At 68.7% G+C, this 54,862-nt stretch carries 54 protein-coding genes (1 of these 54 cut by a window edge); 25 read left to right on the top strand and 29 right to left on the bottom strand.

The window, feature by feature from the left end; genetic code table 11:
- Positions 1–53 precede the first annotated feature (53 nt).
- Positions 54–965: a LysR family transcriptional regulator gene (locus C5O79_RS08455; RefSeq protein ID WP_047852152.1), complete on the bottom strand. Its 912-nt coding sequence runs from the start codon at positions 963–965 to the stop codon at positions 54–56.
- 99 nt (positions 966–1,064) lie between these two features.
- On the opposite strand from C5O79_RS08455, the gene mdlC reads away from it, so the two are divergent.
- The 4 genes from mdlC (at position 1,065) to C5O79_RS08475 (ending at position 6,785) form a co-directional block, all read left to right on the top strand.
- A complete protein-coding gene (gene mdlC / locus C5O79_RS08460; protein ID WP_047852151.1) occupies positions 1,065–2,672 on the top strand; it encodes a benzoylformate decarboxylase in 1,608 nt (535 codons plus the stop codon).
- A gap of 38 nt (positions 2,673–2,710) precedes the next feature.
- The gene (locus C5O79_RS08465; protein ID WP_046544542.1) at positions 2,711–4,162 is read left to right on the top strand and encodes an aldehyde dehydrogenase; all 1,452 of its coding nucleotides are present in this window, start codon (positions 2,711–2,713) and stop codon (positions 4,160–4,162) included.
- A 14-nt stretch (positions 4,163–4,176) separates the two neighbouring features.
- A complete protein-coding gene (locus C5O79_RS08470; RefSeq protein WP_122474285.1) occupies positions 4,177–5,121 on the top strand; it encodes a 2-dehydropantoate 2-reductase in 945 nt (314 codons plus the stop codon).
- 266 nt (positions 5,122–5,387) lie between these two features.
- Positions 5,388–6,785 carry an MFS transporter gene (locus tag C5O79_RS08475; protein ID WP_122474284.1) on the top strand — a complete coding sequence of 466 codons (1,398 nt, stop codon included), beginning with the start codon at positions 5,388–5,390 and terminating at the stop codon, positions 6,783–6,785.
- 30 nt (positions 6,786–6,815) lie between these two features.
- Here the strand turns inward: C5O79_RS08475 and kynA are convergent, their stop codons facing one another.
- The 3 genes from kynA to kynB form a co-directional block, all read right to left on the bottom strand.
- The gene (kynA, locus tag C5O79_RS08480; protein WP_122474283.1) at positions 6,816–7,748 is read right to left on the bottom strand and encodes a tryptophan 2,3-dioxygenase; all 933 of its coding nucleotides are present in this window, start codon (positions 7,746–7,748) and stop codon (positions 6,816–6,818) included.
- A 79-nt stretch (positions 7,749–7,827) separates the two neighbouring features.
- A complete protein-coding gene (gene kynU, locus C5O79_RS08485; protein WP_122474581.1) occupies positions 7,828–9,078 on the bottom strand; it encodes a kynureninase in 1,251 nt (416 codons plus the stop codon).
- 31 nt (positions 9,079–9,109) lie between these two features.
- On the bottom strand, positions 9,110–9,751 hold the full coding sequence (gene kynB / locus C5O79_RS08490; protein WP_046544547.1) for an arylformamidase: 642 nt from the start codon (positions 9,749–9,751) through the stop codon (positions 9,110–9,112).
- A gap of 130 nt (positions 9,752–9,881) precedes the next feature.
- On the opposite strand from kynB, the gene C5O79_RS08495 reads away from it, so the two are divergent.
- Positions 9,882–10,382: an Lrp/AsnC family transcriptional regulator gene (locus C5O79_RS08495; protein WP_006477992.1), complete on the top strand. Its 501-nt coding sequence runs from the start codon at positions 9,882–9,884 to the stop codon at positions 10,380–10,382.
- On the opposite strand, the gene C5O79_RS08500 is transcribed toward C5O79_RS08495, so the two are convergent.
- The 3 genes from C5O79_RS08500 to C5O79_RS08510 form a co-directional block, all read right to left on the bottom strand.
- On the bottom strand, positions 10,369–10,878 hold the full coding sequence (locus tag C5O79_RS08500; RefSeq protein WP_039368331.1) for a flavin reductase family protein: 510 nt from the start codon (positions 10,876–10,878) through the stop codon (positions 10,369–10,371). The genes C5O79_RS08495 and C5O79_RS08500 overlap by 14 nt on opposite strands.
- A gap of 304 nt (positions 10,879–11,182) precedes the next feature.
- Entirely contained in the window at positions 11,183–11,848 is a 666-nt protein-coding gene (locus C5O79_RS08505; RefSeq protein ID WP_122474282.1) for a hypothetical protein, read from the bottom strand.
- On the bottom strand, positions 11,845–13,251 hold the full coding sequence (locus C5O79_RS08510) for a selenium-binding protein SBP56-related protein (protein ID WP_122474281.1): 1,407 nt from the start codon (positions 13,249–13,251) through the stop codon (positions 11,845–11,847). Before C5O79_RS08510 ends, C5O79_RS08505 begins: the two co-directional genes overlap by 4 nt.
- 579 nt (positions 13,252–13,830) lie before the next feature.
- Here C5O79_RS08510 and msrA point away from each other — a divergent pair.
- Entirely contained in the window at positions 13,831–14,391 is a 561-nt protein-coding gene (gene msrA / locus C5O79_RS08515; protein WP_046544550.1) for a peptide-methionine (S)-S-oxide reductase MsrA, read from the top strand.
- Positions 14,392–14,430: 39 nt separating this feature from the next.
- Here msrA and C5O79_RS08520 read toward each other — a convergent pair whose 3' ends face one another.
- The 3 genes from C5O79_RS08520 to pdxH form a co-directional block, all read right to left on the bottom strand.
- Entirely contained in the window at positions 14,431–15,720 is a 1,290-nt protein-coding gene (locus tag C5O79_RS08520; protein WP_122474280.1) for a DUF72 domain-containing protein, read from the bottom strand.
- Between the two features lie 23 nt (positions 15,721–15,743).
- Complete coding sequence (locus tag C5O79_RS08525; RefSeq protein WP_122474279.1) at positions 15,744–16,964, bottom strand: cyclopropane-fatty-acyl-phospholipid synthase family protein; 1,221 nt, start codon at positions 16,962–16,964, stop codon at positions 15,744–15,746.
- Between the two features lie 121 nt (positions 16,965–17,085).
- Positions 17,086–17,730 carry a pyridoxamine 5'-phosphate oxidase gene (pdxH, locus tag C5O79_RS08530; protein WP_047852142.1) on the bottom strand — a complete coding sequence of 215 codons (645 nt, stop codon included), beginning with the start codon at positions 17,728–17,730 and terminating at the stop codon, positions 17,086–17,088.
- A gap of 128 nt (positions 17,731–17,858) precedes the next feature.
- Here pdxH and C5O79_RS08535 point away from each other — a divergent pair, with 128 nt between their 5' ends.
- Positions 17,859–18,716: a tRNA threonylcarbamoyladenosine dehydratase gene (locus tag C5O79_RS08535; protein ID WP_039368313.1), complete on the top strand. Its 858-nt coding sequence runs from the start codon at positions 17,859–17,861 to the stop codon at positions 18,714–18,716.
- Positions 18,717–18,826: 110 nt separating this feature from the next.
- On the opposite strand, the gene trxA is transcribed toward C5O79_RS08535, so the two are convergent.
- Both trxA and C5O79_RS08545 read right to left on the bottom strand, forming a co-directional pair.
- Positions 18,827–19,675: a thioredoxin gene (trxA, locus tag C5O79_RS08540; protein WP_122474278.1), complete on the bottom strand. Its 849-nt coding sequence runs from the start codon at positions 19,673–19,675 to the stop codon at positions 18,827–18,829.
- A gap of 52 nt (positions 19,676–19,727) precedes the next feature.
- The gene (locus C5O79_RS08545) at positions 19,728–20,609 is read right to left on the bottom strand and encodes a pirin family protein (RefSeq protein WP_122474277.1); all 882 of its coding nucleotides are present in this window, start codon (positions 20,607–20,609) and stop codon (positions 19,728–19,730) included.
- Between the two features lie 243 nt (positions 20,610–20,852).
- Here C5O79_RS08545 and C5O79_RS08550 point away from each other — a divergent pair, with 243 nt between their 5' ends.
- Positions 20,853–21,731, top strand: coding sequence for an EamA family transporter (locus tag C5O79_RS08550; protein ID WP_174242120.1), 879 nt, complete (start codon positions 20,853–20,855; stop codon positions 21,729–21,731).
- Between the two features lie 54 nt (positions 21,732–21,785).
- On the opposite strand, the gene C5O79_RS08555 is transcribed toward C5O79_RS08550, so the two are convergent.
- Together C5O79_RS08555 and tsaE are read right to left on the bottom strand one after the other, a co-directional pair.
- Complete coding sequence (locus C5O79_RS08555) at positions 21,786–23,306, bottom strand: N-acetylmuramoyl-L-alanine amidase (RefSeq protein ID WP_046544557.1); 1,521 nt, start codon at positions 23,304–23,306, stop codon at positions 21,786–21,788.
- Positions 23,288–23,842, bottom strand: coding sequence for a tRNA (adenosine(37)-N6)-threonylcarbamoyltransferase complex ATPase subunit type 1 TsaE (gene tsaE, locus C5O79_RS08560; RefSeq protein WP_122474275.1), 555 nt, complete (start codon positions 23,840–23,842; stop codon positions 23,288–23,290). The genes C5O79_RS08555 and tsaE overlap by 19 nt, the downstream gene beginning before the upstream one ends.
- A 17-nt stretch (positions 23,843–23,859) precedes the next feature.
- Here tsaE and queG point away from each other — a divergent pair, with 17 nt between their 5' ends.
- From queG to xerD, 3 genes are all read left to right on the top strand, one after another.
- Complete coding sequence (gene queG / locus C5O79_RS08565) at positions 23,860–25,095, top strand: tRNA epoxyqueuosine(34) reductase QueG (protein ID WP_122474274.1); 1,236 nt, start codon at positions 23,860–23,862, stop codon at positions 25,093–25,095.
- A 64-nt stretch (positions 25,096–25,159) separates the two neighbouring features.
- The gene (locus C5O79_RS08570) at positions 25,160–25,627 is read left to right on the top strand and encodes a methylated-DNA--[protein]-cysteine S-methyltransferase (protein ID WP_046544560.1); all 468 of its coding nucleotides are present in this window, start codon (positions 25,160–25,162) and stop codon (positions 25,625–25,627) included.
- Positions 25,627–26,577 carry a site-specific tyrosine recombinase XerD gene (xerD, locus tag C5O79_RS08575; protein ID WP_046544561.1) on the top strand — a complete coding sequence of 317 codons (951 nt, stop codon included), beginning with the start codon at positions 25,627–25,629 and terminating at the stop codon, positions 26,575–26,577. The genes C5O79_RS08570 and xerD overlap by 1 nt, the downstream gene beginning before the upstream one ends.
- 48 nt (positions 26,578–26,625) lie before the next feature.
- Here the strand turns inward: xerD and C5O79_RS08580 are convergent, their stop codons facing one another.
- Positions 26,626–28,188 carry an AMP-binding protein gene (locus C5O79_RS08580; protein ID WP_122474273.1) on the bottom strand — a complete coding sequence of 521 codons (1,563 nt, stop codon included), beginning with the start codon at positions 28,186–28,188 and terminating at the stop codon, positions 26,626–26,628.
- 239 nt (positions 28,189–28,427) lie between these two features.
- Here C5O79_RS08580 and ybaK point away from each other — a divergent pair, with 239 nt between their 5' ends.
- Both ybaK and plsY read left to right on the top strand, forming a co-directional pair.
- Complete coding sequence (ybaK, locus tag C5O79_RS08585; protein WP_046544563.1) at positions 28,428–28,919, top strand: Cys-tRNA(Pro) deacylase; 492 nt, start codon at positions 28,428–28,430, stop codon at positions 28,917–28,919.
- Between the two features lie 108 nt (positions 28,920–29,027).
- Positions 29,028–29,666, top strand: a complete 639-nt coding sequence (gene plsY, locus C5O79_RS08590) for a glycerol-3-phosphate 1-O-acyltransferase PlsY (protein WP_046544564.1) — start codon at positions 29,028–29,030, stop codon at positions 29,664–29,666.
- 79 nt (positions 29,667–29,745) lie between these two features.
- Here plsY and C5O79_RS08595 read toward each other — a convergent pair whose 3' ends face one another.
- Positions 29,746–30,231, bottom strand: a complete 486-nt coding sequence (locus C5O79_RS08595; RefSeq protein ID WP_039368282.1) for a YajQ family cyclic di-GMP-binding protein — start codon at positions 30,229–30,231, stop codon at positions 29,746–29,748.
- A gap of 137 nt (positions 30,232–30,368) precedes the next feature.
- On the opposite strand from C5O79_RS08595, the gene murB reads away from it, so the two are divergent.
- Complete coding sequence (gene murB / locus C5O79_RS08600; protein ID WP_046544565.1) at positions 30,369–31,418, top strand: UDP-N-acetylmuramate dehydrogenase; 1,050 nt, start codon at positions 30,369–30,371, stop codon at positions 31,416–31,418.
- Between the two features lie 90 nt (positions 31,419–31,508).
- On the opposite strand, the gene argF is transcribed toward murB, so the two are convergent.
- Positions 31,509–32,438 (bottom strand): ornithine carbamoyltransferase, encoded by a 930-nt coding sequence (argF, locus tag C5O79_RS08605; protein ID WP_046544566.1) that lies wholly within the window; start codon positions 32,436–32,438, stop codon positions 31,509–31,511.
- A 413-nt stretch (positions 32,439–32,851) separates the two neighbouring features.
- Between argF and C5O79_RS08615 the strand changes: the two genes are divergently transcribed.
- Positions 32,852–33,172 (top strand): DUF3579 domain-containing protein, encoded by a 321-nt coding sequence (locus C5O79_RS08615; protein ID WP_039368274.1) that lies wholly within the window; start codon positions 32,852–32,854, stop codon positions 33,170–33,172.
- Positions 33,173–33,329: 157 nt separating this feature from the next.
- Here C5O79_RS08615 and rpsT read toward each other — a convergent pair whose 3' ends face one another.
- On the bottom strand, positions 33,330–33,602 hold the full coding sequence (gene rpsT, locus C5O79_RS08620) for a 30S ribosomal protein S20 (protein WP_006482211.1): 273 nt from the start codon (positions 33,600–33,602) through the stop codon (positions 33,330–33,332).
- A gap of 304 nt (positions 33,603–33,906) precedes the next feature.
- Between rpsT and murJ the strand changes: the two genes are divergently transcribed.
- Both murJ and C5O79_RS08630 read left to right on the top strand, forming a co-directional pair.
- Positions 33,907–35,457 (top strand): murein biosynthesis integral membrane protein MurJ, encoded by a 1,551-nt coding sequence (gene murJ, locus C5O79_RS08625; RefSeq protein WP_046544567.1) that lies wholly within the window; start codon positions 33,907–33,909, stop codon positions 35,455–35,457.
- An 8-nt stretch (positions 35,458–35,465) separates the two neighbouring features.
- Positions 35,466–36,308 (top strand): SirB1 family protein, encoded by an 843-nt coding sequence (locus C5O79_RS08630; protein WP_122474580.1) that lies wholly within the window; start codon positions 35,466–35,468, stop codon positions 36,306–36,308.
- A gap of 61 nt (positions 36,309–36,369) precedes the next feature.
- Here the strand turns inward: C5O79_RS08630 and C5O79_RS08635 are convergent, their stop codons facing one another.
- The 5 genes from C5O79_RS08635 to lpxK all read right to left on the bottom strand — a co-directional run bounded on the left by C5O79_RS08635 (position 36,370) and on the right by lpxK (position 40,394).
- Positions 36,370–37,128, bottom strand: a complete 759-nt coding sequence (locus C5O79_RS08635) for an SDR family NAD(P)-dependent oxidoreductase (RefSeq protein WP_046544568.1) — start codon at positions 37,126–37,128, stop codon at positions 36,370–36,372.
- Between the two features lie 296 nt (positions 37,129–37,424).
- Positions 37,425–38,087: an adenylate kinase gene (adk, locus tag C5O79_RS08640; RefSeq protein ID WP_011352990.1), complete on the bottom strand. Its 663-nt coding sequence runs from the start codon at positions 38,085–38,087 to the stop codon at positions 37,425–37,427.
- A gap of 208 nt (positions 38,088–38,295) precedes the next feature.
- A complete protein-coding gene (kdsB, locus tag C5O79_RS08645; RefSeq protein ID WP_122474272.1) occupies positions 38,296–39,081 on the bottom strand; it encodes a 3-deoxy-manno-octulosonate cytidylyltransferase in 786 nt (261 codons plus the stop codon).
- A 109-nt stretch (positions 39,082–39,190) separates the two neighbouring features.
- A complete protein-coding gene (locus C5O79_RS08650; protein WP_010090898.1) occupies positions 39,191–39,385 on the bottom strand; it encodes a Trm112 family protein in 195 nt (64 codons plus the stop codon).
- Entirely contained in the window at positions 39,366–40,394 is a 1,029-nt protein-coding gene (gene lpxK / locus C5O79_RS08655) for a tetraacyldisaccharide 4'-kinase (RefSeq protein WP_122474271.1), read from the bottom strand. The genes C5O79_RS08650 and lpxK overlap by 20 nt, the downstream gene beginning before the upstream one ends.
- A gap of 450 nt (positions 40,395–40,844) precedes the next feature.
- Here lpxK and xseA point away from each other — a divergent pair, with 450 nt between their 5' ends.
- Together xseA and sodB are read left to right on the top strand one after the other, a co-directional pair.
- The gene (gene xseA / locus C5O79_RS08660; protein ID WP_046544571.1) at positions 40,845–42,227 is read left to right on the top strand and encodes an exodeoxyribonuclease VII large subunit; all 1,383 of its coding nucleotides are present in this window, start codon (positions 40,845–40,847) and stop codon (positions 42,225–42,227) included.
- Between the two features lie 228 nt (positions 42,228–42,455).
- Positions 42,456–43,034 (top strand): superoxide dismutase [Fe], encoded by a 579-nt coding sequence (gene sodB / locus C5O79_RS08665; RefSeq protein ID WP_011352986.1) that lies wholly within the window; start codon positions 42,456–42,458, stop codon positions 43,032–43,034.
- A gap of 108 nt (positions 43,035–43,142) precedes the next feature.
- Here sodB and chrA read toward each other — a convergent pair whose 3' ends face one another.
- Both chrA and C5O79_RS08675 read right to left on the bottom strand, forming a co-directional pair.
- A complete protein-coding gene (chrA, locus tag C5O79_RS08670) occupies positions 43,143–44,354 on the bottom strand; it encodes a chromate efflux transporter (RefSeq protein ID WP_122474270.1) in 1,212 nt (403 codons plus the stop codon).
- Positions 44,355–44,441: 87 nt separating this feature from the next.
- A complete protein-coding gene (locus C5O79_RS08675) occupies positions 44,442–45,149 on the bottom strand; it encodes a Crp/Fnr family transcriptional regulator (RefSeq protein ID WP_046544573.1) in 708 nt (235 codons plus the stop codon).
- A gap of 81 nt (positions 45,150–45,230) precedes the next feature.
- Between C5O79_RS08675 and C5O79_RS08680 the strand changes: the two genes are divergently transcribed.
- From C5O79_RS08680 to C5O79_RS08690, 3 genes are all read left to right on the top strand, one after another.
- A complete protein-coding gene (locus tag C5O79_RS08680; protein WP_046544574.1) occupies positions 45,231–45,755 on the top strand; it encodes an Mpo1-like protein in 525 nt (174 codons plus the stop codon).
- Entirely contained in the window at positions 45,748–46,794 is a 1,047-nt protein-coding gene (locus C5O79_RS08685) for a 2-dehydropantoate 2-reductase (RefSeq protein ID WP_122474269.1), read from the top strand. The genes C5O79_RS08680 and C5O79_RS08685 overlap by 8 nt, the downstream gene beginning before the upstream one ends.
- A gap of 101 nt (positions 46,795–46,895) precedes the next feature.
- Complete coding sequence (locus tag C5O79_RS08690) at positions 46,896–47,498, top strand: class I SAM-dependent methyltransferase (protein ID WP_046544576.1); 603 nt, start codon at positions 46,896–46,898, stop codon at positions 47,496–47,498.
- 22 nt (positions 47,499–47,520) lie between these two features.
- Here the strand turns inward: C5O79_RS08690 and C5O79_RS08695 are convergent, their stop codons facing one another.
- Positions 47,521–48,795, bottom strand: a complete 1,275-nt coding sequence (locus C5O79_RS08695) for an EAL domain-containing protein (protein ID WP_039368234.1) — start codon at positions 48,793–48,795, stop codon at positions 47,521–47,523.
- 188 nt (positions 48,796–48,983) lie between these two features.
- On the bottom strand, positions 48,984–50,420 hold the full coding sequence (gene mdtD, locus C5O79_RS08700; RefSeq protein WP_122474268.1) for a multidrug transporter subunit MdtD: 1,437 nt from the start codon (positions 50,418–50,420) through the stop codon (positions 48,984–48,986).
- A 218-nt stretch (positions 50,421–50,638) separates the two neighbouring features.
- On the opposite strand from mdtD, the gene C5O79_RS08705 reads away from it, so the two are divergent.
- Positions 50,639–50,962 (top strand): DUF2917 domain-containing protein, encoded by a 324-nt coding sequence (locus C5O79_RS08705; protein ID WP_122474267.1) that lies wholly within the window; start codon positions 50,639–50,641, stop codon positions 50,960–50,962.
- A 450-nt stretch (positions 50,963–51,412) separates the two neighbouring features.
- Entirely contained in the window at positions 51,413–52,804 is a 1,392-nt protein-coding gene (locus tag C5O79_RS08710; RefSeq protein WP_047851164.1) for a CoA transferase, read from the top strand.
- Between the two features lie 21 nt (positions 52,805–52,825).
- On the opposite strand, the gene C5O79_RS08715 is transcribed toward C5O79_RS08710, so the two are convergent.
- On the bottom strand, positions 52,826–53,572 hold the full coding sequence (locus C5O79_RS08715; protein ID WP_011352976.1) for a GntR family transcriptional regulator: 747 nt from the start codon (positions 53,570–53,572) through the stop codon (positions 52,826–52,828).
- Positions 53,573–53,738: 166 nt separating this feature from the next.
- Between C5O79_RS08715 and C5O79_RS08720 the strand changes: the two genes are divergently transcribed.
- Positions 53,739–54,584 carry an aldo/keto reductase gene (locus C5O79_RS08720; RefSeq protein WP_047851163.1) on the top strand — a complete coding sequence of 282 codons (846 nt, stop codon included), beginning with the start codon at positions 53,739–53,741 and terminating at the stop codon, positions 54,582–54,584.
- Between the two features lie 27 nt (positions 54,585–54,611).
- Here C5O79_RS08720 and C5O79_RS38525 read toward each other — a convergent pair whose 3' ends face one another.
- Positions 54,612–54,862: the end of a hypothetical protein gene (locus tag C5O79_RS38525; RefSeq protein ID WP_240687906.1), read on the bottom strand. Its footprint extends 1,333 nt past the window's final position; 251 of the gene's 1,584 nt are visible here — the last part of the coding sequence; the start codon falls outside the window, past its right edge; its stop codon occupies positions 54,612–54,614.

Genomic DNA, 54,862 nt, shown 5'->3' on the forward strand with positions numbered 1-54,862 from the left:
GCGTGCGGGTGGGGCGGGAGGGCGCGAACAGGCGGCCGGTGCGGAAAGTGCCGTCAGCGTCCTTCGCGCGTCAATGCGACGAGTTCCTCGAGCAGCTTGCCGGCCGGCCCCGGCAGGATGCCGTGGCGGCGCCGGAACGCGGTGAGCGTGCGCACCGCGACGACCTCGTGCACCGGCAGCGTGTCGATCGTACCGGCGCGCTGTTCGGCGCCGTACATCGGCTCGGCCATCCAGCTCAGGAAACCGGCATGCGCGACGAGGCTTTTCAGCGTCGTCACCGAACGCGTCTCGACCGCGATGTCGGGCAGCGCGAGCCCGTGTGCGTCGAAGGTCGCGCGCATGTGGTCGAACGGCGCGGTGCCGCGCGGCGGAATCGCCCAGCGCGCGTGCAGCGTGTCGGCGAGCGTCGGCGCGCGGCCGAGCGCGCGCAGCGGATGGTGCGGCGCCGCAACGATGTGGCTGCGATCTTCCCAGCGGCACTCGGGAATCGCGACGATCTCGTCGGTGTCGGGCCCGTGCGCGGACAGCGCGAGATCGATCTCGTGCTTGTTCAGCCCTTCCGCGAGCCGGTCCCACACGCCTTCGATGATCTCGACGCGCAGGTTCGGCCAGCGGTCGAGCACACGGCCCACCGCGACCGGCAGCACGAGGCTCGCGATGCTGCCCACCGTGCCGACCTTGATCGTGCCTTTCGCGAAGCCGCGCATCGCGTCGAGCTCCTCGCGCGCGTGCTCGGCCTCGTGCTGCAGCAGCGTCGCGTGCGGCAGCAGCGCCTCGCCGAACGCGGTGAGCTGCACGCCCTTCGAGTGGCGCTCGAACAAGGGCGCGCCGACCTGGTCCTCGAGCCGTTTCAGGATCCGGCTCAGCGCCGGCTGCGTGACGTGCAGCGCGTCGGCGGCACGGCCGAGGCTGCCGCACGAGACGATCGTCGTGAAGGCACGCAATTGTCGAAGATCGAAAGTCATGTCGGAACGGTATGGCTTATCGCAGAAAATACAGTATCCGAGAATGGCTTGCGCTTCGATACTGTGGAAACCGCCAAGCCATCGAGGAGACGCCCGAGCATGTCCGGCCATACGCCCCCTTCCGCCGCACCGATCACAGTTCGCGATGCGGTGATCGACCTGCTTCGCCAGTTCGGCATCGACCGCGTGTTCGGCAATCCCGGCTCGACGGAGCTGCCGATGTTTCGCGACTTCCCGGACGATTTCCGCTACGTGCTCGGCTTGCACGAAGCCGTCGTGGTCGGGATGGCCGACGGCCACGCGCAGGCCACCGGCAATGCGGCGGTCGTCAACCTGCATTCGGCGGCGGGCGTCGGCAACGCGATGGGCAATCTCTTCACCGCCTTCAAGAACCGCACGCCGCTGGTCGTCACTGCGGGTCAGCAGGCGCGCGCGATCCTGCCGTTCGACCCGTTTCTCGGCGCGACGCAGGCTGCCGAGCTGCCGAAGCCGTACGTGAAATGGAGCATCGAGCCTGCGCGTGCGCAGGACGTGCCGGCCGCGATCGCGCGTGCGTACCGCATCGCGATGCAGGAACCGCGCGGCCCCGTGTTCGTGTCGATCCCGGTCGACGACTGGGACCAGCCGGCCGACCGGCTGCCGCGCCGCGACGTCAGCAGCGTCGTGCGGCCCGACCCGGACGCGCTCGCGCGGCTCGGCGACACGCTCGACGCCGCGCGGCGACCCGCGTTCGTGGTCGGGGCGGCCGTCGATCGCGCCGGTGCGTGGGACGACGTCGTGCGGCTCGCCGAGCGGCACCGTGCGCGCGTGTACGTCGCGCCGATGTCGGGGCGCTGCAGCTTCCCCGAGGACCATCCGCTGTTCGCCGGCTTCCTGCCCGCGATCCGCGAGAAGATCGTCGCGCGGCTCGACGGGCACGACCTCGTGTTCGCGTTCGGCGCGCCCGCGTTCACCTATCACATCGAGGGCTTCGGCCCGCACGTGCCGCCGGGCGCGACGCTCGTGCAGCTCGTCGACGATCCGGGCATCGCCGCGTGGACGCCGTCGGGCGATGCGGTCGTCGGCAACCTGCGGCTCGCCGCGCGCGACCTGCTCGCGCGCCCGGCGCCGCCCGAGCGGCCGATGCCCGCGCCGCGGCCGCCGCGTGCGCGTGTCGAACCGCCGGCCGCCGGCGAGCGCATGTCGGTTGCGTTCGCGCTGCAGACGCTCGCCGACCTGCGCGATGCGCACGACATCGTCGTCGAGGAAGCGCCGAGCGCGCGGCCCGTGATGCAGGAACACCTGCCGTTCACGCGCAGCGGCACGTTCTACACGATGGACAGCGGCGGGCTCGGCTACGGGATGCCGGCCGCCGTCGGCGTCGCGCTCGCGCAGCCGGGCCGGCGCGTGATCGGGCTGATCGGCGACGGGTCGAGCCTGTATTCGATCCAGGCACTGTGGAGCGCCGCGCAACTGAAGCTGCCGATCACGTTCGTGATCCTGAACAATCGCCGCTATGCGGCGCTGCAGGATTTCGCGCCGGTATTCGGCTTCGGTCCGGGCGACCCCGTGCAAGGCACCGATCTGCCGAACCTGGATTTCGTCGCGCTCGCGCAAGGGATGGGCTGCCGCGGCATACGCGTGAGCGAGGCCACGCACCTGCGCGACACGCTGACCGACGCGCTGCGTGCGGCGACGCCGGTCGTCGTCGAAGTCGAGATTGCCTGAATTACGTGATGCGCGACGCGCGTCCTTCCGGAGATTCCATGCAAACCGTATCGATGCTGATCGGCGGCGAACGCCGTCATTCGTCCAGCGGCGCGACCTTCGTGCGCCGCAACCCGCTCGATGGCGAAGTCGCGTCCGAAGCGCCCGCGTGCACCGTCGACGATGCGCGCGCGGCGGCCGACGCGGCCGCCCGAGCGTTTCCCGGTTGGGCCGCGCTCGGCCCCGGCGCACGCCGCGCGCTGCTGCTGAAGGCGGCCGCCGCGCTTGAAGCGAAGCACGAGCAGTTCGTCGCCGCGATGGCGGCGGAGACGGGCGCGTCCGCGCTGTGGGCCGGCTTCAATGTGCATCTCGCCGCGAGCGGGCTCGTCGAAGCCGCATCGCTGACCACGCAAATCGGCGGCGAGCTGATCCCGTCCGACGTGCCCGGCTCGCTCGCGATGGGCGTGCGGCAGCCGGCCGGCGTCGTGCTCGGCATTGCACCGTGGAATGCGCCGGTGATCCTCGCGACGCGCGCGCTCGCGCTGCCGCTCGCGTGCGGCAACACGGTCGTGCTGAAGGGCTCGGAGCTGTGTCCCGTCACGCACGGTCTGATCGTCGAGGCGTTGCAGGAAGCGGGGCTGCCGCCGGGTGTCGTCAATTTCGTGACGAACGCGCCCGAGGATGCGGGCACGATCGTCGATGCGTTGATCGCGCATCCGGCCGTGCGCCGCGTGAATTTCACGGGCTCGACGCGTGTCGGCAGGATCGTCGCCGAAGCCTGCGCGCGTCACCTGAAACCGTCGGTGCTGGAGCTCGGCGGCAAGGCGCCGTTCGTCGTGCTCGACGATGCCGATCTCGACGCCGCAGTGGCGGCGGCGGCGTTCGGCGCGTTCGCGAATTCCGGGCAGATCTGCATGTCGACCGAACGCATCGTCGTCGACGCATCGATCGCCGATGCGTTCGTCGCGAGGATCGCCGACAAGGCCGCGTCGCTGCCGCTCGGCGATCCTCGCCAAGGGCCGGTCGTACTCGGTTCGCTGATCGACATGAAGGCCGTCGAGCGCTGCAACGCGCTGATCGACGATGCGCTCGCGCACGGCGCGACGCTCGTATGTGGCGGCAAGGCCGACAGCACGCTGTTCCCGGCCACGCTGCTCGACCATGTGACGCCCGCGATGCGCATCTATGCCGAGGAGTCGTTCGGCCCGGTGAAGGGTATCGTGCGCGTCGACGGCGAGGATGCCGCGATCCGTTGCGCGAACGACAACGCGTTCGGGCTGTCGTCGGCCGTGTTCAGCCGCGACGTCGCGCGTGCGATGCGCGTCGCGGCCCGCATCGAATCGGGCATCTGCCACGTGAACGGCCCGACCGTGCACGACGAGGCGCAGATGCCGTTCGGCGGCGTGAAGGACAGCGGCTTCGGTCACTTCGGTGGCAAGGCAGGCATCGCGGCGTTCACGGACCTGCGCTGGATCACGGTGCAGACCGCACCGCGCCACTATCCGTTCTGACGAGGCCGACGACGATGAGGATTGCGATTCTGGGCGCCGGCGCGATGGGCTCGCTGTTCGGCGGGCTGCTGGCTGAAAGCGGCGAGGCCGTCACGCTGATCGACGTGAACGACGCGCACCTCGATGCGATTCGCCGCGACGGATTGCGCATCGACGACGATCGTGGTGAACGACGCATCCGGACGTTGCAGGCCGTGCGGCCGGAAGTGGCGAATGCGGATGCGGCCGCATCGCCCGATGCATCGTTCGACTTGCTGATCGTATTCACGAAATCGCTGCATACGCGTACCGCGCTCGACGGCGTGCGCGCGCTGCTCGAGCAGGCCACGCACGTGCTGACGCTGCAGAACGGGCTCGGCAACGTCGAGACGCTGAATGCGTTCGTGCCGCTCGAACGCATCCTGGTCGGCGTGACGACGTGGCCGGCCGACGCCGCGGGGCCGGCGCACGTGCGCTCGCACGGCGCGGGCACGATCCGCATGATGACGGCCGACGGCGCGGCGCGCCCGTTCGCGGCGACGGCGGCCGAAACGCTGTCGCGCGCGGGGCTCGCGTGCACGCTGGATACCGACGTATGGGCCGCGATCTGGGAGAAGGTCGCGTTCAATGCGGCGCTCAACACGCTGTGCGCGGCGACGGGCTGCACGGTCGACCAGCTCGGCAATCATCACGACGGGCCGCGGCTCGCGCGCGCGATCGCGGCCGAGGTGGCCTCCGTCGCCCGCGCGAAGGGCATCGCGGTCGACGGCGAGCGTATCGCGCGCAACGTCGAGCATGCGATCCGCGCGCATCGCGGGCATCGCCCGTCGATGTTGCAGGACGTGCTCGCGGGCCGCCGCACGGAAATCGAGGCGATCAGCGGCAAGGTCGTCGCGGCCGCGAGCGAAGAGGGTGTCGCGGTACCGCACGCCGAGACGCTGCTTGCGCTGGTTCGGCTGATCGACGCACGGATCAACTGAGCACCAGGCTGGCGGCGCGGCTTGCGCCGCACGACGAGACGAGCGCGTCGCGCGCAGGCGATGGCGCCCGATCGGAGCGGGTTGGACGAGACACCGGAGCCGGCGCCGATGCGTCGACACCGGCCGCCTGCGCAGCACGAGATCCGGGCACGCGCCACCGCGCCAGCCCGGGCAACCGGAGACACCATGAACGCCATCGAATGCCGTTGTCTTGCCGCGCGCCGCTCGCGCATGTTGCCGCCTGAGCGCGGTACACGGGAGGTCGCATGAGCACGCGCGACGGATTGCTCCCTCCGTCCGTCGACATCGGCGCGGCGCTCGACGACGGGCCGTTCACGACGATGCAGCGCTGCGTGGTGCTGCTCGCCGCGCTCGCGATCGTGCTCGACGGCTTCGACGGCCAGCTGATCGGCTTCGCGATTCCGGTGCTGATCCGCGAATGGGGCATCACGCGTGGCGCGTTCGCGCCGGCGGTGGCGGCCGGGCTGATCGGGATGGGCATCGGCAGTGCGTGCGCGGGGATCGTCGCGGACCGCTTCGGCCGCCGCCAGGCCGTGATCGGCAGCGTGTTCCTGTTCGGCATCGCGACCTGCGCGATCGGTTTCGCACCGGACGTCACCGCGATCGCGGTGCTGCGCTTCGTAGCAGGCCTCGGGATTGGCGGCGCGCTGCCGACGGCCACGACGATGACGGCCGAATACACGCCCGCGCGGCGTCGCACGATGATGGTGACCGCGACGATCGTCTGCGTGCCGCTCGGAGGGATGTTGGCCGGCCTGTTCGCGCACGAGATGCTGCCGCGCTACGGCTGGCGCGGGCTGTTCTTCGCGGGCGGCGCGTTGCCGCTCGTGCTCGGCTTCGTGCTCGTGCGTGCGCTGCCCGAATCGCCGCGCTATCTCGCGCGGCGCCCCGCGCGCTGGCCGGAACTCGGCGCGCTGCTCGCGCGGATGGAGCGGCCCGTCGCGCCGGGCACCGCTTTCACCGACACGAGGGACGCACGCACCGCAGGCGGCCGCGGCGGCTTCGGCGCGCTGTTCGCGAGCGGCCAGGCGCGCGACACGATCGCGTTGTGGTGCGCGTTCTTCATGTGCCTGCTTGCCGTGTATGCGGCGTTCAGCTGGCTGCCGACGATGCTGGCGGCAAGCGGGCTGAGCGTGTCGGTCGCGGGGACGGGGCTCACCGCGTACAACCTCGGCGGCGTGATCGGTGCGCTGTTGTGCGCGTGGACGATCGCGCACGCCGGGTCGCGCTGGCCGCTCGTGCTGTGCAGTATCGGCGGCGCGGCGAGTGCGGTGTGGCTGATGGGTGTGGATGCGGGCCGCCACACGGGCTGGCTGATCGTCGGGCTCGGCCTGCACGGACTGTTCGTCAACGCGGTGCAGTCGACGATGTACGCGCTCTGTGCGTACATTTACCCGACGGCCGTGCGCGCGACGGGCACCGCGAGCGCACTCGCGTTTGGCCGGCTCGGCGCGATCCTCAGTGCGTTCGCGGGCGCGATCGTGATCACCACGGGCGGCGCCACGGCCTATCTGACGATGCTGGCGATCGCGATGGGAATTGTCTGCGCCGCGCTGCTCGTCGTGCGACGGCATATCCCGCGACTGTCGCACGCGGCCATGCAGCCGCGCGAAGGGGAGAAGCTGGCCCGCACGTCGTCGTGACGGCGGGCGGGCCCGGTGGCGAGTGGTGCGTTACAGCGTGGTGCGCACGTGCCAGAGCTCGGGGAACAGCACGACGTCGAGCATCTTGCGCAGGTACGGCGCACCGCTGGTGCCGCCCGTGCCCTGCTTGAAGCCGATGATGCGCTCGACGGTCGTCACGTGACGGAAGCGCCACTGGCGGAACGCATCCTCGAGATCGACGAGTTCCTCGGCCATCTCGTAGAGTTCCCAGTGCTGCTGCGGGTGACGGTACACCTCGAGCCACGCGGCTTCGACCGTTTCGTCGTGCCGGGTCAGCTGGGTCCAGTCGCGCTCGAGCCGCTCCGCCGCGATCGGGAAGCCACGCCGCGCGAGCAGGCGCACGACTTCGTCGTAGAACGACGGCGCCTCGAGCGTCGCACGCACCTGTTCGAGGATGTCGGGCCGGTGCGCATGCGGCTGCAGCATCTGCACGTTCTTGTTGCCGAGCAGGAATTCGAGTTGCCGGTACTGATAAGACTGGAAGCCCGATGATTGCCCGAGATACGGGCGCATCGCCGAATATTCGGACGGCGTCATCGTCGACAGCACGTTCCACGCCTGCACCAGTTGCTCGAGGATGCGCGACACGCGTGCGAGCATCTTGAACGCGGGCGGCAGCGCGTCGGTGCGCACCGCGTCGAGGGCGCCGCGCAGCTCGAACAGCGCGAGCTTCATCCACAGCTCGCTCGTCTGATGCTGGATGATGAACAGCATCTCGTTGTGATCGGGCGACAGCGGATGCTGCGCGTCGAGGATCGAATTCAGCGACAGGTAGTCGCCGTAGCTCATCGATTTCGAGAAATCGAGCTGCGCGTTGTGCCAGCCGGCATCGCCAGGCACGTGCGATGCTTCGTGCGCGGCCGGGGCCGCTTGTGCCGAATGCGCGGCGCGTGCGCCCGAGAACGGGCAGCCCGCCGGTGCGTCGCCGCCGGGTGGCTGCATATGACCAGAATTCACGACTCTCTCCAGATTTGAATGACGGGGGCGCGGCGCGCGGCTCGCGCGCGCCGGGCAAGGCCGATCAGGTCACCGCGCCGCGCTCGGCGAACTCGGGCGCCTTCCATGCGTCGGTGGCGAGAATGTCGCGCAGCGTCTCGACGGCATCCCACACGTCGGCGAAGCGCGTATAGAGCGGCGTGAAACCGAAGCGCAGCACGTACGGCTCGCGGTAGTCGCCGATCACGCCGCGCGCGATCAGCGCCTGCATCACTTCGTAGCCGTGCGGATGCTCGAAGCTCGCCTGCGAGCCGCGCTGGTGATGCGCGCGCGGCGTGACGAGCTTCAGCGACAGGCCCGCGCAGCGTGCTTCGACGAGCGCGATGAACGCGTCGGTCAGCGCGAGCGACTTGCGGCGGATCGCGTGCATGTCGGTCTGCAGGAACACGTCGAGCCCGCATTCGACCATCGACATCGACACGATCGGCTGCGTGCCGCACAGGAAGCGTGCGATGCCCGGATCGGGCGCGAAGCCGGGCTGCATCGCGAACGGTGCGCGGTGGCCCCACCAGCCGGACAGCGGCTGCGAGAAGTGCGCGTGATGACGATGCGGCACCCACACGAAGGCGGGCGAACCGGGGCCGCCGTTCAGGTACTTGTACGTGCAGCCGACCGCGCCGTCCGCGCGTGCGCCGTTCAGGTCGACCGGCACCGCGCCGGCCGAGTGCGCGAGATCCCACAGCATCAGCCCGCCGGCGTCGTGCACGAGTTGCGTGACGGCCGGCATGTCGTGCATGTAGCCGGTGCGGTAGTTCACGTGCGTGATCATCGCGACGGCCGTGTCCGCGCCGAGGGCGCCGGGAAGGTCGGCCGGGTCGTCGATCAGGCGCAGTTCGTAGTCGCCGCCGAGCTGCTCGATCAGCCCCTGCGCGATATACAGGTCGGTCGGGAAGTTCGAGCGCTCCGACACGATCACGCGGCGTTCGGGCGCGCGCTCGGCCTGGTGGCGCACCATCGCCGACAGCAGCTTGAACAGGTTGATCGAGATCGTATCGGTCACGACCGTTTCGCCGGGCGCGCCGCCGATCAGCGTCGCGAGCTTGTCGCCGAGACGGCGCGGCAGCGCGAACCAGCCGGCCGTGTTCCAGCTGCGGATCAGGCCTTCGCCCCATTCGGCGTCGATCACCTGCAGCGCGCGGGCGGCCGATGCGCGCGGCTGCGCGCCGAGCGAGTTGCCGTCGAGGTAGATCACGCCTTCGGGCAGGGAGAACTGGTCGCGCAGCGGGGCGAGCGGATCGTCGCGGTCGAGCGCGAGCGCGTCTTCACGGGTCTTGATCATCATGATGTGAGGTCGTCAGTCGGGGTAATCAGGCGGCACGCGCGGGCAGCGCGCGCAGCACCGCGCGCACGGGGCTCGCGTCGAGCGTCGCGAATTTCAGCGGCAGTGCGATCAGTTCGTAGTCGCCGGGCGGCACATCGTCGAGCACGATGCCTTCGAGGATTGCCATCCGGTGCGCGCGCACGCGGTGATGTGAATCCATCGTCTTCGATTCCTGCGGGTCGAGCGACGGCGTATCGATGCCGATCAGCTTCACGCCGTGCGCGGCGAGCAGGTCGACGGTCTCGGGCGCGACCGCGCAGAAGTGGCTGTCCCACTCGTCGACGCTGGCGCGCGCACAGGTGCGCAGCAGCACGCGCGGCGGTACGCCGTCGAGCGCGGCCGCGACGTCGGCCGGCTGCACGACCGGCGATGCGCCGATGCAATGGATCACGCGGCACGGGCCGAGGTAGGTGTCGAGCGGCACGGCGCCGATCGGCGCGCCGTCGGCGTCGTAGTGCAGCGGCGCGTCGCAGTGCGCGCCCGTGTGCGGCGACAGCGTCAGGCGCGCGACGTTGACCGGCGAGCCGGCCTCCATCCGCCACACGCGTTCGACGGAAACCGGCGTATCGCCCGGCCACACGGGGGTGGCGGGGCTGACAGGCGGCGAGATGTCCCAGAGGGTGTCCATGGCATGACGATTCGGTGAGTCGGTCCTTCGAATGATAGGTGGACGCTCGTAGAAAGTGCTTGCGAAATAAACATGGACAATCCGCCGGATTGGCAGATAATTCGACTCAGAGGGAAAACGGGGACCAAAAATGCACGCGATCACGCTCGATGCCACCGACTGCCGGATTCTGGCGGTACTGCAGGAAGAGGGCAGAATCAGCAATCTCGACCTGGCGGAACGGATTTCGCTTTCGCCATCCGCCTGTCTGCGCCGCATGCGCCTGCTCGAGGAGCAGGGCGTGATCGAGCACTATCGCGCGTGCCTGAGCCGCGAGAAGCTCGGCTTCGAGCTCGAGGCGTTCGTTCAGGTGTCGATGCGCAACGAAGAGAATCAATGGCACGAGCGCTTCGCGGAAGCGCTGCGCGAATGGCCGGAGGTGGTCGGCGCGTTCGTCGTGACGGGCGAAAGCCACTATCTGCTGCGCGTGCTCGCGCACAACCTCAAGCACTATTCGGATTTCGTGCTGAACCGGCTCTACAAGGCGCCGGGCGTGATGGACATCCGTTCGAACATCGTGTTGCAGACGCTGAAGGATGAAGCCGGCGCGCCGGTCGGGCTGGCGCGCACGGGGGCGATCAAAGCGGTGTAAGACCGTGGAAGCCGCCGCCGTGGAACACGAGCGGCGGTGCCGTGTCGGATTCCGCGCGCACGCCGCAGCGCTCCACTTCACCGACGAAGATCACGTGGTCGCCTTCATCGTAGCGGCTGCGGTTGTGGCATTCGAACCACGCGAGCGCGCCGTCGAGCACGGGCATCCCCGAGTTGCCGGCCGCATGCGCGATCCCTTCGAAGCGATCGCCCTTGTAGGTCGAGAAGCGCTTGCACAGGTCGAGCTGCGATGCCGCGAGCACGTTCACCACGTAATGGCTGTTGCCGCGGAACACGGGCGTCGACGCCGATTTGTGCGCGAGGCTCCACAGCACGAGCGGCGGATCGAGCGACACCGAGTTGAACGAGCTGGCGGTGATGCCGATCAGCTGGCCGGACGGCGCGCGCGTCGTGATCACCGTTACGCCCGTGGCGAACTGGCCGAGTGCTTGCCGGAAGGCGGCCGAGTCGAAATCCGGAGGATTGGCGTGGCTCATCGCGCGGCCATCCGGAACGAGACGGGCGGGCGCGGCGCGACGCGGGCAGGGCGGGCACGGCGGACGAAAGGCAACAAGGCGGTCGAGGAGGAAGGGGTGCGCATGGCCCGATTTTAGCGGAATCGGGGCCGCCGGGCCCGGCCAGACGGCGCATTGCGGGGGCAGGGTGACGTAGCGAACACTGCGGCGTGCTGCCTGATCCGCAATGGCACGCTGCCGGCACGGCCGTTGTGTCGCGTCATTCGTGCGGGTCCGCCGCGCCGCCCGGCACCCCTGCTCGAACTCGGCCGCAGGTCCCCCCGCACTATCGCGCCGCCGCCAGCCCGAGCGACAATGCGCCCGTCACGATCAGGCTCGACGCCCACACCGCGTCGAGATTGAACCAGCTCCGCGATACGAACTTCAGCCCGAGATAGCGGTACACGAGCCACGCGAGCCCGCCGCCGGCGCCGATCATGGCGACGGCATGCACGGCCGCGACGACGAGCGCCATCCCGAGATGCGCATCGACGAGCGTGGCCGCCGCGCGATGGCCGGCGTCCTGGTCGAGCCCGCACAGCCCCAGGTAGATCGGTACCAGCATCAGCCCCGCGCCATGCGCGATCGCGACCGCGAACGACCACAGGCCGAGCCGCGCGGGCGGAATCCGCGCAAGCGCCCGCGGATGCCGGCGCCGGATCAGCAGCACGGCGCCGAAGCCGATCACGAGCGCGCTCGCGCCGATCCGGATCGCCGTTTGCCACGCGAGCAGCGCGGCGAGCAGCCCGAACGGCAGCATCACCGCGAAGACCGCGAGCGCATGGCCGAGCGCGAGATAGCCGAGCGCCGCGACGAGCGCGCCGCCGCGGCGCGTCATCAGCGCGTTCGACACCGCGAGCGGCCAGCCCATCGCGGGGTTGAGCCCGTGATACACCCCGCTCGCGAGCACGGCCGCCCACAGCGCGAACGGGGCGTGCAAGCCGGGGTTCAACGCTTGACCGACGGATAGCAGAACGAGTCGGTCGAGCAGTCGCCGCCTTCGAGCCGGATCTGGTGCGCGCGATAGCCGTCGGGGAACTCGACCCAGTAATCGTCGGCGAGCGTCAGCCCGCCTTCCGGCCCCACATGCGCGAGCACCTGCGCGCCCGGCACGCCGTCCGGATAGAACTGGTCGTCCCATGTCGAATAGAGCGAGTTCGTCCAGTACACGCGCTTCCCGTCGCGGCTGATCTCGACCATCTGCGGGCCGCCCGCGAACGTGCGGCCGTTCGAGTGCGGCGCGCGGCGCGCGATGCCGCCGATGCGGACCGACCCCGCGAGCACCGGGTTGTGCGGGTCCGACACGTCGTACTGGCGCATCTCGCCGGTGCCCCAGCAGGACACGTAGAGGAAGCGATCGTCGAGCGACAGGTCGATGTCGGTCACGAGCGGCGGCACCGCGCCGAATCCCTTGAGCAGCGGCGGCAGTTCATCGGCCGCGGCCGGCTCGGCGGGAATCGTCGCGGTCTTCTTCACATGGAACTTGCCGCCTTCGCGCCACCACGTCCAGATCGAGCCTTCGAGATTGGTCGTGTCGACCACGACGCCGACGAACCCGTATTCGCGCGCCGGGTCGTGCGCGGGCCGCACTTCGAGCGCCATCTGGTGCTGCGCGCCGAGATCGATCGTCTGCACGTTGCGACGCGCGTGCAGGTCCCAGAAATGCAGCCGGTGCCCGTATTTGTTCGCGAGCAGATCCTCGGGCACGATCCCGTTCTCGAATTGCGGCGGCAGCGCCCATTCGCTCGACACCATGTAGTCGCGCGGCAGGTTCCACCAGAAGTCGTAATGCTTGTCCTGCGGGCCGCGATCGATCTCCCAGCGGCCGAGCACGTCGAAGGTTTCGCAATCCATGATGAAGATGCCGGGCGCGCCGTCGGTGCCGTCCTTGCCCGCGCCGCCGAGTGTGCTCACGTAGATGCCCTCGGGCCCGCAATGAACGGTGTGCGGTCGCGAATAGCCGGTCTTCGAGAAGACCTCGTCGGGCTCGATGATCTTGTGGATGCGCGCCTGCGTCGGATGCGGCTTCGTGTCGATCACGTAGATGCGCGACGAGCGCAGGCCGGGGATGATCAGGAAGCGGCGTTCGAGGAACGCATGGCCGGTCAGCGGCGACAGCGACGACGAACAGGCATTCCAGCCGAAGTGGTGAAACTCGTCGCCGGTGTTCGGCATCGTCACCGTATGTACGATTTTTCCGTAGGTCGACGAGCCGGGCTTCACGTCGATCACGGCGAGCGCGTCGGGTCTGGAAAAATCGGGGCTCAGCAACAACGTATAGGCAAACGCTTCCGGCGGCGCCTGCATCGCAAGCTCCGGCGAAGCGTGAAACGTCGGGTCAGGCCGCATGCTCATGGTGATGCCCTCTCGATGGTGTCGGATCGTGGTCGCACGGCCGTTCGTTGCGGGTGTGCGAGTCGGGGTTGCCGCACGGCGCGCATCACGCCGGCGGGAGCGATCGGCAGGCGGATGCACGCGTCGGTGAGCGTGCGACGCCGTGCATCAGATCGTGAAAGCGGAAAGACGCGGTGTGCCGGATCGCCGCGCGCGGAGCGAGGCGGATGCGTGGCAAAGGGGTGAGGCAATCGAAGCCGCGGCCCGCGACGCGGCGACGTCCGGGCGAGTGACGCGGGTGATGTCTGTTAAGGCATGCATAGCGATGTTCCGGCAGATGATGTTTGCATCAGGGTCGGGCATGCATCGGGCGCGTTGCTCGGGACAGCGGGTTTGCCGCCGCGCTCGCGCGTGCCTAAGTGTAGTCGAGAAAACGGGCGGCCGGTCGCGCGCGGCACCTGTGCACTCTGTCAGGTTCGCGCGCGAGTGAGATACTTGCCGAAGTGCCGTTGCGACCCGCACGCGGGTGGCAGCGGCGAGACGGAACGGTGGCGCCGGCAGATGCGCGCCGGTTGCCGACATCAACGAGGGACTGATTTCATGGTGAACGAGATGCTTGAAACCGCGACATTGGGAGGCGGGTGTTTCTGGTGCACGGAGGCGGTGTTTCTCGACGTCGACGGCGTGACGGCCGTCCAGTCGGGCTACGCGGGCGGCCATACGCGCAATCCCGGCTATCGCGATATCTGCGAGGGCGACACGGGCCACGCGGAAGTCGTCAACGTGACGTTCGATCCGGCACGCATCGGCTATCGCGAGATCCTCGAGATCTTCTTCGCGACGCACGATCCGACCCAGTTGAACCGGCAGGGCAACGACGTCGGCACGCAATACCGTTCGGTCGTGTTCACCCATTCGGACGCGCAGCGCGACACGGCGCTCGACGTGATCCGCGAACTGGAGCGCGAGCAGGTGTTCGGGCAGCCGATCGTCACGCAAGTCGTGCCGCTCGACGACAACTACTGGCCGGCCGAGGATTATCACCAGAACTACTATGCGCGTAACCCGGGGCAGGGCTACTGCTCGGTCGTGATCGGGCCGAAGCTCGCGAAATTCCGGCAGAAGTTCTCGCACCGTCTGAAGTCGCTGCGCGGCGCGTAAACGCGACCACGTCCGGCGCAAGCCGGTATCAGGCGGGTATCAAGCCGCCTCGTTGCGCCACTGCGCGCACGCGGCGGCGATTTCGCGCGCAAGCGCGATGCACGACAGCGGCGCGGATCCTTCCGCCTTGTTGTTGATCGTGATGATCACCGGCTGCCCGGCCAGCGCATAGCGCGCGGCCAGTTCGGCGAGCGCCGAGCGCGTGGCCGGATCCTCGTCGACGAGCTTGTCGAACGGCTCGTACTTCGCTTTCGCCTGTTCATATTTGAAGCCGCCGTGCAGGCTCCAGCGCACGATCAGCGGGCCCGGCGCGTCGCCGTCGAGCAGCGCGAGCGCGGCCGCCTGGCGCAGCGGGTCGGGCATCCGCGCGTGCAGGCCGACGCAGTAGCGCACGCCGAGCGCGGCGAGCGCGCGGATGAAGCGCGGCGTGAGCAGGCTCGCGTCGCGAATCTCGATCGCGTAGCGGGTGCCGTCGGCTTCCGGCGGCAGCGGCGGCAGCGCCGCGAAAAACGCGGTGAGCCGGTCGATCAGTTCGGCCGGCTGCGCGAGCAACGCGTCGGGCAGTGGCGAGAACTGGAACACGAGCACGCCGGCTTTCCGGCCGAGCCCTTCGACGCACGGCTGCACGAATTCCCGGGTGGCGAGATCCGCGTCGAGGAAGGTCGGGTTCGGTCCAGACGGTTCGCCGCGCCGGCCCCGGATCACCGCGTCGGTCACGGAGGCCGGCGCCTTCACGACGAAGCGGAAATCGTCGGGCACCTGCTGCGCGTAGCGCAGGTAGTCGGCCACCGACAGCGGGCCGTAGAACGACCGGTCGAGGCTCACGCTCTTCAGCAGCGGATGCGCGCCGTACGCTTCGAGCCCTTCGCGCGAGAGTTTCGTCTGAGCAAAATCGCCGTCGTAGACGATGCCGTCCCAGCCCGGGAAGGTCCACGACGACGTGCCGAGCCGGACGTTCGGCGGCAGGCCGGCCGCTGCGTCGGCCACATCCGGCGCGATCGGCGCGGGCAGCACGCCGCGCCGGCGCCGGCCTTTCTTCGGCGGCTCAGCGGGCGGGGACGGCTCGTCCCACAGCAGGCCGGAAGCGGCGGGCGGTGTTTCGTCTGAAGAACGGGTGCGGGTGCGCGGTGCCGGCTGAGCGTCGTCAGGCGCGTCCGGGTTCACCTGTCCGTCGGAATCGGCAGGCGGGCCATCGTTGTCGGGCGACGCGCGTGCAGCGTCGGCCGGCACGCCGAACAGGTCGAATTGCCCGTCGGCGTGCGGCGCGTCCGCATCGTCGTGCTGTCGTCGTTCCGGCGGCGCCTTGCGCCGCGTCCTGCCGTCACCCATGCATGCCCAGCGTGAAGCGCCGCCTAGCGCGGCAGCGCGTGTTCGTACATATAGCGCCGCGACCACGGCAGCGTTTTCGCACTCTGCCCGGCCTTGCGGCACACGATCTGGAAGATCGACACGTCGTCGTGCTCGAACGCATACGCGCAGCCGGCGAGATACACGCGCCAGATACGGAATTTTTCGTCGTCGACGAGTTGTCGCGCGGCGTCGGCCTTCGCCTCGAAGTTTTCCGTCCAGATATCGAGCGTGCGCGCATAGTGCCGCCGCAGGCTTTCGACGTCAATCGCCTCGAGCCCGCCGCGCTGTGCGGCTTCCAGCGCGAGGCTGATGTGCGGCAGCTCGCCGTCCGGGAACACGTAGCGGTCGATGAACTCGCCGCCGCCGAGTGCCGTCTCGCCGCTTTCCGCGTCGGTGGACGTGATGCCGTGGTTCATCGCGATGCCGTCGTCGGCGAGCAGGTCGTGGATGCGCGAGAAATAGAGCGGCAGATTCTTGCGCCCGACGTGCTCGAACATACCGACGCTCGTGATGCGGTCGAACTGGCCGTCGATCTCGCGGTAGTCCTGCAGCCGGATCTCGATCCTGTCTTCCAGCCCGGCGGCCTTCACGCGCGCGGTCGCGAGGTCGAACTGGTTCTGCGACAGCGTGACGCCGAGGCACTGCGCGCCGAACTGCTGCGCGGCACGCAGCACGAGCGCACCCCAGCCGCAGCCGATGTCGAGCAGGCGCTGGCCGGGCTGAAGCCGGATCTTCGTGAGGATGTGGTCGATCTTCTTGATCTGCGCGGTGGCGAGATCCTCGTCGCCGTTCTCGAAGTACGCGCACGAGTACACCATGTTCTCGTCGAGCCACAGCTTGTAGAACTCGTTCGAGACGTCGTAGTGATACTGGATCGCCTTCTTGTCGGTGCTCTTCGAGTGATTGAAGTAGCGCTTCACGCGCGCCAGCTTGCTCGCGCTCGTCACCGTGCTGCGCGCGAGCGAGTAGCCGATGTTGATGATGTCCGACAGCTTGCCCTCGATGTCGATCTTGCCCTTCACGTACGCCTCGCCGAGATTGTCGAGGCTCGGTTCGAGCAGGAGCGGCAACGCCGACGCGCTGTTGACCTTCAGCGTGACCTGCGGCGCGCTGAAGGTGCCGAAATCGAGTTGATCGCCGTTCCACAGCACGAGGCGCGCCGGTATGTTCGCTTTCGCCCGTACTTCGTCCGCCCACTGTGCCAGCTTCTTTTCCCAGAACATTTGGATTCTCCGTTTGTTCGTTGAATCGAATACAGCCAAGTATCTTGACCGGCGCCCGCCGCTTGCGAGGCGGGCGCCCGAATGCAACACGAGACACGACCGGCGCGCGCCGGCGCCGCGCTTAAGGCGACAGGCGCGAAATCGACCAGCCTTGCGCCGTACCGGCGTCGCGCGTGTAGAGCAGGCGGTCGTGCAGCCGCGACGGGCGGCCCTGCCAGAACTCGATCGAGTCGGGCACGAGGCGGTAGCCGCCCCAGTGCGGCGGGCGCGGCGGGTTGTCGCCGTAGCGTTCGCTGACGGCCTTTTCCTGCGCTTCGAGCGTCGCGCGGCTGTCGATCACCGCGCTCTGCTCCGACGCCCAGGCGCCGATGCGCGAGCCGAGCGGGCGCGACGCGAAATAGCGGTCGCTTTCTTCTGCGCTGGTTTTCTCGATCCGGCCTTCGATGCGCACCTGGCGCTCGAGCTCGATCCAGTAGAACAGCAGCGCGGCCTGCGGGTGCGCGGCAAGATCGCGCCCCTTGCGGCTTTCGTAATTGGTAAAGAAGACGAACCCGCGTTCGTCGACGCCCTTGATGAGCACGATGCGTGCCGACGGCCGGCCGTCGTCGCCGACGGTCGCGAGCGTCATCGTGTTCGGCTCGGGCAGCTTGGCGGCGAGCGCCTCCTTGAACCAGCGGTCGAACTGGGCGAAGGGGTCGTGGGCGACGTCGGCTTCGTCGAGCGAAGCACGTGAGTAATTGATGCGGAGATCGGCGAGAGTCGTCATGTTATGCAAACGCTTCAATCTGGAACCATTGTAGCCAACGCGCAGGAAACGTGCGTGCACAGTGGCGCTTGCGAGCGAGGAGTTCAGGCAAAATAGAGGGCTGCACGACTTACGTTTTCCTTGCTGCCATGTCCGTCGCCGACGCTGCCCCGCCCAGTTCCTCTGATCTTACCCCGACCCCGGAAATCCAGCTTGACGTGGATCGCGCGCGGCGTTTCGGCGGCGTGGCGCGCCTGTACGGCGCGCCGGCCGCCGCCGCGTTCGAGCGCGCGCACGTCGCGGTGATCGGGATCGGCGGCGTCGGGTCGTGGGTGGCCGAGGCGCTCGCGCGCAATGCGGTGGGCACGCTGACGCTGATCGACCTCGACAACGTCGCCGAAAGCAATACGAACCGGCAGATCCACGCGCTCGACGGCAATTACGGCAAGCCGAAGGTCGACGCGATGGCCGAGCGGATCGCACTGATCGATCCCGCGTGCCGCGTGAACCGGATCGAGGATTTCGTCGAGCCCGACAACTTCGACGCGCTGCTCGGCGGCGGCTTCGACTACGTGATCGACGCGATCGACAGCGTGCGTACGAAAGTTGCGCTGATCGCGTGGTGCGTCGCGAAGCGCCAGCCGCTCGTCGTGGTCGGCGGGGCGGGCGGCCAGCTCGACCCGACGCGCATCCGGATCGACGATCTCGCGCTGACGATCCAGGATCCGCTGCTGTCGAAAGTGCGCGCGCAATTGCGCAAGCAGCACGGGTTTCCGCGCGGGCCGAAGGCGCGTTTCAAGGTCAGTGCCGTGTATTCGGACGAGCCGTTGATCTATCCGGAAGCGGCCGCCTGCGACCTCGAGGACGGCGCCGAGCCGTCCGCGGCCGCGCACGTCGCGGGGCTCAACTGCGCAGGGTTCGGTTCGAGCGTGTGCGTGACCGCGAGCTTCGGCTTCGCGGCCGCCGCGCATGCGCTGCGCGCGATCGCGGCGCAGGCAGCCGGCTGAGCCGCTGCACACCGCAGTCGTCGAGGAGTGCTGCGGCGCGTGACACGCGCCGTGCGTAACGTGGTGATCCGGCAGCCGGGCCGTTGCAGCCCGGCCGGTGTCACGTCAGTTCAGTTGAGCGCCATGCTCAGTTTGCGTCGCCACCCCGCGACGAGGTCGGGGCGATCGCCGGCCAGCTCGAACACCGAGATCAGCGTGCGGCGGCCGAGATCGTCGCCGTATGCGCGGTCGCGTGTGACGATTTCCAGCAACTGCTCCACCGCGCCTTCGTACGCGCGCCGCGCGATCAGGCTCTGCGCGAGGTCGAAGCGCGCATCGAGGTCGGCCGGGTTCGCCGCGATGCGCGCTTCGAGCGCATCGGTCGGCGGCAGGTCGGCCGTGGCTTCGAGTGCGTCGAAACGGGTCTTGATCGCCTGGTAGCGCGGGTCGCCGTTCTGCACGGTCTGCGGCGACAGGCGCTCGGCCTCGGCACGCGCGGCGTTGACCTGGTTGTTCGCGAGCAGCAGTTCGATCAAATCGAGGCGTGCGTCGTCGAAACCCGGGTTCAGCGCGAGCGCCGCCTCGAGGTGCGTGAGTGCGTCGTCGTAGCGCGCCTCGTCCATCGCATACTGCGCGGCACGCCGTTCGGCTTCCTCGGGCGCCGGCAGCAGCCGGTCGAGGAACGCGCGCAGCTGGCCTTCGGGCAGCACGCCGACGAACTGGTCGACGGGGCGCCCGTCGGCGAACGCGATCACGTGCGGGATGCTGCGCGTCTGAAAGTGCGCGGCGAGTTCCTGGTTCTCGTCGACGTTGACCTTCACGAGCTTCCAGCGGCCTTCGTAGTCGCCTTCGAGCTTTTCCAGCAGCGGGCCGAGCGTCTTGCAGGGGCCGCACCACGGCGCCCAGAAGTCGACCAGCACGGGTGCGTCCAGCGACGCCTCGATGACGTCTTTCTCGAATGTGGCAAGCGTGGTGTCCATGGCGTTCTCTTCGGTTCGAATGTCGTCAGGATGGGGGCGACGCGCCCCTTTTTCAACGCGGCTTCGACTCGGGCAGCGGAATCCACTCGGTCTCGCCCGGCACCTTGCCCATTTCCTGGCGCGTCCAGGCTTCTTTCGCGCGCTCGATCGCTTCGCGGCTGCTGGCGACGAAATTCCATTCGATGAAGCGCTCGCCGTCGATCTTGTCGCCGCCGAGCAGCATCGCGCGCGCGCCGCCGGCGCTCGTCAGCGTGACCGCGGCGCCGGGCGCGAGCACGGCCATCTGCTCGGCCGGCACCGGCGTGCCGTCGATCGCGAACTCGCCGTCGACCACGTAGACCGCGCGCTCCTCGTGCGACGCGTCGAGTGCGAGACGGCCGCCGGCCGCGAATTCGGCCGCGACGTACAGCGTGCGCGAGAACGTCGTGACCGGCGAGCGCAGCCCGAACGCATCGCCGGCGATCACCGTCAGCGCTACGCCGTCCTCGTCGCGCTTGGGCAGCGTGTCGGCTGCATGATGCTCGAACGACGGCTCGGTCGTCTCGTGCGCCTGCGGCAGCGCGACCCAGGTCTGGATCCCGTGCACGGTGTGGCCGTTTTCGCGCTGCGCGTCGGGCGTGCGCTCGGAGTGGACGATGCCGCGGCCGGCCGTCATCCAGTTCACGTCACCCGGCACGATCTCCTGCAGCGAGCCGAGACTGTCGCGGTGCAGGATCGCGCCGTCGAACAGGTAGGTGACGGTGGCGAGGCCGATATGCGGATGCGGGCGCACGTCGAGCCCCGTGCCGGGCGGCAGCGTGGCAGGCCCCATGTGATCGAAGAAAATGAACGGGCCGACAAGGCGTGCGGCGAGTGCGGGCAGCGTGCGGCGCACCTGCAGGTTGCCGATGTCGCGCACGTGCGGCTTCAGCAGGGCTTTGATCGGAGCGGTCATGGCGGATCCTGTGGGGCGGCGGGGGATGCCGGTCATTGTACTGGCCGTCCGCCGCCGATTCCATGTGCGCCGCGCGGGTATCGGGGCGGGGGCTGAAACCCGGTAGACTGATCGACTTCTCGGGAAAACGCCGGGCCGCCCCGGTTTTTCCGCCCCGAAAGAAGGTCTCTCGGGGCCCGACGCGAAGCGACAGGGCCCGAGCGCACCTTGCACGACAATCCGACAATCGAGGAGACGCCGATGATGGCCCCGAAGGACTTGCTGCTTGCGCTGGTCGTGATCCTGGCGTGGGGCGTGAACTTCGTCGTGATCAAGGTCGGCCTGCACGGCATGCCGCCGATGCTGCTCGGCGCGCTGCGCTTCACGCTCGCGGCCGTGCCCGCGGTGTTCTTCGTGCGCCGGCCGCAGATTCCGTGGCGCCTGCTGGTGCTGTACGGCGCGACGATCCAGCTCGGCCAGTTCGTGTTCCTGTTCACCGGCATGTACGTCGGCATGCCGGCCGGCCTCGCGTCGCTCGTGCTGCAGTCGCAGGCATTCTTCACGCTCGTGTTCGCGATGTTGTTCCTCGGCGAGCGGCTGCGTGTGCAGAACCTGCTCGGTCTTGCGATCGCCGCGGGCGGGCTCGTCGTGATCGCGGCGCAGGGCGGCCGCGCGATGACGCTCGCGGGCTTCCTGCTGACGATCTGCTCTGCCGCGATGTGGGCGTTCGGCAACATCGTCACGAAGAAGGTCGGCAAGGCGAACCTGGTGTCGCTCGTCGTCTGGGCCAGCCTCGTGCCGCCCGTGCCGTTCTTCCTGCTGTCGCTGTGGTTCGAAGGGCCGCAACGGATCGCGACCGCGCTGGCCGGGCTGAACGGCTCGTCGATCTTCGCGGTCGTCTATCTCGCGTTCGTCGCGACGCTGCTCGGCTACGGGCTGTGGAGCCGCCTGCTGTCGCGCTATCCGGCCGCGCAGGTCGCGCAGTTCTCGCTGCTGGTGCCGATCGTCGGTCTCGCGTCGTCGGCGCTGCTGCTCGACGAGCATCTGACGCGCGCGCAACTGATCGGCACGGCGCTCGTGATGGGCGGACTCGCGGTGAACGTGTTCGGCGGGAAACTGGAGCGCCGTTTTGCGGCGTCGTGACGCGCCGGCACGCACTGCGTGCCGGCGGCGGGGCGGGGTGGCCGGGTTCGGCCGTCAGGCCATCCGGCTCTTCGCGAGCGGCGGATTCGCGGCGAAATAGCGCTTGATGCCGCGGAAGATCGCGTCGGCCATCTGGTCGCGATAGCCGTCGTCGTTCAGCCGGCTCTCTTCTTCCGGGTTGCTGATGAAGGCCGTCTCGACGAGGATCGACGGAATGTCGGGCGCCTTCAGCACCGCGAACCCTGCCTGCTCGACCGAGCCCTTGTGCAGCTTGTTGATGCCGCCGACTTCCTTCAGCACGTAGTTGCCGTAGCGCAGCGAGTCGCGGATCTGCGCGGTCGTCGACATGTCGAACAGCGCGCGGTTCACGGCCGCGTCCGCCGTCTTGATGTTGATGCCGCCGATCAGGTCGGACGAATTTTCCTTGTTCGCCATCCAGCGCGCCGCGGCGCTCGTCGCGCCGTGGTCGGACAGCGCGAACACCGACGAGCCGCGCGCGGACGGCGTCGTGAAGGCGTCGGCATGGATCGACACGAACAGGTCGGCGCCGACGCGGCGCGCCTTCTGCACGCGCACGTTCAGCGGCACGAAGAAGTCGGCGTCGCGCGTCATCATCGCGCGCATGTTCGGCGCGCCGTCGATCTTCGCGCGCAGCTTCTTCGCGATGTCGAGCGCGATGTGCTTCTCGTACGTACCGCCACCGCCGATCGCGCCCGGATCCTCGCCGCCGTGGCCCGGATCGATCGCCACCGTCAGCAGGCGCACGGTGCTGCCCTTGCCGGATTTCGGCGCGGTGAACTTGTAGGTGTCGCCATCGTCGTCGCTGTCGTCGCGGCGCGCGATGACGGGCGGCGGCTTGACGGCCGGCTTCGTGGGTGTCGAAGGAGTGGCGGGCGACGTGTGCGGCGTGGCCGGCGTGTTCTGCGCGAAGCGCTGGAAGAACGCGTCGCTGTTGTCGCCCGCGGCGGGCGGCGGGGTGCCCGGGCCGGCCAGCGTGGTCGGCGGCTGCATCTGCTGCGCGCGCGCGGTGTCGTTGAGCGCCTGTTCCTTGCGTTCCGTCTGCGCGATCAGGTCGGACAGCGGATCGGGCGCCACGGCCGGATACAGGTCGAACACGAGCCGGTACTTGTAGGTGCCGACCGGCGGCAGCGTGAACACCTGCGGCTTCACCGAACCTTTCAGGTCGAACACCATCCGCACGACGTGCGGCTGATACTGGCCGACGCGCACCGACTGGATCTGCGGATCGTTCGGCGCGATCTTCGACACGAGGTCGCGCAGCGCCTGGTCGAGGTCGAGGCCGGTCAGGTCGACCACGAGACGGTCGGGACCCTGAAGCAGCTGTTGGCTATTCTGCAGCGGCTGGTCGGATTCGATCGTGACGCGCGTGTAATCGCGTGCGGGCCACACGCGCACGCCGAGCACCGACGACGCGTGCGCGAGCCGCGGTGCGACGAGACCGAGCACCAGCGTCGACGCGCCCGCGCACAGGATCTGGCGGCGCCGCCAGTTGTGCGTCGCGGTGGCCGCCGATTCGATCGAGCGGAACGGTTTGATCAACATCTTTCGAGACATGCCTTTCCTGAAGCGCTGTACGCCCGGACGGTGAGGGCGCGGCCGTCGCCATCCACGTCGAGCGAGAAAACCAGATCGGGTACGCCGAGCAGCATGCCCGCCTGTTGCGGCCATTCGACGAGGCAGATCGCGCTGGAATTGAAATATTCGCGAAAGCCTGCGTCGGACCATTCGGCCGGATCGTTGAAACGATACAGATCGAAGTGATAGACCTCGAGTTCCCCATCGTCGCGTTCGAGCGCGTACGGCTCGACGAGCGTATAGGTCGGGCTGCGCACGCGCCCCGTGTGGCCGAGGCCGCGCAGGATCGCGCGGACGAGGGACGTCTTGCCCGCGCCGAGATCGCCGACCAGCTGGATCTGCAGCCCGTCGAACGCATGCGCGCGGGCGAGCTCGGTGCGCGCCTCGTCGAGCGCGTGCGCGAAGCGGGTGCCGAAGGCCTCGGTCGCCGTTTCGTCGGCGAGCGCGATCACACGCTCCGCGAGCGGGGCGGGCAGCGTGGCGTCGTGAGGCGGATGGCTGGGCGTGGCTGGCATTCTCGTAAAATAGTGCGATGAACCGATTACCGGAACTCGCCGCATCCGACAGGCCTTCGACTCGTGCCGAAGGCGCGGCACCGTGCGCGCTCGACGATGCGGCGTTGACTGCGCTCGCCGCGCGCATCAGGGCGTGGGGGCGCGAATTGGGTTTCGGGGCGATCGGCATCAGCGATGCCGATCTCTCGGATGCCGAAGCTGGCCTCGCCGCCTGGCTGGAAGCCGGATACCACGGCGAAATGGATTATATGGCGAAACATGGGATGAAACGCGCGCGTCCGGCCGAACTTGTGGCCGGTACGCGACGCGTGATCTCCGCGCGGCTCGCCTATCTGCCGGCCGAAACGCTCGCCCCCGACGCGGCTGAAAGCGAGCCGGGCGCGCTCGCACTGCACGACTGGCGCGCGCGCGAACGGGCCCGGCTCGACGATCCGCAGGCGGCCGTCGTATCGATCTACGCACGTGGCCGTGACTATCACAAGGTGCTGCGCAACCGCCTGCAGACGCTCGCCGAGCGCATCGAGCAGGAGATCGGCGCGTTCGGCTACCGTGTGTTCACCGATTCGGCGCCCGTGCTCGAGGTCGAGCTCGCGCAGAAGGCCGGCGTCGGCTGGCGCGGCAAGCACACGCTGCTGCTGCAGCGCGATGCGGGCTCGCTGTTCTTCCTCGGCGAGATCTACGTCGACGTTCCGCTGCCGACCGACGCGCACACGTCCCCCGGCACCGCGCCCGAGACGCCCGGCGCGCACTGCGGCAGCTGCACGCGCTGCATCGACGCCTGCCCGACCGGTGCGATCGTCGAGCCGTACCGCGTCGATGCGCGCCGCTGCATCTCGTACCTGACGATCGAACTGAAAGGCAGCATCCCCGAGCCGCTGCGGCCGATGATCGGCAATCGCGTGTACGGCTGCGACGATTGCCAGCTCGTGTGCCCATGGAACAAGTTCGCGCAGGCCGCGCCCGTCGCCGATTTCGACGTGCGTCACGGCCTCGATCGCGCGACGCTCGTCGAGCTGTTTGCGTGGGATGCGGACGCGTTCGATACGCGGATGCAGGGCAGTGCGATCCGGCGTATCGGCTACGAAAGCTGGTTGCGCAATCTCGCGGTCGGGCTCGGCAACGCGCTGCGCGCGGACGCGGGCCGGCTCACGCCGCAGGCGCGCGACGCGATCGTCGCCGCGCTGCGCGCGCGGGCCGACGATCCGTCGCCGATCGTGCGCGAGCATGTCGAATGGGCGCTGCGTGCCGCGTGAAGGCGGCGTAAAGTGTCGTCGGCGCGCGGTAGTGCCGCGCGCATCCATCGGTCAGGAGAGGGCCATGTTCAATGCAGTCGTCGACGCCCCGTTCGGCAAGGTCGGCATCCGCACGGACGCCGCGGTGGTGCGCGAGATCGTCTATCTGCCCGAATCGGTGAAGTCGGTCGATCCGGATTCGCCGCTCGCGAAGCGTGCGGTCAAGCAGATCGAACGTTATTTCGAGCGTGCGTCGGCGCGCTTCGACCTGCCGCTCGCCGAAGTCGGCAGCGCGTTCCAGCACCGCGTGTGGGATGTGATCAGCGATATTCCGCCCGGCACGGTGCTGACCTACGGGCAGGTCGCGAAGCGGATCGGCAGCGCGCCGCGCGCGGTGGGCCAGGCCTGTGGCGCGAATTACTTTCCGCTCGTGATTCCGTGCCATCGCGTCGTCGCGGCGGGCGGACTCGGCGGCTTCGCGAACCACGACGACAACGGTTATTACCAGAAAGTGAAGCGCTGGCTGCTGGCGCATGAAGGCGTACCGTACTGATGAGTGAATCGCTGATTTCCCCCGAAGCCGACGGCGATGCCGCCGCGGCGTCACCCGCGCTGCTCGCGAGCCGCGCGTCGATCGACGTGTTTTGCGATGCACTGTGGCTCGAGCACGGGCTTGCGCGTAACACGCTGGACGCGTATCGGCGCGACCTGGTGCTGTTTTCACAATGGCTGGCGGACACGCACGACGCGTCGCTCGATTCGGTCGACGAAGCGATGGTGACGGGCTACATCGCCGCGCGCAGCGACGGCAAGGCCACATCGTCGAACCGGCGGCTGTCCGTGTTCCGGCGCTATTACGGCTGGGCCGTGCGCGAGCATCGCGCGAGCGCCGATCCGACATTGCGGATCACGTCCGCGAAACAGGCGGCCCGGTTTCCGTCGACGCTGTCGGAGGCGCAGGTCGAGGCGCTGCTCGGCGCGCCCGACATCGGCACGCCGCTCGGCCTGCGCGATCGCACGATGCTCGAGCTGATGTATGCGAGCGGGTTGCGCGTGAGCGAACTCGTGATGCTGAAGACCGTCGAGGTCGGGCTCAACGAGGGCGTGGTGCGCGTGATGGGCAAGGGCTCGAAAGAGCGGCTCGTGCCGTTCGGTGAAGTCGCGCAAGGGTGGATCGAGCGCTACCTGCGCGAGGCGCGGCCGGCGCTGCTCGGTGCGCGCGCGGCCGACGCGCTGTTCGTGACCGCGCGCGGCGACGGGATGACGCGCCAGCAGTTCTGGAACATCATCAAGCGCCATGCGCAGCACGCGGACGTGCGCGCACATCTGTCGCCGCATACGCTGCGGCATGCGTTCGCGACGCACCTGCTGAACCATGGTGCCGACCTGCGCGTCGTGCAACTGCTGCTCGGCCACAGCGATATCTCGACCACGCAGATCTATACGCACGTTGCACGCGAGCGCCTGAAGACGCTGCATGCGCAACACCATCCGCGCGGTTAGCGCATCCGGCGCGGCGCCGCCCGCGCCACGTGCGACGGCCTGCCCAAGTCAGACCAGTTCGCGCAGCTTGTGCTTCAGCACCTTGCCCGTCGACGCGGCCGGCAGCGCGTCGAGTACGCGGATGTGGGCGGGGCGTTTGTAAGGCGCGAGCCGCTCCGCGCACCAGGCGTGCAACGTCGCTTCGTCCGCCGTTGCGCCGGGCACCCGCTCGACGAACGCGAGCACTTCCTCGTTGCCTTCAACTGCGCGGCCGATGACGGCGGCCTGCACGACATCCGGATGCGCGTTCAGCACCTGCTCGACTTCGACCGGATAGACGTTGAAGCCCGACCGGATGATCAGTTCCTTGCTGCGGCCCGCGATCGTTACCGCACCGTCCGCCTCCTGCCGCGCGAGATCGCCGGTGCTCAGCCAGCCGTCCGGCGACACGGCCGCGTGCGTGGCGTCCGCGTTGCGGTAGTAGCCGAGCATCACGTTCGGACCGCGCACGCGGATCTCGCCGACTTCGCCCGGCGGCACGTCGGTGCCGTCCGGCGCGACGATCCGCATCTCCACGCCGGGAATCGGCACGCCGACCGAGCTGTCGGTGCGCGGCGCGTCGAGCGGCGTCTGCGTGATCGTCGGGCTGCTTTCGGTCATCCCGTAGCCATTGTGCAGCGGCACGCCGTACAGGCGCTCGACGCGCGCCTTCAGGTTCGCGTCGAGCGGCGAGCCGCCCGAATACGCGAAGCGCAGGCGCGGTGCGCGCCACGCGTGGCCGTGCGTGTGCAGGTGTTCGAGCAGCTTCGCGTGCATCGCGGGCACGCCCTGGAAGATCGTGACGCCTTCGTCGGCGAGCGCGACGCGCACGGCTTCCGGCGAGAAGCGCGGCGCGAGCCGCAGCGTCGCGCCCGCATACAGGCTTCCGAGGCAGACCGACGCGAGCCCGTATACGTGCGACACGGGCAGCACCGTGTAGACGACGTCGTCGGGCGACACGCGGCGCAGCATGCTCGACGCCGCCGCGATGAACAGCAGGTTGCGATGCGACAGCATCACGCCTTTCGGCGTGCCGGTCGTGCCGGTCGTGTAGATCAGCGCCGCGCATTGCGCGGCGCCGTCGGCGGCGACCGGTTCGCCCGGCGCGCTCGGGTCGACGCGGTACGACCATGCGCCGATGTCGACCGGCAGCGTGCCGGCAGGTGTCGCGCCGAGCCGTTCGGCATGCGTGCACGCGTCGGACGATGCGTCGGTGGTGAACGCGATCAGCTTCGGCCGTGCGTGCGCGGCGATCACGTCGAGCTCGCTGGCGGACAGCCGCGCGTTCGACACAAGCGCCCACGCGTCGAGGCGGGCTGCCGCGAACAGCAGCACGATCTGCGCGACGCAGTTTTCGGCAACGATCATCACGCGGTCGCCGCCTTTCACGCCGAGGTTGGCGAGCAGCGCGGCGGCGGCATCGACGGCCCGCGACAGGTCGCCGTACGACAGGCGGCGCGCGTCCTCGATCAGCGCCGGATGCGCGGGCGCGTGCGCGGCCCGGCGTGCGGGCACGTCGGCGATGCGGTGAGGCAGCGCGGCGAGCAATGCGTCGACGTCGAGCGGCTCGGAAGAACGGAGGGGCGAGGGCATGGCGTCTCCAGAAAAGGGGCGGGCGGCGGCTGACGAGGTTGGCGAACGATCGTGCCATGACGGCGGGCGCGCCACAATCGGCCATTCGGGCAATAGCGCTTCGCGATGCCCGCAATGATGATGGGCGGAATCGTTGCGGCGCAGCAGCAGGCCGCCCGGCGGAAAACGGGCCGCGAGTATACCGCCGGCGCGAGCGCACGATTGCGCGCTCGCCGGTCGTTCACCATTAAAATGCCGCCATGAGCAAATCCAGGCATGTGTCCGAAACCCCGGCCACCCAGTTGCTGCGCCGCCACGGTGTTGCGTTCGGCGAGCATCCGTACGACTACGTCGAGCACGGCGGCACCGGCGAATCGGCGCGCCAGCTCGGCGTCGACGAGCACAGCGTCGTGAAGACGCTCGTGATGGAAGATGAACACGCGAAGCCGCTGATCGTGTTGATGCACGGCGACCGCACCGTGTCGACGAAGAACCTCGCGCGGCAGATCGGCGCGAAGCGCATCGAGCCGTGCAAGCCCGAGGTCGCGAACCGCCATTCGGGCTATCTCGTCGGCGGCACGTCGCCGTTCGGCACGCGCAAGACGATGCCCGTCTACGTCGAGGCGACGATCCTCGAGCTGCCGACGATCTACCTGAACGGCGGGCGTCGCGGCTACCTCGTCAGCCTCGCGCCGGCCGTGCTCACGTCGCTGCTCGGCGCGCAGCCGGTGCAGTGCGCCAGTGTCGACTGAGGGTTTCACCTTCGTGGCAGGCCGCGCGCGTTCGGTAGAATGGGCGCCGTTTCGGCGTGCCGCGCGCAGCCGTCCCTTTACCGATACGTTGAAAGAAGAGTCCTCCGCATGCAGATCCTGCTCGCCGCCCTCGTTGCCTACCTGATCGGTTCGGTGTCGTTCGCCGTCGTCGTCAGCGGCGCGATGGGCCTGGCCGACCCGCGTTCGTACGGGTCGAAGAATCCCGGCGCGACCAACGTGCTGCGCAGCGGCAACAAGAAGGCCGCGATCCTGACGCTCGTCGGCGATGCATTCAAGGGCTGGATTGCCGTCTGGCTCGCCCGGCGCTTCGGCCTGCCCGACGTCGCGGTCGCATGGGTCGCGATCGCCGTGTTCCTCGGCCACCTGTATCCGGTGTTCTTCCGCTTCCAGGGCGGCAAGGGCGTCGCGACCGCGGCCGGTGTGCTGCTCGCGGTGCACCCGGTGCTCGGGCTCGCGACCGCGCTGACCTGGCTGATCGTCGCGTTCTTCTTCCGCTATTCGTCGCTCGCGGCGCTGGTGGCGGCCGTGTTCGCACCGGTGTTCGACGTGTTCCTGTTCGGCACGGGCCACAACCCGGTCGCATGGGCCGTGCTTGCGATGAGCGTGCTGCTCGTGTGGCGTCACCGCGGCAACATTGCGAAGCTGCTGGCGGGGCAGGAAAGCCGGATCGGCGACAAGAAGAAAGCGGCCGCGGATGGCGGCACGCAGGACGGCGGGAAAGCCTGAGGAAGCGCGGCGCTTGCCGCATGCCGGGCGCACCGCGTATGCGGGGCCCGGCGGGATCACGGGACGGATCGCCCGGCGATCAGTCGCGGAAGTTGTTGAAGTCGAGCGGCGTGTCGGTCACGTCCTTGCGCAGCATCGCGATCACGCTCTGCAGGTCGTCGCGCTTCGTGCCGTTGACGCGCACCGCGTCGCCCTGGATGCTCGCCTGCACCTTGATCTTGCTGTCCTTCACGAGGCGCACGATCTTCTTTGCGAGATCCCCGGTCACGCCTTTCTTCACGGTGACGATCTGCTTGACCTTGTCGCCGCCGATCTTCTCGACCTTGCCGTAGTCGAGGAAGCGCACGTCGACGTTGCGCTTGGCCAGCTTGCCGATCAGCACGTCCTTGACCTGGCCGAGCTTGAAATCGTCATCGGCGAACAGCGTCAGCTCGCGTTCCTTCTGCTCGACGCGCGCGTCGGAGCCCTTGAAGTCGAAGCGCGTCGAAATTTCCTTGTTCGACTGCTCGATGGCGTTCTTCACTTCGATCATGTTCGCTTCGGAAACGACGTCGAACGATGGCATGGCATTCCTCCCTTGAGATGCGGGCACCCGGCTCGCGCGCGGGCACTCGCTATAATTGCGGACTGTTTGCCATTTTACCGATGCCCCTCCGTTTGCCCAAGGCCGGCCATGCGCCGCCCGGGCGGACGTGGCCGCGAATGCCGATGCCTCCTGACGATTCCGCCCTGTCGCTGCTTCCCGACCACCCGCTCGCCGCGCACAACACGTTCGGCATCGCCGCGACCGCGCGCTTTGCCGCGCGCATCACGCATGCGTCGCAGTTCGAGGCGCTCCATCGCGACCCGCGTGTCGCGCACCTGCCGCAGCTCGTGCTCGGCGGCGGCAGCAACGTCGTGTTCACCCGCGATTTCGACGGCGTCGTGCTGCTCGACGAGATCGCCGGCCGCCGCGTCGTGCGCGAGGACGACGACGCGTGGTACGTCGAGGCCGGCGGCGGCGAGAACTGGCACGCATTCGTCGCCTGGACGCTCGAGCACGGGATGGCGGGCCTCGAGAACCTCGCGCTGATACCCGGCACGGTCGGCGCCGCGCCGATCCAGAACATCGGCGCATACGGCCTCGAGATGAAGGCGTATTTCGACTCGCTGGTCGCGGTCGAGCTGGCGACGGGGCGCAGCGAGCGCTTCGACGCCGCGCGCTGCGCGTTCGGCTATCGCGACAGCTTCTTCAAGCGGGAAGGGCGCGGCCGGTTCGCGATCGTGTCGGTGACGTTCCGGTTGCCGAAGCAATGGGCACCGCGGCTCGGCTACGCGGACGTCACGCGCGAACTCGACGCCCGCGGCATTGCACCCGATGCGGCCGCGGCGCGCGACGTGTTCGACGCGGTCGTCGCGATCCGCCGCGCGAAGCTGCCCGATCCGCTCGTCCTCGGCAACGCGGGCAGTTTCTTCAAGAATCCGGTGATCGACGCCGCGCAGTTCGACGCGCTGCGCGAGCGCGCGCCGGAAGTCGTGTCGTATCCGCAGCCGGACGGGCAGGTCAAACTTGCGGCCGGCTGGCTGATCGACCGCTGCGGCTGGAAGGGGCGCGCGCTGGGCGCGGCGGCCGTGCACGACCGCCAGGCACTCGTACTCGTCAATCGCGGCGGCGCGACGGGCGCCGACGTGCTCGCGCTGGCACGGGCGATCCAGGCCGACGTGCGCGCGCAATTCGGCGTCGAGCTGGAGGCGGAGCCGGTCTGCCTGTAACGCGGGTTTGGCGCCGCTTTCTGCATGCCCAAACAAAAAAGCGCCGATCGTTGATCGGCGCTTTTTTTTACGCGTGTGCGTTCCGGCGGTTCAGTGCTTGAGGCGGCCGAGCAGCAGGAACTCCATCAGCGCCTTCTGCACGTGCAGGCGGTTTTCCGCTTCATCCCACACGACGCTCTGCGGGCCGTCGATCACGCCGGCCGTCACTTCCTCGCCGCGATGCGCGGGCAGGCAGTGCATGAAGAGGGCGTCCGGGTTCGCATGGCCCATCATTTCCTCGTCGACGCACCAGTCGGCGAATGCCTGCATGCGGGCCTCGTTCTCGGCCTCGAAGCCCATGCTCGTCCACACGTCGGTGGTGACGAGGTCGGCGCCCTTGCAGGCTTCGTTCGGATCGTCGAACACTTCGTAGAACGGCGCGCTGTCGGGCGACACGAGCTTCATGTCGAGCGCGTAGCCGGGCGGCGTGGACAGGCGCAGCTTGAAGCCGAGGATCTGCGCGGCTTCGATCCACGTGTAGAGCATGTTGTTCGCATCGCCGACCCAGGCAACGGTCTTGCCGGCGATCGGGCCGCGGTGCTCGTAGTACGTGAAGATGTCGGCGAGCACCTGGCACGGGTGGTACTCGTTCGTCAGGCCGTTGATCACCGGCACGCGGGAATTGTCCGCGAAGCGCTTGATGACCTCCTGCTCGAACGTACGGATCATGATGATGTCGACCATGCGCGAGATGACCTGCGCGGAATCCTCGACGGGTTCGCCGCGGCCGAGCTGCGTGTCGCGCGTGCTCATGAAGACGGCGTGGCCGCCGAGCTGGAAGATCCCGGCCTCGAACGACAGGCGCGTGCGCGTCGAGCTCTTCTCGAAGATCATCGCGAGCGTGCGGTCGTGCAGCGGGTGGTAGGTCTCGTAGTTCTTGAACTTGCGCTTCAGGATACCCGTGCGTTCGAGCACGTACTCGTAGTCTTCCAGCGAGAAATCCTTGAACTGCAGGTAGTGACGAATGGTTTTGGTGGTCATGAAGCGAAATACGGCGGGTTGCACCCGGCAGCAAGGCCGGACGGCGCCGCCGTCGGGTGTGGATAACTCAAAGCAGCATAAAGGATTTTCTGTGCTTTGACGAGCCGCGGAGAGAAGCGGGGCGCGATCGCCGCGCGCGGCAAGCGATGCGGGAGGAGGGGTGTCGGGACGGCGCGCGATGGCGCGCTGCGGTATAATTCAAAAGTTTTCTCCAGCCCGGCAGGCAAGCCTCCTCGCGCTCTGCCGGACACAAGCCGTGCGCTGCACAAATCCGGTGCAGTCCGCCGGTGGCGCGCGCCGACGTCCTGTTTTCGGGATATCGGAATGCTTGTGCCGCCGTCCGTTTCAGCTTTGTGTTCGCGTATCCAGGCGCCGTTGCCTGGACATCGCCGGGCCGTCACTTGGGTAACCACATGGCTGAAACCCCTCCGACCGAATTCTTCATCCAGGGCATCACGAAAGACGGGAAAAAGTTTCGCCCGAGCGACTGGTCGGAACGTCTGGCCGGTGTGATGGCCTGCTTCGGGCCGGGGGCGAGCGGGCCCAACGCGCGCCTCAAGTATTCGCTCTACGTGCGTCCGACGATGCTCGGCGACCTGAAATGCGTGATCCTCGATTCCCGGCTGCGCGACGTGGAGCCGATGGCGTTCGATTTCGTGCTGAATTTCGCGAAGGACAACAACCTCGTCGTGACCGAGGCGTGCGAACTGCCGGACTACGGCGTGAAGAAGTGATGCCGGTGCGGGCGAGCGTGCTTGCCGCGCCCGCCCTCGTGGCAACTGTCGTCGGCTTGCAGGATGCGCCGGCGACAGGCGACAAAAAAGCCCGCCTAGGCGGGCTTTTTTGCGATCGCAGGAAACAGGAACGCCCGCGTGAGCGGGCGCACCGGATTTACGCTGCTGCCTGCAGACCCTTGACGGCTGCGGCCAGGCGGCTCTTGCTGCGAGCGGCCTTGTTCTTGTGAACGATCTTCTTGTCGGCGATCGTGTCGATCGTCTTCACGGCAGCCTTGAACAGCTCGGCAGCCTTTGCCTGGTCGCCGGCTTCAACAGCCTTGCGAACCGACTTGATCGCGGTACGGAATTTCGAGCGCAGCGCCGAGTTGTGCGAGTTTGCCTTCGCGGCCTGGCGGGCGCGCTTGCGTGCTTGTGCGGAGTTAGCCATGACGGTTCCTTATCCTGTCCTGTTTCCAGAGCTTGGAGCCTGACGGCCAAGCGCTGCTTTTCGATCCGTCCCCTGAGAACGATTGCCCAGGGGCGCATAAAAAAACGGTGATTTTAACCGAGGCAGGGACATGAAAACGGCAGTTGCCGTGCATGTACGAGCCCAGAAACCGGCGATTATAGCAACAAAATCAAGCGCGTGGCAAGTTCAACATGACACCCGCCGAGGAGGGCGCCGCACGCGTGTGCGCTTTTCGGCATCGGCCGCTGGCCGGGCCACGCAACGTCCGTATAATAAGCGCCCCATGAATCTATTCCGAGCCCTGCTGACGGTCAGCGGCTTCACGCTGCTGTCGCGCGTGACCGGACTGGCCCGCGAGACGCTGATCGCCCGTGCGTTCGGCGCCAGTCAATACACCGACGCGTTCTACGTCGCCTTCCGTATCCCGAACCTGCTGCGCCGCCTGTCTGCCGAAGGCGCGTTCTCGCAGGCGTTCGTGCCGATCCTTGCCGAGTTCAAGAACCAGCAGGGGCATGATGCGACGAAAGCGCTCGTCGACGCGATGTCCACCGTGCTGGCGTGGGCGCTTGCCGTGCTGTCGGTGGTCGGGATCGCCGGCGCATCGTGGGTCGTGTTCGCGGTCGCGTCCGGCCTGCACACCGACGGGCAGGCGTTCCCGCTCGCGGTCACGATGACGCAGATCATGTTCCCGTACATCGTGTTCATCTCGCTGACGACGCTCGCCTCCGGCGTGCTGAACACGTACAAGAGCTTCTCGCTGCCCGCGTTCGCGCCGGTGCTGCTCAACGTCGCGTTCATCGCCGCGGCCGTGTTCGTCGCGCCGCACCTGAAGGTGCCGGTGTTTGCGTTGGCATGGGCCGTCATCGTCGGCGGCGTGCTGCAGTTCCTCGTGCAGCTGCCGGGCCTGAAGAAGATCGACATGGTGCCGCTGATCGGCCTCAACCCGCTGCGCGCGCTGCGCCACCCGGGCGTGAAACGCGTGCTCGCAAAGATGGTGCCCGCGACGTTCGCGGTGTCGGTCGCGCAACTGTCGCTGATCATCAACACCAACATCGCGTCGCGGCTCGGGCAGGGCGCCGTGTCGTGGATCAACTACGCCGACCGCCTGATGGAATTCCCGACGGCGCTGCTCGGCGTCGCGCTCGGCACGATCCTGCTGCCGAGCCTGTCGAAGGCGCACGTCGATGCCGATTCGCACGAGTATTCGGCGCTGCTCGACTGGGGCCTGCGCGTCACGTTCCTGCTCGCGGCGCCGAGTGCGCTCGCGCTGTTCTTCTTCGCAACGCCGCTCACCGCGACCCTGTTCAACTACGGCAAGTTCGACGCGCACACCGTCACGATGGTCGCGCGCGCGCTGGCGACCTACGGGATCGGCCTCGTCGGCATCATCCTGATCAAGATCCTCGCGCCGGGCTTCTATGCGAAGCAGGACATCAAGACGCCCGTGAAGATCGCGATCGGCGTGCTGATCGTCACGCAGATCTCGAACTACGTGTTCGTGCCGCTGATCGGCCACGCGGGCCTGACGCTGAGCATCGGCGTCGGCGCGTGCCTGAACTCGCTGCTGCTGTTCATCGGGTTGCGCAAGCGCGGCATCTACCAGCCGTCGCCGGGCTGGCTGCGCTTCTTCGTGCAGCTGATCGGCGCGGCGCTCGTGCTCGCCGGCCTGATGCACTGGCTGTCGATCAGCTTCGACTGGACCGGGATGCGTACGCAGCCGCTCGATCGCATCGCGCTGATGGCCGCGTGCCTCGTGCTGTTCGCTGCACTATATTTCGGTATGTTGTGGGTGATGGGCTTCAAATACGCTTATTTCAGAAGGCGCGCCAAGTGACGACCGCAATGACCCGCGTCCTCGACTACTTCAGCACGCTCGTGGCGGACGACGACAGTCTGCCCGTCACGGAAGCGGCGCTGTCGGTGGCGCAGGACGCGTATCCCGACCTCGACCTGCAGGGCACGCTGGCCGAACTCGACGTGCTGGCGGCGCGGTTGCGCCGGCGGCTCACGGACGATGCGGACCTGAAGGGCCGCGTCGCCGCACTGAACGATTTCTTCTTCCGCGAGCTCGGCTTCGCGTGCAATCACAACGACTACTACGACCCCGATAACAGCCACCTGAACGCCGTGCTGAAGCGGCGGCGCGGGATCCCGATCTCGCTGTCGGTGCTGTATCTGGAGCTCGCCGAGCAGATCGGCGTGCCGGCGCGCGGCGTGTCGTTCCCCGGTCATTTCCTGCTGCGCGTCACGCTGCCGGACGGCGACCTGATCATCGATCCGGCCAACGGCCATTCGCTGTCCGAAGCCGAGATGGTCGAGATGCTCGAGCCGTACGTCGCGCGAGCGGCCGGTGCGGTCGACAGCGCGTTGCGCGCGCTGCTGCAGCCGGCGACGAGCCGCGAGATCATCGCGCGGATGCTGCGCAACCTGAAGACGATCTATCTTCAGACGGAACGCTGGCAGCGGCTGCTCGCGGTGCAGCAGCGGCTCGTGATCCTGTTGCCCGGGCACCTCGACGAAGTCCGCGACCGCGGTTTCGCGTATGCGCGGCTCGATTACCTGCGCCCGGCGCTCGAGGATCTCGAACAGTACCTCGGCGAGCGGCCGGACGCGGACGACGCCACCGTGGTCGAGTCGCAGGTGACCGAATTGCGGCAGCGGATGCAGCGCGACGGCGAGGACTGAGCTACCGCGACGCTGCCGGGACCCTGAATGAAAAACGCCCGCATCGCGGGCTTTTTTATGCCTATTTCGGCTGCATCCGAATCGCGCCGTCGAGGCGGATCACTTCACCGTTGAGCATCGGATTCTCGACGATCTGGCGCACCAGCAGCGCGTATTCGGCCGGTTTGCCGAGCCGCGGCGGGAACGGCACCATCGCGCCGAGCGCGTCCTGCACGTCCTGCGGCATGCCGAGCAGCATCGGTGTCTCGAACAGGCCGGGCGCGATCGTCATCACACGGATGCCGCTGCGCGACAGGTCGCGCGCGATCGGCAGCGTCATGCCCGCGACACCGGCTTTCGACGCGGCGTACGCGGCCTGGCCGATCTGCCCGTCGAACGCGGCAACCGACGCGGTGCTGACGATCACGCCGCGCTCGCCGTCCGCGGTCGGCGCGGTGGCAGCCATCGCGGCGGCCGCGAGCCGGATCATGTTGAATGTGCCCACGAGGTTCACGTTGATCGTCTTCGCGAACACGTCGAGCGGATGCGCGCCGTCCTTGCCGACGGTCTTCGCGGCGGGCGCGATGCCCGCGCAGTTCACGAGGCCGCGCAGCGTGCCGGCTTGCGTTGCCGCGCTGACGGCCGCGTGCGCGTCGGCTTCGCTCGACACGTCGCAGTGCACGAAGATGCCGCCCAGTTCGGTCGCGAGCGCCGTGCCCGCCGCGTCGTTCAGGTCGGCGAGCACGACCGTGCCGCCTGCCTGCGCGAGCATCCGCGCCGTGCCGGCGCCGAGGCCCGATGCGCCGCCCGTGATCAGAAACACGTTGCCGCGAATTTCCATGACTGTCTCCGTTGTTGAGCGCCCGTGGCGCTTCAGGCGCTCAGGGCGGACCCATCCAAGGTGGTCGACCGCTGCTGGCGCCTCGGCGCTGGTTGCGGTGCCGCGCAATGCGGCTGCGTGGTTCGATGCCGTGCGATCGGTTGAGATGCCGGCGCCCGGGTAACGGGAGCGCCCGCACCCGACCGATTGTACGGGGCACGCTTGCGCGACGGCGAGACCGGAGCGGTCGTGCGAAGTCCGCCCGGGCAAAAAAAAACCGCCCGGAAAGGGCGGCTTGCGGGTGCGCGATGCGCTGCTTACTTCAGTGCGCCAAACGCGCGCTCGCGGATTTCCTCGACGCTGCCGAGGCCCGAGATCTTGCGATACTGCGGTGCCTTCAGGCCGTTTTCCTCGCCGCGCTGCGCCCAGTCGCCGTAGTACGTGATCAGCGGCTTGGTCTGCGCTTCGTACACTTCGAGACGCTTCTTGACGGTTTCTTCCTTGTCGTCGTCGCGCTGGATCAGCGGCTCGCCCGTCACGTCGTCATGGCCTTCGACCTTCGGCGGGTTGAACTTGACGTGGTACGTGCGGCCCGATGCCGGGTGCGTGCGGCGGCCGCTCATGCGCTCGATGATTTCCGAGAACGGCACATCGATCTCGAGCACGTAGTCGATCGCGACGCCGGCTTCCTTCATGGCGTCAGCCTGCGCGATCGTGCGCGGGAAACCGTCGAACAGATAGCCGTTCGCGCAGTCGGATTCCTTCAGGCGTTCCTTGACGAGGCCGATGATCAGCGCGTCCGGCACGAGCTTGCCGGCGTCCATGTAGCCCTTCGCCTCGACGCCGAGCGGCGTGCCGGCCTTGACGGCCGCGCGCAGCATGTCGCCCGTCGAGATTTGCGGGATGCCGAATTTTTCCTTGATGAAGTTTGCCTGGGTGCCCTTTCCCGCGCCGGGCGCGCCCAACAGGATCAAACGCATGGTGATATCTCCAGTATGTAGATTCGTGTGGCGAGACGAAAAAAGCGCCGGCGACGGTGTGCGCGGGGCTTGCCTGGCGCGTGGCGGGCCGGTCTGATGCGGCGCGTCGGGTTGAGCGACGCGCGGCTGCCGGCAGGGCCGCGGGCGGGGTCAAGCGAGGACGCGCTGGTCGCGGACGGCTCGCACAATCGCCTGATTATGCCACGGGTTATTTTGATGACGGCTGAAAAAGGGCCCGCACGCGTGCTAGATCGGCCGGCGTGTCGATTCCCGCTTCCGGCGCGGACTCGGTGATCAGCACTGCGATGCGCTCGCCGTGCCAGAGCGCGCGCAGCTGTTCGAGCTGCTCGGCCTGTTCGATCGGCGCCTGCGCGAGCGTCGGATAGGTGCGCAGGAAACGCGCGCGATAGGCATAGAGGCCGATGTGCCGATAGACCGGGAAGGCCGGTGCAGGCATGGCCGCGACGTCGGGCCAGTGCGGCTGGTATGCGTCCCGGCTCCACGGAATCGGCGCGCGCGAGAAGTACAGCGCGACGCTCTGCGCGTCGAGCGCGACCTTCACCACGTTCGGGTTGAACACGTCGGCCGCGTCGTGGATCGGGTGGGCGGCCGTCGCAATCGCGCAGGCCGGATGGGCCGCGAGGTGCGACGCTACGTCGCGCACGAGCACGGGGTCGATCAGCGGCTCGTCGCCCTGCACGTTGACGACGACGGTGTCGTCGCTCCACCCGAACGTCGCCGCGACTTCCGCGAGCCGGTCGGTGCCGGACGGATGGTCGGCGCGCGTCAGCACCGCTTCGAAGCCGTGATCGCGGGCCGCATCGAGCACGCTCTGCGCGTCGGACGCGACCAGCACCTGCTGCGCGCCCGCTTCGAGCGCGCGCTCGGCGACGCGCACGACCATCGGCTTGCCGCCGAGATCGGCGAGCGGCTTGTTCGGGAGCCGCGTCGACGCGAGCCGGGCGGGAATGACGGCGATGAAGGGTTGAGTCATCGGGGAGGGCGGTGAGAAGAGCGGAGCGGGCGGCGCGTCTGGTGCGGGCCGCCCGCGGGTTCGGCGCCCTCGCTGCGGACGGGCCGCGGCGAGGGCCGGGTCGGGCAGCTTAGCGGCCGGCCGGGTCGACCGGCGTGCCTTCGACGGTCTGGCGCGCCTCGTCGACCAGCATCACGGGGATGCCGTCGCGGATCGGGTAGGCGAGCTTGTCCGCGTTGCAGATCAGCTCCTGCGCGGCACGGTCATAGTGGAGCGGGCCTTTGCAGATAGGGCACACAAGGATTTCAAGCAGGCGAGCGTCCACGGAGTTTCTCCACAACGAGGGCAATGAGGCGAGGGTCGAGCGCGGCTTCGACGGGGACAACCCACAGTCGGGCGTCGCGCCAGGAAGCGCCCAATTTTACTGCATCCTTCTCGGTGATCAGGATCGCATCGACGGCGTCGTCGACGAACGGATTGTCGGCGAACGCGTAGTGGTCGGGGAGCGCGCGCGTCGCGGGCGCGAGACCGGCCGCGCGCAGCGTCGCGAAGAAGCGTTCCGGCGCGCCGATGCCGGCCGCGGCGAGCACGCGCTCGTTCGCGAATTGCGACAGCGGGCGGCGCAGCGCGGGCTGGTCGAGGTGCCACGCGGCGCCCGGCGTGAGCGCGAGCGAATAGGTGTCGGGCCACGGCGGCAGCGCGCCGCTGTACGGATCGTTGACGAGCGTGGCGTCGCGGTGCCGCGACAGCGGCTCGCGCAACGGTCCGGCCGGCAGCAGGAAGCCGTTTCCGCCGAGCCGGTGGTCGAACACGACGAGCTCGACCGTGCGCGCGAGACGGTAATGCTGCAGGCCGTCGTCGCTGACGATCACGTCGACGTCCGGATGCGCGGCGCGCAGCGCCTGCGCGGCCGCGACGCGATCCGGGCAGACCCAGACTGGCGCGCCGGTGCGGCGTGCGATCAGGAGCGGTTCGTCGCCGCCCGCGCTGGCGCGCGATGCGGGCGTGACGGCGGTCGGCGCCTTCACGTTCGCACCGTAGCCGCGCGACACGATGCCGGGCGTGAAGCCGGCCGCTCGCAACGCGTCGACGAGGGCGATCACGGTCGGCGTCTTGCCGGTGCCGCCGACGGTCACGTTGCCGACCACGACGACGGGCACGCCGACGTCGACCGGCTTCTTCCAGCCCTGCGCGTAGGCGGCGCGCCGCAGCGCCGCGCACAGGCCGAACACGCATGCGAACGGCGTGAGCGCCCACGCGAGCGCGCCGCGGCGCTGCCATTCGCGCGTCAGGCGGGCTTCGAGCCGGGCGAGCGGGCCGTCGGGCGCGCTCATCGGGCCGGGCGCGGCAGGTCGTGCGCCGCGGCGTGGGACGGATTCGTCAAGGCGGATTCTCCGTTGGGCGGCGCATGCCGCGGGGTCTGCGGAAGGCGGCACTCTAGCGCGCCGCAGGCGGGCGCGGCAAGCGCGACCGGCCGCCGCAGCCTGCGGGGCCGGATCGTGGCGGCTTGTGGATAACTCTGTGAAAAACTCCTCGCTCGATGACGTCAAACGCCCGCCGGGTGGGCTTCGAATCGGATGAGAATCATTCAGAAAGATTTAAAAATATATAAAAATCAATGCGTTACAGATAATCGTCTGGATTTTTCAGCGGTTTTTTCGCGTTTTAGGCCGATGATTGCCAAAGTGTGGACACCTTCCGAACGTCACGGTACATGCGGCCGGCGCTGGACGTCGCGCGCGTGTCGGACTATCGTGTCGCCGCCAGCATTCATCCGACCGTCCATGCCTTCCGACTCCCCATTTGCCGCACCGGGCGCGACCCGCGGCGGCGACGAAGTGATTCCCGTTTCAGCGCTCAATCGCGCGATTTCGACGATGCTCGAGCGCTCGTTTCCGCTGCTGTGGATTTCGGGCGAAGTGTCGAATTTCACGCGCGCCGCGAGCGGCCACTGGTATTTCTCGATCAAGGACCAGCAGGCGCAGATGCGCTGCGTGATGTTCCGCGGCCGCGCGCAATACGCGGAGTTCACGCCGCGCGAAGGTGACCGGATCGAAGTGCGCGCGGTCGTCACGATGTACGAGCCGCGCGGCGAAGTGCAGCTCAATGTGGAAGCCGTGCGGCGCACCGGGCAGGGGCGCCTGTACGAGGCGTTCCTGCGGCTGAAGGCGCAGCTCGAGAGCGAGGGACTGTTCGCGCCCGAGCGCAAGCGGCCGCTGCCGGCCCACCCGCGCGCGATCGGCATCGTCACGTCGCTGCAGGCGGCTGCGCTGCGCGACGTGCTGACCACGCTCGCCCGTCGCGCGCCGCACATTCCGGTGATCGTCTATCCGGCGCCCGTGCAGGGCGCCGGTTCCGCCGAAAAGCTCGTGGCGGCCGTCGAGACCGCGAATGCGCGCCGCGAGGTCGACGTGTTGCTGGTCTGTCGCGGCGGCGGGTCGATCGAGGATCTGTGGTCGTTCAACGACGAGGCGCTGGCGCGTGCGATCGCGGCGAGCGAACTGCCGGTCGTCAGCGGCGTCGGGCACGAAACCGATTTCACGATCGCGGACTTCGCGGCCGACGTGCGCGCGCCGACGCCGACCGGTGCCGCCGAGCTGGCGAGCCCGCAGCGCGCGCTGCTGCTGCGCGAGGTCGGCGAGCGCCAGCGTGCGCTCGCACGCGGCATGGAGCGCCGGCTCGAACAGCGCGCGCAGCAGCTCGACTGGCTCGCGCGCAGGCTGGTGAGCCCGGCCGAGCGGTTGCAGCGGCAGCGCACGCACGTCGAGCAACTCGCGGTGCGGCTTGCGTCGGCGGCGTCGCGGCCGGTGCGCGACGCGCGCGCGCGGTTCGCGCTCGCGCAGCTGCGCTGGCAGCGCGCGCGCCCCGATCCGTCGCAGGCGCGCCAGGCGCTCGCGGGGCTGTCGCAGCGTCTTGCGCTGGCCTTGCAGCGCCGTCACGAACGCGACACGGCTCGCGTGTCAGCCTGTGCGGCGCGGCTCGAGGTGCTGAGCCCGCAGCGCACGCTCGAGCGCGGCTATGCGGCGCTGATCGATGCGCAGACGGGCCGTGCGGTGCGCACGCCGAACGCGCTGAAGCCGCAGCGCCGGCTGACCGTGCATCTCGCGGAAGGCTCGGCCGACGTGTCGATCGCCGACGTGCAGCCGCGGCTGACGGATACGATCTGACGTAACGAGGTGCAAGCGGAGCGAAGGTTGTCGCAACGGACGCATCGTGCACGGGAACGGATGCTGCTCATCGTCCGGTTCGTCCTGCCGGACGTTGCGCAAACATCGCTTTTCCGCATACCGCGGATAAATGGCCCGTGAGTTTGCGGGGTTATTCGTCCTCGCCTACAATCGGACGCTCGGCAGCATCCAACACAGCCTCCCTACATACTCAACGAAGGAATCGCCATGGCTCATACGCTCCCGCCGCTCCCGTACGCTGAAGACGCGCTCGCGCCGACCATCTCGCTCGAGACGATCCAGTACCACTACGGCAAGCACCATCAGGCTTATGTGACGAACCTGAACAATCTGATCCCGGGCACGGAATTCGAAAACCTGTCGCTGGAAGAGATCGTGAAGAAGTCGTCGGGCGGCATCTTCAACAACGCCGCGCAAATCTGGAACCACACGTTCTTCTGGAACAGCCTGTCGCCGAACGGCGGCGGCGCACCGACGGGCGCGCTGGGCGACGCGATCAACGCGAAGTGGGGTTCGTACGACGCATTCAAGGAAGCGTTCACGAAGGCTGCAGTCGGCACGTTCGGTTCGGGCTGGGCATGGCTCGTGAAGAAGGCTGACGGTTCGCTCGACATCGTGTCGACGAGCAACGCAGCAACGCCGCTGACGACCGCCGACAAGGCACTGCTGACGATCGACGTGTGGGAACACGCGTACTACATCGACTACCGCAACGCACGTCCGAAGTTCGTCGAAGCGTTCTGGAACATCGTGAACTGGGACTTCGCAGCGAAGAACTTCGCGTAAGGTCCGGCGCCTGCGCGCCGCTACGGCGCGCGGCACCCAGCAAAAAAGCCCTCGAAACGAGGGCTTTTTGTTTTCTGTCGAGGTGGAACGCGCTGCGCGTATCGCCGGTCAGGCCAGGACGCCGAGCCCCCAGCCGAGCACGGCGCTCGCGATCACGACGGCCCACGGCGGCACGCGCCAGAACACCAGTGCAACGAACGCGACGAGCGCGGCGGCCAGATCGCGCGGCGCCACGATCGTATCGGTCCAGACCGGGTGATAGAGCGCGGCGACCAGCAGCCCGACGACGGCCGCGTTCACGCCCGCGAGCGCGGCCTGCATGCGCGTGCTGCGGCGCAGTTGTTCCCAGAACGGCGCGGTGCCGGCCACCAGCAGGAACGACGGCGCGAAGATCGACACCAGCGCGATCGTGCCGCCGAGCCAGCCGTTCGGCGCGGTGCGCAACGACGCGCCGAGGAACGCCGAGAACGTGAACAGCGGCCCCGGCACGGCCTGCGCGACGCCGTATCCGGCCAGGAACGCCGCATCGCCGACCCAGCCGGGCGCGACCACGGCCGCCTGCAGCAGCGGCAGCACCACGTGTCCACCGCCGAACACGAGCGCGCCCGTACGGAAGAACGCGTCGACGACGGCAAGCGTATCGGAGCGCAGCGTGCGGGTCGCAAACGGCAGGACGACGAGGAGCGCCGCGAACAGCGCGAGCCACAGCACGCCCGCGCGACGCGACACTTGCAGCGGCAGCGGCTCATGCGCGCCACGCGTCGGCTGCGGCAGCAGCACGAGGCCGGCCAACCCGGCCGCCGCGATCACCGCAACCTGGGTCCACGCGGCCGGCGCGAGCAGCGCAACGCAGGCGGCCGCGGCCATCAGCGTGACGCGGCGCGCATCCGGGCACAGCGAGCGCGCCATGCCCCACACGGCTTGCGCGATCACGGCGACAGACACGATGCGCAGCCCGTGCAGCGCCCCCGCTTCGATCGGCGCGCCGGTTGCGTGCACGCCGAGCGCGAACAGCATCATCAGCAGCGCCGACGGCAGCGTGAAGCCGAGCCACGCCGCGAACATGCCCGCGTAGCCGGCGCGCGCGAGTCCGATCGCCATTCCGACCTGGCTGCTCGCGGGCCCCGGCAGGAACTGGCACAGCCCGACGAGATCCGCGTACGTGCGCTCGGTGAGCCAGCCGCGCCGCGTGACGAATTCGGTGCGGAAGTAGCCGAGATGCGCGACCGGGCCGCCGAACGACGTCAGGCCGAGCCGCAGGAACGCGATGAACACGGGCCATGGATGGCGGGAAGGAGCGGAGGCGGTTGACGTGCTCAAGGCGGTGCGGACAGAGATGAACGGACGAGCCGCCACGATAGCGCAACGCGGTGACGGCGGGGAGGCGCGCTGCGGTGGTGCTGAACCTCAGCGCATGCCGTCGGGCAACCCGCTTGCCCGCCGCAGCGCATCGACGTCGACGAGCTCGATTTCGCCCACGTGCAGCCGCACGATGCCGTCGGCCTGCAGCGCCTTCAGCAACTGGTTGGTGGTCTGCCGCGTCAGCGACAGCATCGCCGCGAGCTTTTCCTGCGACAGCCGGATGCGGGTACGGCCGGCGCTGATTCCGCCGTAGCCGTCGGCGATCATCAGCAGGCGGGCGGCGAGCCGCTGCGCGGCCGGCATTACGCTCATCGATTCGACGGTCAGGAAGCTCAGGCGCAGCTTCTGCGCCATCAGCAGCGCGAATTGCCGCCAGTATTGCGGCGTCGCGTCGAGGATCGCGAGCAGCGCGGCCTGCGGCACGTGCAGCAGCAGCGCGTCGTCGAGTGCGATCGCGTCGTGCGTGCGCGGCTGGCCGTCGAACAGCGCGATTTCGCCGAACCAGGTGACGGGCTCGGCCACCGTCAGCAGCGCTTCCTTGCCCTGCGGGTCGACCGCACCTATCGTGAGTGAACCGGCGAGTACCGCGTACAGCCCGCATGGCGGGTCGCCGCGCCGGAACAACGCATGGCCGGCCGGCAGCCGGCGCAGCGCCGCGCGGGCGAGCAGGTCCGCGCGCAACGCGGGCGGCAGCGCGGCGAACCACGGGTTCGCTTCGATCTGCGGCAGGTACGGGGCAAGCGGAGAGGGCATGGGCGCGCGATGTCGGGTAGCTGACAGAGGTTCTCGGGCGTGACGCGCATCATAGCGCTCAACCATGGACCAGGAGACGCGATGAAGACGCTCGAAGACCATCTTGCCCAGTATGCGGCCTACCACCGCGACGCGCGCAACATCGCGACGCATCTGGTCGGCATTCCGATGATCGTGTTCGCGGTCGAGGTGCTGTTGTCGCGGCCGGCGCTCGGGATGCTGGCCGGCATCGCGCTGTCGCCGGCGCTGCTGCTGGCCGTCGCGTTCGCGGTGTTCTATCTGCGCCTCGACCTGCGGTTCGGGATCGTGATGACCGCGCTGTTCGCGCTCGGCCTGTGGGCCGCACAGGCGCTCGCGTTGCTGCCGACCGTCCAGTGGCTCGCAGTCGGCATCGGCGCGTTCGTCGTCGGCTGGATCGTGCAGTTCGTCGGGCACTGGTTCGAGGGGCGCAAGCCCGCGTTCGTCGACGATCTGGTCGGCCTGATGGTCGGGCCGCTGTTCGTCGTCGCCGAGGTCGCGTTCTTCGCGGGGCTGCGCAGCGACGTGCGCCGCGAAGTCGAGCGTCGGGCCGGCCCCGTGCACGGCGGCGCGCATTCGCATGTCTGACGCACCGGTCTGCGTGTTCGGCGCGGGTGCCGTCGGCTGCTATCTCGGCGGACGTCTTGCGGCGGCTGGCGCGAATGTGACGCTCGTCGGCCGCGCGCGGATCGGCGACGCGATTCATCGGCACGGGCTGACGCTGACCGACCAGCGCGGCTATCGCGCGACCCTCGCGCCGGCCGATGTCGTGTTCGAGACCGATCCGGCGGCTGCGGCGACCGCACGGCTCGTGCTCGTGGCGGTCAAATCGGCCGCGACGCGTGAGGCGGCGGCGCAGCTTGCCGGCGTGCTGCGGTCCGGCACGGTCGTGATCAGTTTCCAGAATGGCCTGTACAACGCCGACATGCTGCGCGAAGCGCTGCCGCAAGCCACCGTGCTGGCCGGCATGGTGCCGTTCAACGTGATCGAGCGCGAGCCCGGTGCGTTTCACCAGGGCTCGGCCGGTGCGCTGGCGGCCGAAGCCTCCCCCGCGCTGACGCCGTTCGCCGGCCCATTCGCGCGTGCCGGGCTGCCGCTCGCGCTGCATCGCGACATGCGGGCCGTGCAATGGGCGAAGCTGCTGCTCAACCTGAACAACGCGGTCAACGCGCTCGCGAACCTGCCGCTGCGCGACGAACTCGCGCAACGCGGGTACCGGCGCTGTGTCGCGCTTGCGCAGCGCGAAGCGCTGCACTGGCTGGCGCGGGCGGCGATCCGGCCCGCGCGGCTGACGCCGTTGCCGGCCGGGTGGCTCCCGGCCGTGCTCGACTTGCCCGATCCGGCGTTTCGCGTGCTGGGCGGCCGGATGCTGGCGATCGATCCGCTCGCGCGTTCGTCGATGTCCGACGATCTTGCGGCGGGGCGCGCGACGGAAGTCGAGTGGATCAACGGCGAGGTCGTGCGGCTGGCCGCGCACTTCGGCGGGCACGCGCCCGTCAATGCGCGACTGTGCGCGCTCATGCATGACGCTGAACGTGCGGCGGCGCGCCCGGCCTGGCGCGGTGATGCGCTGTGGGCCGAGCTGACCGCGCAGGCGCCGCATACGGGCAACGTGCGGGCTGCGTAGGGGCGGCACCACTCGCCGCGTGGCCGTGCGTGGTGCCGTACGGGGTGTGCAACGGCTAAGATGCGGAGTGCGTCATACGACGCCTATGCGGAGCCGTCACCATGGTGGATCGCCCGACTCTCGATGCCTACGACGCCCATGCCGCGCAATACGCGCAGGACTGGCTCGACCAGGCTGCGCCCGACGACATGTACGCGCTGCTGGAGCAGCATTTCTCGCCGGGGCCGACTGCGGACGTCGGCTGCGGGGCCGGGCGCGATACGGCCTGGCTCGCGTCGCGCGGCTTCGACGTGTGCGGCTACGACGCGAGCGCCGCGCTGCTCGACGAGGCGCGGCGCCGCCATCCGGACCTCACCTTCGAGCTGGCCGCGCTGCCGGCGCTGGCCGGCGTGCCGTCCGGCGCATTTCGCAACGTGCTGTGCGAAACGGTCGTCATGCATCTCGAGCAGGCGGAAGCGGCCGCTGCCGCCGCGCGGCTGGCCGAGCTGCTGATGCCGGGCGGCACGTTGTACGTGAGCTGGCGGGTCGCCGGAAACGGCGCGTTGCGCGACGAGCGCGGCCGCCTCTATACGCCGCTCGATTCGGCGCGGATGCGGGCGGCGCTCGGCGCCGGCACGCAGGTGATCGACGAGCACGAAGTCGTCAGCGCATCGTCCGGCAAGCGTGTGCACCGGCTGATCGTACGCAAGACCGCCGCCGCCTGAGCAGGGCGGCGCGGCGGCGCGTTCATTCGCGGTTGAGTGCCGCTTCCCAGTTGATGTCGACGCAGAGCACCTGCATGCCGGTCGCGACCGGCGCGGCGATCGATGCGGTCACGCACAGGTGCGCCTCGTTGATCGACAGGTAGGGCGCCGTCAGGTGCACGCGGCCCGGTGCGCGCATCGCGTCGATGAAGTACGGGCGACGTTCCCAGCTCGCGCCTTCGGAGTGCAGCAGCGGCCGGAAGCGCTTGGCGCGCTGCGAGACGCTGCCGCGTGCGAGCACGTTGTCGCCGATCTGGCGACCCGATGCGTCGAGCAGGAAGCAGCGCGCGGTCTCGGGCAGGCCGAGCACGACGGCGGCCGCGTCGGTGAGCGGCTCGCCTGCGCCGAGCTTGCGGCTCGCTTCCTCGAGCGCCGCGACGTACGGTGCGAGCCGTTCCGCCTGCGTGCGCTCGCGTTCCGCGACGCGCAGCCGCAACGCGGCCGACAGCGTGTCCATACAGCCCGCGGCGGCCTGCGGCTGCACCGGTTCGACGCTCGGCCCCGCGAAGTACTGGCCCTGCACGAAATCGACGTCGCACTCCAGTGCGATCAGCGCATCGCGCTCGGTCGCGAGCCCGCCCATCAGCACGAGTTGCCCGGATTCGTGCAGCAGCGACACGAGCCCCGGCAGCACGCGTTCGAGATGTGAGTGCTCGCTCGCCTGCGCGAGGATGCCGCGGTCGAGCGTGACGATGTCGGGATGCAGGTGCCACACACGGTCGATGTTCGAATGCTTCGCGCCGAACCCGACGAGCGCAATCAGGAAGCCGGCCTTGCGCAGCCCGTCTACGATCGCCGCGTAGCGCGGCGTCTCGCCGCCTGCCTGCTCGGGCACCTCGAGCACCACGCGATGCGGCGGCAGCCCGAGCGCCTTCAGGTTCGCGAGCATCGCGTCGCTGTAGACGGTGTCCATCAGCGCGGCCGGATGCAGGCTCAGGAAGAGCCACTCGTCATGGCTGTCGAATGCGTGGAAGTTGCCGAGATGCAGCGATTCGGCGAGCCGGCCGAGCTCGAGCAGATCGCCGCGCCGCGCCGCCTGCGTGAACACCTCGTGCGACGCCACCTGGCGGCTTTCCTCGTCGTGCGCGCGCAGCGACGCGTGATAGCCGATCGCGCGGCGGTGCGACACCGAGAAAACGGGCTGGAACACGCTGAACACGGTGTAGCCGCCGTACAGCACGGTGCGCCGGTTCCCGTCGTCGCCCGCGACGGGGCGGGGCGGCTGAAAGCCGGGGGGATCGATTTCGATCATGCTCATGATGTCGGCCGAAGGAAGACTGCCAGTTTACCTAGAGAATAGGCCAGCAAGAAGCGTGCACGGCATCGTACCCCGTGCGGCGGCGCGTCGCGGTGGCGTCGCCGGGCATGGCAGCTGTTTCAGATGCGCATCGCGGGGCCGCGCTGCACCGTGATGGTGCGAGCCGACCCGGTTCGGCGCGTCACGCATCACGCGCGCTCGGACGGGTCGATCTTGCGCGCGGTGCTGCGGATCTCGGGCGCGAGCTGCGCGAAGATCCACGCGGAAGCCGCCGTGATGATCCCGACGCAGATGAACGTCGCATGGAACGCCGGCAGCGTGTTGCTCGGCGTCACGGTGCGCAGCATGCCCGTGAACGTCGCGAGCAACGCGCCCGCGACCGTGACGCCGAGGCTCATCGACAGCATCTGCACCAGCGAGAACAGGCTGTTGCCGCTGCTCGCGCCGCCCGTGCCGAGATCCTTCAGCGTCAGCGTGTTCATCGCGGTGAACTGCATCGAGTTGAAGCCGCCGAACAGCGCGAGATGCACGACCTTCACCCACACCGGCACCGTGTCGCGCATCAGCGCGAAGCTGGCCATCATCACGCCGACCATGATCGTGTTCGCGAGCAGCACCTTGCGGTAGCCGTGCTGCGTGATCAGGCGCGTGATGATCCGCTTCGAGAACATCCCGGCGGCGGCCACCGGCAGCATCATCAGCCCGGCCTCGAAGGCCGAGTAGCCGAGGCTCACCTGCAGCAGCAGCGGGATCAGGTACGGCATCGCGCCGCTGCCGATCCGCGCGAACAGGTTGCCGAGCAGCCCGACGCTGAACGTATGGATCCGGAACAGTTCCAGTGAAAAGATCGGCTGCGGCGCGCGCACCGCATACAGCCCGTACGCGACGAAGCACGCGAGGCTCAGGATCAGCAGCACGAGCACGGCCGCGTGCTGCATCCCGAGATCGGCGAGCCCGTCGAGCGACAGCGAGATCGCGACCATGCCGATCGTCAGCAGCAGGTAGCCCTTCAGGTCGAAGCGGCCGACGGCCGGGTTGCGCGAATCTGGCATCGAATAGAAGGTCGCGATGCAGCCCGCGACGCCGACCGGCACGTTGATCAGGAAGATCCAGTGCCACGACGCGATCTTCACGAGCCAGCCCCCGAGCGTCGGCCCGATCAGCGGGCCGATCAGGCCGGGAATCGCGACAAACGACAGCGCGGCCAGGTAGCGCTCGGCCGGAAAGGTACGCAGCACCGCGAGCCGTCCGACCGGCAGCAGCATCGCGCCGCCGACCCCCTGCACGACGCGGAACGCGACCAGTTGCGTGAGCGTATGCGCATTCGCGCACAGCAGCGAGCCGAGCGAGAACACCAGGATCGCGCTGAAGAACACGCGCCGCGTGCCGAAGGTATCGGCGAGCCAGCCCGACACGGGGATCATCACCGCCATCGTCAGTGAGTACGCGATCACGACCGACTGCATGCGCAGCGGCGATTCGCCGAGGCTCGCGGCCATCGACGGCAGCGCCGTGTTCACGATGGTCGCATCGAGCGTCTGCATGAAGAAGCCCGTCGCGACGAGCCAGAGCATCACGGTGAGGTTTTTTTCGCCGGGAGCGGCGGCAGGCGGACGCTGGAACATGGGGGCGGGATGGTGGCGCGGGACAGCCGCCATTGTAGGGAAAGCCGCCGCGTCGTGCCGGTTCGGCGCAAGGGCGGCGCGAAGTCCGGCCGGCGGGCGCCCGTCCCCGTCGATCGACCAGTACAGTTCAGCTAAAAGTGTCTGCAGCCGTATCTGTCCGTGTGCTGCCGCTGTCCGAAATACTGACGCCATCGGACCCGTGCAACCAGGAGGCTGCCATGCGCGAACTGCGACTTTATGTGATCGATGGCGACGAGCCGGCCGGTCGGTGGCGGATCGTCGACCGCACCTCGCTGGAGGTGGCCGACGGCGAGGTCTGGGTGACGATCGAGGGCTTGCCGGATGATCACTGGCTGGGGGCCGGGGCCTCGCTGATGCTGACGCCCGGCATGCAGGTATGGGTCGGCGCGGGATCGCAGCGTGCGACGTTCGCGTTCGGTCCGCTCGAGGTGCCGGCGAGGCGCGCCGCGCAGGCGTGGTGGAGGCCGCTCGTCTCGTGGCGAGACGGCCGGCGTCATGCGCCCGTATCGCTGCCGACGTAGCGCGCCCGGGGCGGGACGAGTGCTCCGCCCGGACATTGTTCGAGCGCATGCGTGATCCTGCAGGCCGTTTGGCCATGCGGCGATCTGCGTGATCTGCGAGTCCGGCTCCGGTGCATTCCGGTCGAACGAACATTCGCCGCCGCCGCGCGAGCGTTTCGCGTCGGCACGGCAGCGTGCGGGCAGCCGCGCCCGGTCCGCGTGGTGGCAGCGGTGCCCGGTTGCGCGATCCGGTAGTGAGTGCAGCAGGTCGCGGTTCATATGTGCAGGGGTTCGCGCCGGTATCGAGGAGATTGGCAGGCTTCCTGCGCACTGGAAACCGTGATGTCGGCCGCCTCTGCCGGAGCGCAGGGAATACGACCGCGCGTGACATGCGGATTCGTGCAGTCAGTATTGCTCGCGGCTGCCGCCGATCCTAGACTCGATCTTGTCTTCATCACCGCCCATTCCGCCATGACACCCGAACTCGCTTTGGCGCATCTGTGGCGGCTCGCACGCGGCGACCCCGGCGCGCTGGCCCGTGCGACCGTGACGGGCCAGGACCCGACGTTGCCCTCGGCCTTCCGCGTCGGCACGCTGGCCGCGGCGACGATCGCGGCAGCCGGGCTCGCGGCGGCAGAATGCCACCGCCTTCGCACGGGCGTCGCGCAATCCGTCGACGTGTCGGTGCGCGACGCGCTCGTCGCGTTCCGCAGCGAACGCTACCTGCGCGTGGACGATGGTCCGCCGCCGGAGTTGCGTCATCCGGTGACGGGCTTCTTCGAGACGGGCGACGGACGCTGGATCCAGTTGCACGCGAACTTCCCGCATCACCTGAGCGGAATTCTCGACGTACTCGGCTGCGGCGCGCAGCGGGACGATGTCGCCGCGGCGATCCGCGCGCGGGACGGTGCGGCACTCGATACCGCGCTGGCCGACGCCGGGCTGTGCGCGGCATTGATCAGAACACCTGACGAGTGGGCGTCGCTCGAGCAGGCGCGCGCGATCGCGTCGCTGCCGCTGTTCGAGATCGAGCGGATCGGTGACGCGCCGGTCGAGCCGATCGGTCGCGGCGAAGCCGGCCAACCGCTCACGGGTGTGCGTGTGCTCGATCTCACGCGCATCATCGCGGGGCCGGTCGCGGGCCGCACGCTGGCGTCGCACGGCGCGCAGACGCTGCTCGTCAACGGCCCGCACCTGCCGAACATCGCGCCGCTCGTGATCGACAACGGGCGCGGCAAGCGTTCGGCGTGGATCGACCTGCGCGACGCGGCGGGCATCGATATGCTGCACGCGCTCGCACACGACGCGGATGTGTTCCTGCAGTCGTACCGGCCCGGCGCGCTCGCGGCGCGCGGCTTCGCGCCGCACGTGCTGGCGATGCGGCGGCCCGGCATCGTGTACGTATCGATATCCGCGTACGGGCATGCGGGGCCGTGGGCGCAGCGGCGCGGCTTCGACAGCCTCGTGCAGTCGGCGAGCGGGATCGCATGGCAGGAGCAACAGGCCGCGCACGCGGACGGGCCGCGCCACCTGCCGTGTCAGGCGCTCGATCATGCAACGGGTTATCTCGCGGCGTTCGGTGCGATGATCGCGCTCGCGCGCCGGGCGCGCGAAGGGGGAAGCTGGCACGTACGGTTGTCGCTCGCGCAGACGGGACGCTGGCTGCAATCGTTCGGCATCGTGCCGGACGGCCTGCACGCACCCGACTTCACGCGCACCGACGTGCGCGACCGGATCGAGCGCATCGCGTCGCCGTTCGGCGCGCTCGACGTGGTGCGGCCGGCCGAGCGGTTGTCGGCGACACCGCCGTCGCTTGCGCGACCGCCCGTGCCGCTCGGCACCGATGACGCGTGCTGGCTGTGAGCGCCGGCGGCGCGGCCGGCGTTACTTGCGCAGCTCGACGACGAAGTCGTAATAGTCGTTGCGGCAGTAGGTGTCGGTCAGTTCGATCGCACGCTGGTCCGACGTATAGCCGATTCGTGTGATCAGCAGCAGCGCGTCGTGCGGCGCGATGCCCATCTGCTCGGCGATCTCGTCGGTCGCGTTGACCGCGCGGAAATGCTGCAGTGCGCGCACGATCGGCGTGCCGCGCGCTTCGAGATAGCTGTACAGCGAGCCGCCGATCGCCTGCGGATCGGGGATCAGCGTCGCGGGAAACGTCGAGTTCTCGACGGCCATCACGATGCCGTCGGCGAGACGCAGGCGCTTCAGGCGCGTGACCGATGCGGCCGGCGACAGCCCGAGCTGGATCACTTCGTCGCGGTTCGCCGGCTGGATCTCGCGTGCGAGCCATTGCGAGCTCGGCTTGAAGCCGCGCCGTTCGAGCATTTCGCTGAAGCTCGACAGCCGCGACAGCGGATCTTCATAGCGTGGCTGGATGAAGTTGCCGGCGCCCTGCGTGCGGCGAATCAGGCCTTGCTCGACGAGCAGCGCGATCGCCTTGCGCGCGGTGATGCGCGAGACGCCGAGCGCATCGGACAGCACGCGCTCGGAGGGCAATGCCTCCCCGGCCGTCCAGCGGTTGTCGTGGATCGCATCGCCGAGCTTGCGGGCGAGCTGCAGGTAGAGCGGCGTGTCGTTGTCGGGGTCGGGGCGCAGGTCCTGCCAGCGGTCGTCCGTGGATGCCTTCATGGAGTGGGTATCGATCTGATTGCGGCCATTCTAAGTCATCACGTGGCGCCGTTATAGCCGGTTTTTGCCGTGCAATAGGTGAATGGCGCGCCGATTGACTACACTGATGCGTCGTATTCCATGGCTGGGCCGCGGTGCGCGGCCACGAATCCGCAACGAGGAACGCATGACAGACACGATCGCCACGGTCGTCCTGCCGGACGGCGAGACGATTCCGAAGCTTGGCCTGGGCACGTGGGAAATGGGCGAGCGGCCCGCCCGGCGCGCAGACGAGATCGCGGCGCTGCGCGAAGGCATCGCGCTCGGGATGACGCTGGTCGATACGGCCGAGATGTACGGTGACGGCGCGACCGAGGAACTGGTCGGTGAAGCACTCGCGGGCTTGCGCGACGACGTGTTCCTCGTCAGCAAGGTCTATCCGCACCATGCGAGCCGGCGCGGTGTCGTCGCCGCGTGCGATGCGAGCCTCAAGCGCCTGCGTACCGATCGCCTCGACCTGTACCTGCTGCACTGGCGCGGCTCGGTGCCGCTCGAAGAGACGGTCGAAGGCTTCGAGGCGCTGCAGCGCGCGGGCAAGATCCGTCACTGGGGCGTCAGCAACTTCGATACGGCGGACATGGCCGAGCTCGTCGATGAAGCCGGTGGCGGTGCGTGCGCGACCAACCAGATCCTTTACAACATCGCGCGTCGCGGCCCCGAGTTCGACCTGCTGCCGTGGCTTGCCGAGCACCGGATGCCGGCGATGGCCTACAGTCCGGTGGATCACGGGCGGCTGCCGAAGCACTCGCCGCTCGACGAGATCGCGCGGCAGCGCGGTGTGTCGGTGATGCGCGTCGCGCTCGCGTGGGTGCTCGCGCAGCCGGGGGTGTTCGCGATCCCGAAGGCGTCGCGGCTCGAACACGTGCGCGACAACCGGGCTGCGCTCGATTTCGTCTTCAGCGATGACGAGCGCGCGCAGCTTGACGCTTACTTCCGTCCACCACGCAGCAAGCGCGCGCTCGAGATGCTCTGACGATACCCGGCGGATCAACGCAGCAGGTCAGTGGCTGCCTCCGGACGATCCGCCGTTGCCGTGACCGCCGCCATTGCCGTTCCCGTTGCCGACACCGTTGGGCCCGCCATTGCCGGCGCCGCCACTGCCGTTTCCATTGCCGTTGCCGCCGCCATTGCCGTGGCCACCGGTGCTGCCGCCATTGCCCGAGCCGCTGTTGCCGCCAGCACCACTGCCATTGCCGCGGCCGTTGCCGACACCGTTGGCCCCGCCATTGCCGGCGCCGCCACTGCCGTTTC

The sequence above is a fragment of the Burkholderia sp. SRS-25 genome, from assembly GCF_004343765.1.
Lineage (GTDB): Bacteria > Pseudomonadota > Gammaproteobacteria > Burkholderiales > Burkholderiaceae > Burkholderia > Burkholderia contaminans.

What these genes read in the sequence shown, in the direction of transcription:
- msrA (WP_046544550.1), top strand. Translation starts at nt 13,831, where the DNA reads ATGGTGAACGAGATGCTTGAAACCGCGACATTGGGAGGCGGGTGTTTC.
- C5O79_RS08520 (WP_122474280.1), bottom strand. Translation starts at nt 15,720, where the DNA reads ATGGGTGACGGCAGGACGCGGCGCAAGGCGCCGCCGGAACGACGACAG.
- kynB (WP_046544547.1), bottom strand. Translation starts at nt 9,751, where the DNA reads ATGGACACCCTCTGGGACATCTCGCCGCCTGTCAGCCCCGCCACCCCC.
- xerD (WP_046544561.1), top strand. Translation starts at nt 25,627, where the DNA reads ATGAGTGAATCGCTGATTTCCCCCGAAGCCGACGGCGATGCCGCCGCG.
- C5O79_RS08550 (WP_174242120.1), top strand. Translation starts at nt 20,853, where the DNA reads ATGGCCCCGAAGGACTTGCTGCTTGCGCTGGTCGTGATCCTGGCGTGG.
- C5O79_RS08635 (WP_046544568.1), bottom strand. Translation starts at nt 37,128, where the DNA reads ATGGAAATTCGCGGCAACGTGTTTCTGATCACGGGCGGCGCATCGGGC.
- kdsB (WP_122474272.1), bottom strand. Translation starts at nt 39,081, where the DNA reads ATGACTCAACCCTTCATCGCCGTCATTCCCGCCCGGCTCGCGTCGACG.
- adk (WP_011352990.1), bottom strand. Translation starts at nt 38,087, where the DNA reads ATGCGTTTGATCCTGTTGGGCGCGCCCGGCGCGGGAAAGGGCACCCAG.
- murJ (WP_046544567.1), top strand. Translation starts at nt 33,907, where the DNA reads ATGAATCTATTCCGAGCCCTGCTGACGGTCAGCGGCTTCACGCTGCTG.
- pdxH (WP_047852142.1), bottom strand. Translation starts at nt 17,730, where the DNA reads ATGACGACTCTCGCCGATCTCCGCATCAATTACTCACGTGCTTCGCTC.
- C5O79_RS08680 (WP_046544574.1), top strand. Translation starts at nt 45,231, where the DNA reads ATGAAGACGCTCGAAGACCATCTTGCCCAGTATGCGGCCTACCACCGC.
- C5O79_RS08475 (WP_122474284.1), top strand. Translation starts at nt 5,388, where the DNA reads ATGAGCACGCGCGACGGATTGCTCCCTCCGTCCGTCGACATCGGCGCG.
- mdlC (WP_047852151.1), top strand. Translation starts at nt 1,065, where the DNA reads ATGTCCGGCCATACGCCCCCTTCCGCCGCACCGATCACAGTTCGCGAT.
- kynA (WP_122474283.1), bottom strand. Translation starts at nt 7,748, where the DNA reads ATGCAGCCACCCGGCGGCGACGCACCGGCGGGCTGCCCGTTCTCGGGC.
- C5O79_RS08595 (WP_039368282.1), bottom strand. Translation starts at nt 30,231, where the DNA reads ATGCCATCGTTCGACGTCGTTTCCGAAGCGAACATGATCGAAGTGAAG.
- C5O79_RS08455 (WP_047852152.1), bottom strand. Translation starts at nt 965, where the DNA reads ATGACTTTCGATCTTCGACAATTGCGTGCCTTCACGACGATCGTCTCG.
- mdtD (WP_122474268.1), bottom strand. Translation starts at nt 50,420, where the DNA reads ATGTTCCAGCGTCCGCCTGCCGCCGCTCCCGGCGAAAAAAACCTCACC.
- C5O79_RS08715 (WP_011352976.1), bottom strand. Translation starts at nt 53,572, where the DNA reads ATGAAGGCATCCACGGACGACCGCTGGCAGGACCTGCGCCCCGACCCC.
- C5O79_RS08500 (WP_039368331.1), bottom strand. Translation starts at nt 10,878, where the DNA reads ATGAGCCACGCCAATCCTCCGGATTTCGACTCGGCCGCCTTCCGGCAA.
- C5O79_RS08675 (WP_046544573.1), bottom strand. Translation starts at nt 45,149, where the DNA reads ATGCCCTCTCCGCTTGCCCCGTACCTGCCGCAGATCGAAGCGAACCCG.
- C5O79_RS08720 (WP_047851163.1), top strand. Translation starts at nt 53,739, where the DNA reads ATGACAGACACGATCGCCACGGTCGTCCTGCCGGACGGCGAGACGATT.
- C5O79_RS08495 (WP_006477992.1), top strand. Translation starts at nt 9,882, where the DNA reads ATGCACGCGATCACGCTCGATGCCACCGACTGCCGGATTCTGGCGGTA.
- C5O79_RS08615 (WP_039368274.1), top strand. Translation starts at nt 32,852, where the DNA reads ATGGCTGAAACCCCTCCGACCGAATTCTTCATCCAGGGCATCACGAAA.
- tsaE (WP_122474275.1), bottom strand. Translation starts at nt 23,842, where the DNA reads ATGCCAGCCACGCCCAGCCATCCGCCTCACGACGCCACGCTGCCCGCC.
- C5O79_RS08710 (WP_047851164.1), top strand. Translation starts at nt 51,413, where the DNA reads ATGACACCCGAACTCGCTTTGGCGCATCTGTGGCGGCTCGCACGCGGC.
- C5O79_RS08690 (WP_046544576.1), top strand. Translation starts at nt 46,896, where the DNA reads ATGGTGGATCGCCCGACTCTCGATGCCTACGACGCCCATGCCGCGCAA.
- C5O79_RS08510 (WP_122474281.1), bottom strand. Translation starts at nt 13,251, where the DNA reads ATGAGCATGCGGCCTGACCCGACGTTTCACGCTTCGCCGGAGCTTGCG.
- C5O79_RS08685 (WP_122474269.1), top strand. Translation starts at nt 45,748, where the DNA reads ATGTCTGACGCACCGGTCTGCGTGTTCGGCGCGGGTGCCGTCGGCTGC.
- C5O79_RS08545 (WP_122474277.1), bottom strand. Translation starts at nt 20,609, where the DNA reads ATGACCGCTCCGATCAAAGCCCTGCTGAAGCCGCACGTGCGCGACATC.
- plsY (WP_046544564.1), top strand. Translation starts at nt 29,028, where the DNA reads ATGCAGATCCTGCTCGCCGCCCTCGTTGCCTACCTGATCGGTTCGGTG.
- C5O79_RS08555 (WP_046544557.1), bottom strand. Translation starts at nt 23,306, where the DNA reads ATGTCTCGAAAGATGTTGATCAAACCGTTCCGCTCGATCGAATCGGCG.
- lpxK (WP_122474271.1), bottom strand. Translation starts at nt 40,394, where the DNA reads ATGAGCGCGCCCGACGGCCCGCTCGCCCGGCTCGAAGCCCGCCTGACG.
- C5O79_RS08580 (WP_122474273.1), bottom strand. Translation starts at nt 28,188, where the DNA reads ATGCCCTCGCCCCTCCGTTCTTCCGAGCCGCTCGACGTCGACGCATTG.
- rpsT (WP_006482211.1), bottom strand. Translation starts at nt 33,602, where the DNA reads ATGGCTAACTCCGCACAAGCACGCAAGCGCGCCCGCCAGGCCGCGAAG.
- trxA (WP_122474278.1), bottom strand. Translation starts at nt 19,675, where the DNA reads ATGGACACCACGCTTGCCACATTCGAGAAAGACGTCATCGAGGCGTCG.
- xseA (WP_046544571.1), top strand. Translation starts at nt 40,845, where the DNA reads ATGCCTTCCGACTCCCCATTTGCCGCACCGGGCGCGACCCGCGGCGGC.
- ybaK (WP_046544563.1), top strand. Translation starts at nt 28,428, where the DNA reads ATGAGCAAATCCAGGCATGTGTCCGAAACCCCGGCCACCCAGTTGCTG.
- C5O79_RS08525 (WP_122474279.1), bottom strand. Translation starts at nt 16,964, where the DNA reads ATGTTCTGGGAAAAGAAGCTGGCACAGTGGGCGGACGAAGTACGGGCG.
- murB (WP_046544565.1), top strand. Translation starts at nt 30,369, where the DNA reads ATGCCGATGCCTCCTGACGATTCCGCCCTGTCGCTGCTTCCCGACCAC.
- sodB (WP_011352986.1), top strand. Translation starts at nt 42,456, where the DNA reads ATGGCTCATACGCTCCCGCCGCTCCCGTACGCTGAAGACGCGCTCGCG.
- C5O79_RS08705 (WP_122474267.1), top strand. Translation starts at nt 50,639, where the DNA reads ATGCGCGAACTGCGACTTTATGTGATCGATGGCGACGAGCCGGCCGGT.
- C5O79_RS08535 (WP_039368313.1), top strand. Translation starts at nt 17,859, where the DNA reads ATGTCCGTCGCCGACGCTGCCCCGCCCAGTTCCTCTGATCTTACCCCG.
- C5O79_RS08570 (WP_046544560.1), top strand. Translation starts at nt 25,160, where the DNA reads ATGTTCAATGCAGTCGTCGACGCCCCGTTCGGCAAGGTCGGCATCCGC.
- C5O79_RS08465 (WP_046544542.1), top strand. Translation starts at nt 2,711, where the DNA reads ATGCAAACCGTATCGATGCTGATCGGCGGCGAACGCCGTCATTCGTCC.
- queG (WP_122474274.1), top strand. Translation starts at nt 23,860, where the DNA reads ATGAACCGATTACCGGAACTCGCCGCATCCGACAGGCCTTCGACTCGT.
- C5O79_RS08630 (WP_122474580.1), top strand. Translation starts at nt 35,466, where the DNA reads ATGACCCGCGTCCTCGACTACTTCAGCACGCTCGTGGCGGACGACGAC.
- C5O79_RS08695 (WP_039368234.1), bottom strand. Translation starts at nt 48,795, where the DNA reads ATGAGCATGATCGAAATCGATCCCCCCGGCTTTCAGCCGCCCCGCCCC.
- C5O79_RS08470 (WP_122474285.1), top strand. Translation starts at nt 4,177, where the DNA reads ATGAGGATTGCGATTCTGGGCGCCGGCGCGATGGGCTCGCTGTTCGGC.
- argF (WP_046544566.1), bottom strand. Translation starts at nt 32,438, where the DNA reads ATGACCACCAAAACCATTCGTCACTACCTGCAGTTCAAGGATTTCTCG.